Below are 57,671 nucleotides of genomic sequence, written 5' to 3'. Positions count from 1 at the left end.
GAGGCCGACGGATAATACCCATCCTTGGCCGTAACATCCAGATTTGGCACTTCTACATTCACCGTGATCTTGTGGAACTTGTCGCTCATCATGCCTGCGTGGCTGTAATAGCCCAGCGTGTAAGCCGCGCGTACCGATTCGGTGATCTTGGCAAAGCTGTTCTGAATGCCGTTCTCAGAGAATTGCGATTCCAGCGCGCCGCCAGTGGCAAGCGCATATTTCGGAAGAATGTTGTCGCGCATCGTGGGCAGCAGCGGAATATGCCACTTGTCGAGATAGCCGACACCCCACATCGCCGAATCACCCACCAAGGTGCCGTAAACCGAAATATTATTCGTCAGCAGGTAGCGAACCACTTCCTTATACGAAGCCTTGCTGCCCGACTCCTTGCCATCGCTGATGACATACAGCACACGGCGGCGGCCCTTCGGCTGCTGCGCCAGTTGCTTGGCTGCCGCCAGAATCGCATCGTTGAGCGGATGCACTTCCTTCGGGATCACGATAAATCCGGCATTGCCGCGCTGTGGCGCAAGGTTCGGGTCAACCTGCTTGTTATTGATGGTCATCCCGTTATCGAGCGGACCGCCGGGTGAAACCACGCCCATATCGCGGCCTGAAGATTTTGCCCTCTGGAAAGCGGCGGGAAGCCGTGCGCCCTGCGCGCCGGTAAAGTCAGTAATCATGCTCGTGCTGCTGTTATAAGCAAAAATCGCCACGGAATCAGCAGGGGTGAACGCGCCCGTTACCGCCGACATCGACTGGTTGACCTTGTTCATCACATCCGAGGGCAGGCTCTGATCGACAACAAAAGCCGTGGAAATAGGCAGCGGATCAACCGAGAAGAACGCGATTTTCTGCCGTTGGCCATCCTCATAAACCTTGAATTGCCGCCACGTCAGGCCAGCCACCAGCTGATGCTTTTTATCGCGAACTGTAGTCGGAACATCGATATATGTAATACCGGTGCGGATCAGGTAGGCACCCGTCTCACCGGGCTTGGGGACCTCAGGAGCTTCCTGCTGCGGCGTATTGTCCTGTTGCGGAGCCGATTGCGTATCCGAAGACGAAGTAGATTGCGATGGCGGAACGCCGCCTGGTGTTGGCGCACTCTGTACCGCGTCGCGGCCTGTGCTGCTGCCCGGCGTCACCTGGTCTTTCAGGTTCGAAAGGCCAGCCGGTCCGGCAGGCTGGGGCGCTGGCGCGTCCGGAATACTCTGCTGTTGCTGCTGGAACGCTCCCAGCATAAAAAAGGCCAGCACTGCTGCCAAGGCACCTTGCATCACGTAAAAACCCCCGCCCACTTCGTACATTCAACTGCCGTCTGGCGCGCGGCAGAAGATTTCATTGCTTTTAGATGCTCTCGACCCCTGTTTCGTTAGTCGCGCCAAAGCGGTCTGAGCTACTGTAAGATTACCAGACTGACGCGGCAGATCGTTTTGCGCGCACCAGCGGGAGGAATTGACCTTTATACCCAATTCCTCGTCCAATGATTAGCGAACAAGGTTTGTCATCCCGAGCGCAAGCGAAGGAATTGCTCGAAACATCGACCGCCAGAGCAACGCACCGGGGGGACCAGCCTGCAGAAAATGTATCGCGCATACTCGAAAACGACCATAAATATGCGATTCCGCAAAATCATTCCCGTCCTGCTTCTGCTCTCCAGCGCCGCGCTGACCGTCTTCGCGCAGGAAGCTCCATCGCCCGATGCCTCGCCCGAAAGCAATGCTCCGGACACGACGCAGGTGGAAGACCGGGCCACCACCACCCTCAAGGTCAACGTCAACCTCGTCAGCCTCTACTTCACCGTGCGCGACAAGCACAACGGCCTCATCCCGAACCTGACGAAGGACGACTGCAACATCATCGAAGACAAAACTCCGCAGAAGATCAAGAACTTCTCCGCCGAATCCGACCTGCCCCTGACTCTTGGCATCATGCTCGATACCAGCGGCAGCCAGCAGAACGTCCTGCCCATGGAGCAGCAGACCGGCAGCGCTTTCGTAAAGCGCATCCTGCGCTCGAAGGACGAGGCCTTCCTCGTCTCCTTCGATGTGCAGATAAGTCTGTTGCAGGATTTCACCAGCAGCCCGCGCCAGATCGAAAAAGCCATGGACGAAGCGCAGATTAATGTCGGCGGCGGCAGTGGTGGCGTCCCCGGAATCGGCCAGGGGCCTGTGCCCGTAAGCGGCACGCCCAAGGGTACTCTGCTCTACGACGCCGTCTACCAGGCCTCGAATGACAAGATGCGCTCCGAGACTGGCCGCAAGGCCCTCGTCCTGCTCACCGACGGCGAAGACCAGGGCAGCAGCTACAAGATTCAGGATGCCATCGAAGCCGCGCAGAAGGCCAATACCATCATTTATGTGCTGCTCATTGCCGATCGCGGCTTCTACAGCAGCAGATACGGCTATGGCATGAACATTGGCTACACCGGAGCCTCCGCCATGAAAAAAATGGCCGATGAAACCGGCGGCCGCATGATCGATGTCGGCAACAACGGCAAAAAGATGGAAGCCGCCTTCCAGCAGATCGAAGACGAGCTGCGCACCCAATACCTCGCCAGCTACACGCCGACCAATAACAAGCTTGACGGCAGCTACCGCAAGCTCGATATCTCCTGCAAAGGTGACGGCCTAAAGGTTCAGGCGCGTAAAGGCTACTACGCCATTCCCTCAACAGAATAGCTAGCTTGCCATCCATCTTCTGATTCAATTTCACCCGGCGAACGTGTAGCGTCACGGCGGAGATGAAAACGTCATTCTGTGAAGCAGTCTGCCGCCATCCCAGATTACGATCATTTCTCCAAAGGCGCGATACACCCGTTCCTATAAGGCGTGATATACCCGTTCTTCTCGTGATAAACCCCGTCATTCTGAGGAGCAAAGCGACGAAGAATCCCCAACCATCTTGGTTCCTGAATCCCATCATCACGGAATCCGATGAAAGCACGGAGCGGGTGCCCCAGTTCTCGATTTGAGACCGGGGCTTCTCAGACGTCACGCTTTTCAGGAAGAAGCACCGGGCTTTAGCCCGGTGAACCGGCCACGAAAAGAAAAGAGGCTTCAGCCCCGGGGCCTTTCCCGGACAGCCCAATCGCCACTCCTTGAATCAGACAAAGACAAGGAGCTCCCGATGGCACGTCCCACATGGTCAGGTCAGATTCAGATCTCACTCGTCTCCATCGCCGTCAAAATCTTCCCGGCAAGCAACTCCGCCCGCCAGGTCGAGTTCCACCAGATCGACCGCGAATCCGGCAAGCGCATTCACCACCAGAACGTTGCAGACGACGAGCCCGTGAATGCTGCCGATATCGTCAAAGGCTACGAATACAAAAAAGGGAAGTACATCCAGATCGAGCCCGACGAGCTCAAGAAGCTGCGCATCCCCACCGCGACCACCATGGAAATCGCGCAGTTCGCTAAAGCAGAAGAGCTGCCACCCGAGCTCTTCGATCGCCCTTACTTCGTAGCGCCCAAAGACGAAGCCCAGGCCAAGGCCATCGCCATCATGCGCAAAGCTCTCGAGCAGACTCAATCCATCGGCATCGGCAAAATTGCCTTCAGCGGCCGCGAACATCTGGTCGCCCTTGCCGCTCCCACCGATCCGAAACAAAAGGGCCTCATGCTCTACACACTTCGTTTTGAAAATGAATTGCGCAGCCCGAAAGACTACGTCTCCTCCATCAAAGACGTCGCAGTCGACGCGAAACAGCTCTCCCTCGCGCGCCAGCTCATCGCCAGCAATACCGAGAAATTCAAGCTCAGCGATTACAAGGACGAGTACGAAACCGCCGTGCGCACCCTCGTCAACGCCAAGCTGAAAAACAAGCCCCTGCCGCAGGAAGAGCCGAAGACTCCCAAAGGAAAGGTCATCGACCTGATGGATGCACTGCGCCAGAGCTTGAAAGAAAAAGGAAAGCCGGCGAAGAGCGCCAGGCGAACACCGCAACGCAGGAAGGCCGCATAATACAAGCAATGACGTTGAACATCACCAACAACACCCTGAAGCATCGTTTCGAAGTTGAAGTGGGATCGAAGACGGCCTTTCTCAACTACCTCATGCGCGACAAGACCATGACCCTGACCCACACCGAGGTGCCGTCTTCGCTCAGTGGTCGCGGCGTGGGCACGGCCCTCGCAAAGGCCGCACTCGACTACGCCGTCCAGCAGGGTCTTCGTGTTGTTCCGCAATGTTCCTTCGTGGCGGACTTCGTCAACACCCACTCGCAATACCAATCCGTGGTCGTGGCACCCAGGTAGCTGCGAAACGATTCAGCCGTACGCCGCACTATCGGTCATGAACCTGATGGCCGAAGAAACCGATACGCTGGTAACAGTACAGCTCCGTATTCAACGCACCACCGAGCCGGGTGTCATCATGGCGATCGCCTGGGAAGGCCGCTACCTCGGCCCAAAACAGAGCTGGGCTACGAAGTTTATTCCCTGGCTGGATCTTCGCGAGTATCTCGCGGAAATCATCAATATCCCGCATAAGATTCTGGATCAGGCAGAGAAGCATTTCACCACCGGCCAGATCTTCGATATGCCCATGACCGCGTTTGTCTATCAGCTCCACGATATGGGCTTTCAGCGCCAGACCATGTAACCGTAAACATTCCGGTCAGCAGTCGGTCTGTCGAAAAATCAAACCTTCAGAAGCTTTAGTGTCTGATGGTCCGGCTCACCGTGGAAGTATTTCTGCAACACTTCCTGGAATACCGGGTCTTCCGGAGCAGCCCTGGCAAACAAAGTCATGGAAGAGTGCAGTTTCAGGTCATCCGGATATCCGAAAATCTCATCGATCGAATGGCCTTCAATAGCGGCAACCAACCCGCTGCACTCCCTCAGCCGCGGCCCAAGTACCGGATGCTGCAAATATGCCTTCGCCTCATCGAGCGAGGAGATGGCGAAGCGAATCGCCATCGAACTTTGCCCTAAGCCCTGAATCTGCGGAAAAATGAACCACATCCAATGGCTCCGTTTCTGTCCCGCGCGTAACTCCGCGCACACCTGCTCATACACAGAGTCCTGAGCATCCACAAAGCGCTGCAAATTATAAGTGTCCTGCATCTTTCACCCCGTCATCTCTGTCTCAGAACATCTGAGCATCCCGCTTCCGCAAAGAAAACGATTATCGGAAGCGTATCCAGATCGCATTCACGGTGACCCCAAGCGCCCCTGCAGCAGCAATGCCGATAAGGCTGAACGTCAATTTCGAACGGTACGTTCCCGTCGAAGGTAATCGCCGCAGCAAAGGAATATTAACCAGCACGCTCGTCAAACTGGCGATCACCACACCATTGACTCCGGTAGCTGGCGGCAGCTCACCATGACGAATCAGTGTCGCAGCCGAAGCGATGGAAGACCCGCTCGAAAGCAGGCCGCCCGCCGCGCTCACGAAATAAAAACTTGCCGACCCGAAGTTTCTTTGCGCAAGAGCACCAATCACATTCAATGCAAGAAACACGAGGCCAAACTTCAGCGCAGCAGAGAAACTGAATGGCGAATCCAGTGTCAGCGGCTTGGGCGAAGTGTTATCCACCAGCACCGGATGGCTTCGCCAAAGCGCCACGCTCAACAGCAGCATAAGCCCCATCGGAGCAATCGATAACAGGATCGCCTCCTTTGAGTGAGAGAGCACGGCGATGATGATCGCATTCCGTATAGCCATCGCGCTGGTCGCAAGCATCACGCCGCGAAAGATGATTGGCAGCAGCATCTCGCTGTTGCTCTGAGCTCGCATAATGAATTCGACAATCACTTTGCGGCTGTTGATCAGGCCGCCAAAAAATGCAGTGAGCTCCATTCCTCGCGGCCCCAGCGAGCGCAGCAGAATGTAATTGATAAACGCGATGCCGGCAATGATGACGACGCTCGCCCAGTTCGATCGCGGATCGACCAGATGCCCCGGCCCCACCGGATGCGACGGAAGCACTGGCATCACGATGAAGGTGAGCGCCGCCAGCAGAATCGCCGAGCGCACCTCCTGTTGCGACAGTCCGGTGGTGAACGCATGGATCGGCCGCTTCCATGCCAGCAGCGAATTACAAAGAATCGCCGCCAGCACCGGCGTATAAAGGTGCCCCATGCCGCACAGCACTGCGCAGAAGGCAACAATGCTGAGGCTGAGAGTGGTTGTAGTCGCTAGATGATCGTGCGCGGAAAGCCGTCGCCAGTTAATCAGCCCTAGTACAAGCAGCAGAACCGCCGTTGCCATCCAGATAAACTGCGATCCGGCCAGACCAGCCACGCAGCCCAGAATGGCAACCAGCCCGAATGTCCTGGTGCCCATCTTTCCGCTAAATTCGCGCTCCACGCCGACAAACAGCCCAATCGACACGGCAACGGCGAACCTCTCGAGGACAGGCAGAAACGGCCAGTGCTCCGGCCATGCCAGACTCGGCACATCCATCAAAAGCAACACTTTTTAATAGATGCGATTCTCGGTATCAGCGCCAGGATGTCGAGGCCGGAGAGGCCACATCTTGAAGAACATGAAGGGGTAGAAAGAGCACGCTGGATATGTGTGCCCATGTTTTTGGAGACACGGAAGCATTTCATGCAGCGTAGCTTTCAAAGGGTAGAAGCATCGGGTTTTAGCCCGGTGAAATACAGGACAACACACTAAAGGGCTTTAGCCCTGGGACCATTCTCACTGGTCTATATGTAAATGGCCTCATTCCCACAACTTCCACAGCTGTCCACACCCTTTGCACCACTTCTGCGCCTTGTTCTGCGGTCACCCGAGGCATAGCTTCAATCAGTGAAGTCTTTTACGCAGCGCTCGTTTTCCCGTCCCGCAAGCGCTTCCGGAGTTCTCCACAGGCAAAGTCCCGAAATTGAACTAAAAGAGAGCCTATTTACATCTAAAATACTAGATGTTGTGGTTGGCGCTTGACACACACTATTAACAGAGCTACTTTCACACCTGCAGCTCTTATATTTACCGAGGTACTGGCAATGAACCCGAACAGGCATAAGCACCGACGCCGACGGGTCAGCCCGGTACCCGAATAGTCCCGGACAGATCTTTTCCAGATTTGCTTTAAGAAATTTTGTGGCGCGCTAAGCGCCCATTTCCGGCCCTTTTAGCTGCCGGAACGAGCAAGACCATCAAAATACGCAACCCCCGGAAGGAGTTCCTATGGCCGAGGCCACCAAGAAGATCAACAGCTCCCCAGCCTCCAACGCCGCGCCCGCGAAAGGTGCCGCCAGCCAAACCGCAGCCCTCAAATTCGAGCGATTTTTCTCGAAGCCTGGCATCTCGCCCTACGACGAAGTCCAGTGGGAGCGCCGGACGGCCTCCATTACGGATGCCAGCGGCAAGAGCATCTTCGAGCAGAAGGACGTCGAGACGCCCATCGACTGGTCCATGACCGCGACCAACATCGTCGCCAGCAAGTACCTGCACGGCCAGATGAACACTCCGGAGCGCGAAACCGGCGTCCGCCAGCTCATCGGCCGCGTCGCTGAGACCATCCGTGACTGGGGACTCGCCGGAGGCTATTTCTCGACGCCCGAAGACGCCGCCATCTTCCACGATGAGCTGGCGCACCTGCTCGTGACCCAGAAGGCTGCCTTCAACTCGCCCGTCTGGTTCAACGTGGGTTGCGACCGCCTCGAGCCCAACTCCGACGCGCAAAACTGGCACTGGAACCAGCACACCTGCGCCATTGAATTCTCCGTGACCGGCTACCGTAAGCCGCAATGCTCGGCCTGCTTCATCAATGCCGTCGACGACTCGCTCGACTCCATTCTCACCCTCGCCAAGACCGAAGGCATGCTCTTCAAGTGGGGATCGGGCACCGGCACCAATCTCTCCACCCTGCGCGGATCGATGGAACAATTGTCGGGCGGCGGCACCGCCTCCGGCCCACTCAGCTTCATGCGCGGCTTCGACGCCTTCGCGGGCGTCATCAAGTCCGGCGGCAAGACCCGCCGCGCCGCCAAGATGGTCATCCTCAACGTCGACCATCCGGACATCCTCGACTTCGTCGAATGCAAGATGAAGGAAGAAGCCAAGGCCTGGGCGCTCATGCGCGAGGGCTACGACGGTTCGTCCGGCCCCGACAGCGAAGCCTACAGCAGCATCTTCTTCCAGAACGCCAACAACTCCGTCCGTGTCACCGACGAGTTCATGCGCGCCTACGAGAAGGACGGCGAGTTCACCACCTACACGGTGAAAGACCACGCGTCCGTCGAGACCCGCAAGGCCCGCGACATCATGTACAAGATCGCCGAAGCTACCTGGCAGTGCGGCGACCCCGGCATGCAGTACGACACCACTATCAACAAGTGGCACACCTCGAAGAACACGGCCCGCATCAACGCCTCGAACCCGTGCTCCGAGTACATGTTCCTCGACAACTCGGCCTGCAACCTGTCGAGCTTCAATCTTCTGAAATTCGTAACCGCAGCAGGCACATTTGACATCGCCGCCTACCGCGCCGCCATCGACGTCATGATCACCGCCATGGAGATCCTCGTCGACAACTCCGGCTACCCGACCGAATCAATCGCGCGCAACTCGCACGACTACCGTCCGCTCGGCCTCGGCTACGCCAACCTCGGCGCGCTGCTCATGGCCTTCGGCCTGCCCTACGACTCCGATGCCGGCCGCGACTTCGCTGCCACCCTCACCGCCATCATGTGCGGCGAGGCCTATCTGCAGTCGTCGCGCATCGCAGAACGCTGCCCCGCGCTCGCCTCGGCCACGCCGCTCACCGCCTCTGCGAACCACGAAGGCGGAGCCTGCCCCGGCTACTACATCAACCGCGAGCCCTTCCTCGACGTCATCCGCATGCACCGCGCCGAAGTCAACAAGATCGGCAAATCAAAACATAATGTCATCCTGAGCGAAGCGACCGAAGGAAGCGCAGTCGAAGGACCCGCAGCGAAGCTGCGTCCCGGTTCGCGCGAAGCGCGCACCTCCGAACACTTCGTAGTGCCGCAACTGGACGCTCTGATAGAAGCCAGCAAAGACTGCTGGGACAAGGCGCTCACCCACGGCGAGAAGCACGGCTATCGCAACTCGCAGGTTACCGTCCTCGCGCCCACCGGCACCATCGGCTTCATGATGGACTGCGACACGACCGGCATCGAGCCCGACCTCGCCCTCGTCAAGTACAAGAAGCTCGTCGGCGGCGGCATGATCAAGATCGTCAACAACACCGTGCCCGCCGCACTCTTCAAGCTCGGCTACAACAATGCGCAGGTCGACGCCATCGTCAGCTACATTGACGCGACCGGCACCATCGAAGGCGCGCCCGGCATCAAGCCCGAGCACCTCGCTGTCTTCGACTGCTCCTTCAAGCCGGCCAAGGGCACGCGCTCCATCAACTACATGGGCCACGTCAAAATGATGGCCGCCGCGCAGCCCTTCCTCTCCGGAGCCATCTCGAAGACCGTCAACCTGCCACACGACTGCACCATCGAAGACGTTGCCGAAGCCTACGCCGAGTCCTGGCGTCAGGGCCTCAAGGCCGTCGCCATCTACCGCGACGGATCGAAGGGCGCGCAGCCCCTCAACGTCTCCGACGGCAAGGGAGCCAAGGCCATCAAGAGCGCCAAAGAGAATGCGGACGACGCCGTCACCGCAGCCGCCGATCGCGTCCTCGCCGCGCTGGCCAGCGGAAAGACCGCGCCCGAAGCCGACATCAAAACCCTCGAAGCCAAGCTCTCAGAAAAAATCGAGATCACGGCCAAGTCCGTCGTCGACGCCACCAGTGCCTTCACCGCCTCCATCGCCCGGGTGCCCCATTCTGAGCGTAGCGAAGGGTGGGATAAGCAGGACCTCAATGCGCCGCCAAGGGCCATCCGTCACCGCCTGCCCGAAGAGCGCGCTTCACTCACCCACAAATTCGGCATCGCCGGACACGAGGGCTACATCACCGTCGGCCTCTACCCCAACGGGCAGCCCGGCGAAATCTTCATCAAGATGGCCAAGGAAGGCTCGACCGTCTCCGGCCTCATGGACAGCTTCGCCACCGCAACGTCACTGGCCCTGCAACACGGAGTGCCGCTCAAAGTCCTGTGCGAAAAGTTCGCGCACTCGCGCTTCGAGCCCTCCGGCTGGACCGGCAACGAGCACATCGGCTACGCCAAGTCCATCATGGATTACATCTTCCGCTGGATCCAGCTGCGCTTCCTCTCCGGCCAGCAGCTCTCGCTCTTCGCCGGACTGGCCGCACCCGCCGCAGGTCCAGCCACCACTCCCAACTCCGCCGTCATTCCGAGCGAAGAGAGGAGTCCATACGAAGCATCGAGTGCCACAGGCGCAAGCAGCTTTCAGCCGCAACAACCAAAAGGCATGGGCTACACCTCCGCCCCGCAAGGCGGAATTCTCTCCAACCTCGCCGCCAGCACCGAAGAAGGACTGAAGATGGAAGACCGCGGCATCTACCACGCCGCCGATGCCATGAAGGACCTCTACGACATGGGCGATGCCCCCAGCTGCCACACCTGCGGAGCCATCATGGTCCGCAACGGAAGCTGCTACCGCTGCATGTCCTGCGGCAGCACCAGCGGCTGCAGCTAGAAACAAACCCAAGCCTCGGGCGGCGGACTAGCCGTGCGGGGCAAACGAAAACGCCCCAGTTTTTACTGGGGCGTTTTCATTTCTGCTCGAATGTCGGATCAGCTGAATAAGACCAAGAGCGTTGCAGGGCAACGCCCGGTAGAAGCACCGGCCTTTAGGCCGGTGAACATATATCCGTACATGAGAATCTTCCGGACCCGGGCTTCACAAAAAGTGTTCTAAAGATGCGCCGAATGTCCATCTTCGCCAACCAACATCACACCTGACCGACGCACCAGAAGCGTTGCGGCGCAACGCCAGGGTAGAAGCACCGGCCTTTAGGCCGGTGAATAAGCCGCAACACAAAAAGGGCCTTCAGGCCCGGGCCGTTCCCACACCGACGTAATCTTCCAACCATCCAGCACCAAACTAAACTCCCAACCAATGCCTCTCGCTCCGCAGGAACTAAAAACCTTCTTCATCACTGCCGTCACCGCAAACCGCCGCCGACTCTTCCAGATCGAATCAAACGCCGAACTTCTACTCAAGCTCTTCAACGAAGACCGCGCGAAAAACCGCTATCAAGTCCACGCCTTCGTCATCATGCCCGACCACATCCATCTGCTTATCACGCCAGCGCCGGACATCTCCATCGAAAAAGCCATGCAATTTATCAAGGGCGGATTCTCCTTCCGCCTCAAATCCAAACGCGACACATGGCAAAGTGGATTCACCAAGCGCCGCATCGAAGACGCGAAGGATTACGCGAACCACGTGAACTACATCCACGAAAATCCCGTCCGGGCCAAACTCTGCGCACGCCCGGAAGATTTCCGATACTCCTCAGCAAATATCTTCCCCATCGACCCTACGCCCGAACATCTGAAACCCCAGGGCTAAAGCCCTTCAGGGCACAGTCCAAATTCATCGGCCTAAAGGCCGATGCTTCTACCTTTTTTCCTAATTGTCATTTTTCGCTCCATACTGCAATTGAAGGGAGGCACTGGAAACCGTATCGAGTAGATCGGAGGATTCGCAACAGAGAGACGAACTATCTTAGGGTTGGCGAAGATGCGCAGAAACGACGTTTAGCCTCGAGTCAAATACACATTTCTGCAACGAAATACCACACCTGCTCGATATGACCAAAAGCGTTGCGGAGCAACGCCGGGTAGAAGCACCGGCCTTTAGGCCGGTGAATAGGCATCTCGCACCACGGGGCCTTCAGGCCCGGCTTTTCACGAAAAACAATTCTAAAGATGCGTTAAATGCATATTTTCGCAACGAACATCGCACCTGCTCGATGCAACCGGAGGCGTTGCGAGAGCGACGCCCGGTAGAAGCACCGGCCTTTAGGCCGGTGAATAAGCATCTCGCAACGAGTGGGCCTTCAAGCCCGGCTTCCTCTTCTGTCAAGCCCCCTGAGCCTCATTATTTCCTAACTCGCACATTCTAAAAGGTAAATATCGAGGACAATTTGGCAGTCTATTTCGCCCAAACTGCTAAAATAGAAATAGAGAGAAAACAAACGCCCGCTAGCGCGGGCGTTTTTCATTTCCAGGAGAAAACCGGGGGACCCTCCGTAAGTCATTGAAAACACTATAACCGACCTAACCCAAGCAGAATCAGCAGCATAGCGGGGGATCATCCCCCCGTAAACCGTTGAAAATAAACAAAACCAGCCCACCCACCCAGGGGGAGGGGGAGAATACCCATGCCTGCCAGACAGACCGTCAGTGACTACGAGTGCCAGCACGTTCGTCCCAGCGGAAGAAAATGCGAAGCCATCGCCATCCGCGGACACCGCTTCTGCTACTTTCACCTTCAGACTCGCCGCAGCCAATCCACCATCACGCCCGCCGAAGCCGTCGCCAACGGAGCCACCGCACCCGCTCCCGCCGCTACGACTCTCACCCTGCCCATGCTCGAAGACCGCAGCGCCATCCAGCTTGTGATTACCGACATTCTCCGCGCCCTCGCTGCTAACCAGATCGACACCAAGCGCGCCAGCCTGCTGCTCTACGGACTCCAGATCGCCTCCGCCAACTGCAGCAAATACGACGACATCGGCAATCTGCATCCCGTCCGCACCCTCGAACTCACCCCCGAAGGCGAAGAAGTCGGCCCCCTCGTTGAAGCCTGATAGCCGTCAAGCGCGCCTGCCCTAATAAGGCCGAAAAATAGCGCTCCATATGGCACGAAAATGGGCCGAAACTCCCCCGTTTCGGACAGTTAATTTCCCGAAAAGACAGTAAATTTTGGTCCTGGTGCCGTAAAAGCACATATTTTTGTGCAGTTTTTACTGGTGTTTGGGAACTTTGTTCTGGCAGAATTTCATCTCAACTCTTTTTAGAGGAGAGGTCTGTCTCTATGGCGTCGACGGTTTGGAAAGGCTATGTTTCCTTTGGTTTGATTTCAGTGCCCATTCGCCTCTTTGTGGCGGCTCGCGAGCAGCATGTGAGCTTCAACCAGATTCACAGGGAATGCGGAACCCGCGTGAAGCAGCAGCTCTTCTGCCCGCACTGCGAGCGCGTGGTCGAACGCAGTGAGATTGCCAAGGGCTATGCGGTGGACAAGGACACCTATGTCCAGGTGACCGAAGACGAGCTGAAGGGACTCGAGGCCGAATCGTCGGAGTCCATGGATATCCTGCAATTCGTAAAGCAGGACGATGTAGATCCGATCTACTACCAGACCTCTTACTTCACCGTCGCGGAAGATCCGGGCCGTCGCGCTTATTCGCTGATCCTGAAGGGCATGGAGAGCCTGAAGCTGGCCGCTATCGCCAAGCTGACGCTGCATCAGCGGGAACAGGTTGTGCTCATCCGTCCTTATGATAAGGGTCTGATTCTGCATACGTTGTACTATCCGGCAGAAGTACGCGAGATTGCCGAATACGGTCAGGGCGATGAGGATCTGAAGCTGCAGAAGGCCGAGATCGATCTGGCGGAGCAGTTCATGAAGCAGCTTACCGAGAAGTTCGATCCGGAACAGTACAAGGACGAATATCAGACGCGGGTCGAGGCGCTGATCGAGACGAAGGAAGCCGGACTTGCTCCGAAGTCCGACAAGCAGCCGAAGAGACGGCTGGCTCCGGTGATCAACCTGATGGACGCGCTCAAGAAGAGCATGGAAGAGCAGGAAGCCGCGGGCAAGAAGGCTCCCCAGCGGGAGACCGCTCCAGCAGCGGCAAAGTCTGTTTCGCGGAAGAAGAAGGTTGGGTAGGACGATTCTGCGCTCAGAATGACCGCATATTTACGCTGAATGAATAGGAGATGTGTACTCGCACATCTCCTATTTCGTTATGTTCTTTCCGAAATGGAAGACCGGGCCGATAGAGGCGCGGGTCGTCCAGCGGCCGTCCTTGAGCAGATCGTCGAAGAGATGATTGTGGACGAAATCGGCCTGCGCCCGCAGCCCAAAGTGCGGCGTAACATTCCAGTCAAACCCTCCGCCGAATCCATAGAACCCAGTCCAGTCGGTCTTTTTCCCGGATGGCGCGAGCTCCGCGACGATGGCGGTCGCGACCGGATCGGTCGGGCGCGGCGTGGCGGTTTCGTGGATGGCGCCGATCGAGGGCCGCACGAAGATGGTGACGGGAATGTAGTGGCGGATAACCAGCTGTGGCCCGGCGGCGTAGGTCTCTGTGGTGTTGTCGGTTGGAACCGCGAGCTGGTAGCTGGGTGGGATGACGCCTTCGGCCTTCAGCAGCGCCAGCAGGCCGTCGATCTGCGTCTGCAGCGGAGTGGTGAGGAGATTCGGGGTGAGGGAATTGTGCCCGGTGACGATGGAGTAGTCGAAGCCGATCCCCATCCAGCGCCTGGCGTTGTATCCGGCCTGGAGGTGATAGCCGCGCTCGGCAAGGTTGAAGGTCGGCGTTTCGAAATAGGTGAAGCCGGAATAGATTTCGTAGCGTTTGATGTCGGTCTGTTGGGCGTGAGCCGGAGTGAAGGCGGCGAAGAAGACGATCAGAAGAGTGGCACGGACGAGGATGGTCCTGAGCATGGGGGTGTCCTATGAAGGCCCAGAGGGCCTTTGCAAAACAGCAGAAAGATTAATAACGCCGAAGGAGAATTGGCAAGTGCTGCTGTTTACCTGGAGAGCAACCGCGCGAGATGGAAGTAGCGCAGCGCATAGGCGGCGTCGCGCAGGATCTGGGCTTTCAGGGTTTCGGGCGAAGGAAAGCGCTGCTCTGAGCGGAGGCGCTTGAGGAAGGTAAGTTCGAGCGGAGTTTCATCCGTGAGATCGATAGGTTGATAGTCGAAGAGATAGGACTCGACGGCGAAGGAATCCTCGCCGAAGGTAGGACGGTTGCCGGCGTTGGTGACGGCATTGAAGATGGGCGCGCCGGGGTGATCGCCGATCCGGATACGCGTGACATAGATGCCATTGGCGGGGAGCAGTTCGCTATAAGGCGCGAGGTTGATGGTGGGCACGGTGAGACGGGTGCCGATGCCGCGGCCTTTCGCCGGGGTGGAGAGGATGGAAAATGGGCGTCCGAGCAGAGCCCGGGCGGCGGTCATCTCTCCGCCGGCGATGCGCTGGCGTATCTGGCTGCTTGAGACTGGCATGCCGCGCACGGTGCGGGTGTGGTGGGCCGCCACGGTGAATCCGAGTTGTCTGCCCAGCTCTCCGAGTTCCTTAATTCCGGCCTGCGCCTGGTATCCGAAGCGGAAGGTATCGCCTTCGTGAACCTCTGCGGCATGCAGGCCGTCATGGAGCACCTCACGTGCAAACGTTTCGGCTGCCATGTGGGAAAACTCTTCGGTGAAAGGCAGAATGACCGTAGCGTCGAGGCCGGTTTCTGCGAGCAGGCGCAGGCGCTCAGGCATGGGGGTGATGAGCTTAGGCGCGACATCGGGGCGCAGGATGCGGACAGGATGCGGATCGAAGGTGACAGCGATGCACTTTGCGCCGAGGGCACTGGCGTGGTTGCGGGCGTGTTCGATGATCCAGCGGTGACCGCAATGGACTCCGTCAAAGTTGCCGATGGCGATGACGGTGGGGCCGTAGCTGGCGGGGACTTCATCGAGAGCACGGAAAACTTGCATGGTTATAGCTCGATCGGGATGCGCAGCCCATCGTAGGCGAGGCGGATAAGGGGCGGCAGCTCGCTTTCGGTGTCGGCGTGGTGGAGGTCGTGCGAGATGTGAGTGAACCAGGCGCGGCGCGGTTGCAGGCGTTCGATCCAATGAAGAGCCTGATCGACATTGGCGTGGCTGGGATGCGGCCTTTTGCGCAACGCGTCAATGATGAGGACGTCGAGGTTTTGCAGCAGAGGCAGGCTGGCGTCGGGAATGATGTTCATGTCGGTGAGATAGGCAGCGTTCCCGAAGCGGAAGCCTGCCACCTCTTGCTCGCCGTGGATGAGGGGCACGCGCTGGAAAGTGGCTCCGTGAATGGTGACGGACTCCTGGCCTTCGAGACGGTGCATGCGGACGCGGGCGCGAGTCGGGTATTTCGATTCGGTCGAGAAAGTATAGTCGAAGATTCTCTCGATGATAGTGGCGCTGGATTCGTCGGCATAAAGTGGCAAGTAGCCGTCGGGATGATGAAAAGTGAGGGGGCGCAAGTCGTCGAGGCCGAGGATGTGGTCAGCGTGGGAGTGGGTGTAGAGGACGGCGTCGATGTGGCGAATTTTTTCGCGCAGAACCTGTTCGCGGAAGTCAGGGCCGGTGTCGATGAGGACGCAATGGTCTTCCCATTGGATGGCGGCGGATGTACGCAGGCGGCGGTCGCGCGGATCAGGGGAGGTGCAGACGTGGCATTCGCATCCGAGCGTGGGGACGCCCATGGAGGTGCCACTGCCGAGGATAGTAAGAGTCGCCTGCATTTTGTTTTATTGAGTCATGATCCCGTTCTTTGCTTCGCAAAGGACGGGATACCCGCAGGTCGTTAGACGGTGCGATTCACGCTCCGCTCAGGATGACGAACTGTATCGCTGTTGCTAAACGGGATAGCGTTTCCTGTTATTTCTTTGGTGGTGGCTGCTGGGCTGATTTGGCGATGGCGTTGGTGATCTCGACGAACATCATACGGAGATCGAAGAGTGCGTTTTGCAATAGCCGCTGTTCCTTATCGGTCAGGTTGCCTTTAGTTTTCTCATACAGAATGGACAGCATCTCGATGCTCTGGCGCGCCCCGACGATATCAATGCGTGGCTGCTGTCCTTCCTCCGTGCCTGCACCCATGGCCATGACGGCGGAGAGATAAATGGACTGGACGAGGTGTTCGAAGGTGGTGTCTGGTGTTGCCTCAACGCCGGGATTGGCGTGGCGCAGCAGGTCGTCGATCTCGCGTGACGATTGCTGGTAGGCGGCATGTTGCTCGGCATGTTCTGCGGCTGACGGGCCGACAGGCAGTTCTTCAACCGGAGCCTGCTGCACTTTTTCTACCGGCTTCGCATCCTCCTGCTTCGGGGAAGGCATGGTGATGACGCGAGCGGAGGAGTCGGTTGCGCGTGCAGATTCTTCCTGCTTGGAGCTTGCAGCTTCTTCGCGGGGATCTCCCTCGATGGTGAACTTGCGGCGGTCGGTCACGGTAAATTCAGGTGGTTTTTCGTCCATAGTCTCTTCTCGTCAGGGCAATACGGGAGGTGCGTCGAGCGGAATCGCTTTGCCTCCCGGGTAAATCATGCTGGCTTTACGCTCCAGGGCTTCGACGCGCACCATTCCGAGGGCGAAGGTGCGGGTGAGACCGGGCAGCGCGTAGTGGGCGACACTAGTGATTTCGCCGATTGGTTTGTCGTCGCCTTCGGCGATCAATTCAGCGCCGGGAGCGGGTTTCGCGCCGATAAGTTCGAACCGGCGCAGGGTGCGGTGCACGGTGGCGCGCGAACGGATGCGCTCAACGATCTCCTGCCCGAGATAGCAACCCTTGTTGAAGTTCAAGGCGCGGTCCTGGCTCACCTCTTGGGGCAGGTAGCGGTCACTTATATCGACGCCATAACGAGGCGTGCCCTCGAGGATGCGAAGAGACTCAAGCGCCTGAAAGCCGACGGGTTTGGCTCCGGCTTCGGTGAGCATGCGCCAGGCTTCTGCGACGTGTTCGGCGGCAAGCCACAACTCGAAGCGCGGCACAAGAACGCCGTAGGCCCGAACGATGATCAGGGGAATTTCCTGTAAGGTGGCCTCTGCGAAGGCCAGCATTTCCAGAACAGGCAGCCCGAGTGAGCTAAGAGTTTCGGGTGCTTGCGGACCGGCCAAGCCAAGAATGGTGTGTTCTGCGTCTAATTCGTGTAGCTCCACGTCGTCCATGATGATGAAGTGGTCAAGGTGGCTGATAAGACGAGCGGCCTGGGAGCGGTCGGTTTCAAGGAGCAGATCATCAGAAGCGCGGAAGATGTAGCCATCCCCCTGAATACGGCCCTGCGCGTTCAGAATCAGGGTATAGTTGCCGTAACCCTGGGGAAGCGACTGCACTGTATTGGTGACCATGCCGTTCAGCCAGCGGACGCGGTCTTCTCCGGTAACGCGGATGCGGGTGAAATATCCGAGGTCATACACGGCAGAGGAATGGACGAGCGAGGCAAATTCGGATTCGATGCCGGCGAAGGCGCGAGGCGTAATCCGTCCGAGGTGCATCTGAAGGTCAGATGCGGGCGCCAGGGCAGCCAGCGGCGTGAGTCCGGACTCGGCAACTTGCGGCATTTCGCTCATAAGGAAATTATAGCTTTCCAGACGGAACTGGGCTGGAGATGAAAATGACGTTTGAGATGAAGAAGATAAAGCATTTAGCCCTGGTCCTGGTGGCGGTCGTAGGAGCAGGTGCCGCGCAAACGCCTGCCGACACCAACCTTCCGAAGACAACGCCACCGGCTACACGCATTACACCCGCCCAGGCGAAAGAGTTGTTTAACTCGGTTGGCGTGATTTTGAAATTTGCCTCTGACGACAGCAAACTGCCGATTAAGCGTGAAGTGAAACGCAAGCTGACGACCCGCGAGGCGGTGGAGAAATATCTTGTCGAGAAGATGAATGATGACAAGGACGCCAAGCGCATGGAGCGGTCGGAGATTGTGCTGAAGAAGTTTGGCTTGCTGGATCGGGATTTTCAGCTGCGACCTTTTTTGCTTCAACTCCTGAAGGAGCAGATTGAAGCCTATTACGACAGCAAGACGAAGACAGTGAACCTGTTGGACTGGGCTACTCCGGATACCCAAAAGCCGGTCCTGGCGCATGAATTGACACACGCTTTGCAGGACCAGCATGTGGACCTGGATAAGTGGGAAGACGGGACGAGCGAAGAACTGTCACACAATGTGAAGCAGGATAACGAGCATATCCAGACGGATGAGGTAGATACGGCGCGCGAGGCCGTGTTGGAAGGCCAGGCGATGGCCGTCTATCTTGATTATGCGCTGGCTCCATCCGGTAAGAGCCTGCTGACGGCACCGGATGTTGTGGATAATTTAGCGGATGCGGATGACACGTCGGATTCACCGGTATTGGCGCGGGCTCCGCTGGTGCTGAAGGAGTCGCTGCTGTTTCCCTACCAGGACGGGCTGAAGTTTGAGCAGACGGTATTGAAGGATCAGGGGCAGACGGGCGCTTTTGCCGGTGTGCTGGATCGGCCGCCGGCTTCGAGTTTCGAGATTATGAATCCGCGCGCGTACATGCGGAAGCACAAGGTGCCAGTGCTGCAGATGCCGGATGTGCATCCCCTGCTGGATGCGAATTATGAGCCTTACGACATCGGCGTGATGGGCGAGCTGGACGTGCGGATGCTGACGGAACTATTCGGAGGACAACAGGTATCGCAGGCGCTGACTCCGGCGTGGGACGGCGGAATCTATTATGCGGTGCAGCGCAAGCAGGCTAAGACGGAAGCCGAGAAGGATTCGACAGCTTCGGTGGGACTCTTTTACCTGTCGCAGTGGAAGTCGCCGGAGGCGGCCCAGGTATTTACGAAACTGTATGCCGATGAGCTGGGTAAAAAGTATTCCAACGTAACGCGCGACAACAATGACGAAGCGGACAGAACCGAGCAGATTTATAACACCAACGAAGGGCAGGTTGTGCTGACAACGAGCGGCCGGATGGTGTTTGTGAGTGAGAGTTTCGATCTGACGACGGCGCGCAAGCTGGCATTTCTTGTGATGGGCGCGCAGGGAAGTGACGACGACAGCCAGGCGGCGAAGCTGGCATGGCATGCACCAAAGGGAGAAACCCATGAGTTAAGCGCGAGCATGGTGCACTTCTTTTCCGGCTGCGGCCTGATGCGGGCTGCAGCGCCGCATTTATACTGAATTCTTCGCATTGTTTTTCATCCTAAGAATCTTCCGGGCGCGGAAGATGCGATGGAGTTTGGTTTGCAGCAAGCAGAGATTGGAATCATCGGGGGCAGTGGACTTTATGCCATGCCTGGGCTGACCAATACGCGTGAAGAGCGCATTGAGACGCCATTTGGCGAGCCCAGCGACGCCTTTGTGCTGGGCGATCTGGAAGGGCGGAAAGTGGTCTTTTTGGCGCGGCACGGGCGGGGACACAAGCTACTGCCGTCAGAGCTGAATTTTCGCGCAAATATCTACGCAATGAAGAAACTGGGCGTGGAGCGAATTCTGTCGGTGTCAGCAGTTGGATCGCTCAAGGAAGAGCATAAGCCGACGGATTTCGTCGTTCCCGATCAATTTATAGACCGCACTTTCCACCGTGCATCGACCTTCTTCGGCAATGGCATTGTTGGACATGTTGCTTTTGGCGATCCTGTATGTGCGACCGTGGCGAATGCAATCTTCGACAGCTGTTCTGCCTCAAAAGTTGTGGGCAAGGCTGGCGGGACGTATGTGTGCATGGAAGGGCCGCAGTTTTCGACGCGGGCTGAGTCGAACCTGTATCGCAGCTGGGGCGCGGACGTAATTGGCATGACCAATCTGCAGGAAGCGAAACTGGCTCGCGAGGCGGAGATTTGCTACGCGACAATGGCGATGGTGACAGATTACGACTGCTGGCACGAAGGCCATGACGATGTAACAGTGGAGCAGATTGTTGCCGTTCTGAACCAGAATGCGGCGAATGCAGCGAAGGTGGTGCGCGCTGCCGTGGCTGCGATGCCAAAGGAGCGCACTTGTGCCTGCGCATCGGCGCTACAGTATGCGATTCTCACGAATCCAGCTGCCATTCCGGCAGAAACAAAAGAAAAGCTCGATCTGCTGATCGGTAAATATCTCAATAAGTAGAGACAGGAAAAACATGGCGATTCTGGTGGTGGGAAGTGTTGCGTTCGACAGCATTGAGACGCCTTCGGGCAAGGCAGAGCGCTGCCTGGGCGGAGCGGCGACGTATTTCTCCCTGGCTGCGAGCTACTTTACCGATGTACGCGTGATCGCCGTGGTGGGCGAGGACTTCACCTCAGAAGAAGAGAATGTGTTGAAGCGGCGCGGAGTGGATACACGCGGCATCGAGCATCGCTCAGGTAAGAGCTTCTTCTGGCGCGGGTCATATTTGCAGAATCTGAACGAGGCGCAGACGCACGAGACACAGTTGAATGTATTTGAGACGTTTTCGCCGAAAATTCCTGCGGATTACGCCGATTCAGAGTTCCTTTTTCTGGCGAATATCGATCCTGTTCTGCAGGCGAATGTTCGCAGCCAGATGCCGCGTGTTCGGCTGGTGTGCGGCGACACGATGAATTACTGGATCAACGATCATCGGGAGAATCTGGAGAAGGTCCTGAAGGGGTTGGATGGTTTGCTGATCAATGACGGCGAAGCAAAGTTGCTGGCGAAGGACGCGAACCTGGTACGGGCTGCGGAGAAAATCTTGTCGTCGGGGCCGAAGAGCCTGGTGGTAAAGCATGGAGAGTATGGCGCGACGGCATTCTTCAGCGATCGGATGTTTCCGGGAGAGACGAAGAGTGTTTCGGTGCCGTTCCGCGCGCCTGCGCTGCCGCTGAGCGAGGTCGTAGATCCGACGGGTGCGGGCGATTCATTTGCCGGTGGCTTTTTTGGTTATCTTGCATCGCAGAAAGATGTCACACCGGCGGCGTTCAAGCGGGCAATGTTCTACGGCGGCGTGATGGGATCATTTGCAGTGGAGCGCTTTGGCACGGAACGTCTGCAGGCATTGACGCGCGAGGAGATCGATCAGCGATTTGGCCTCTTCCGCGAGTTATCGCACCTTGACTGAAACAGAAGATCATCGTCGGACTTCTCTGCCGCAGGAGACGAGGCTGGTTGCCTGCGTTGCGATGATACTGTCATTTATTGCGCTGGGGTATTGCTTTCCGCGCGGTATGGCACTCCTGTATGGCGACGCCGTGGCCCATCTGCATATCGCGCGGCGTATCTTTGATTCACTGAATCCGGGTTTCCGGCAACTTGGTTCGGTGTGGCTGCCGCTGCCGCATCTGCTTTTGCTGCCCTTTGTGCAGAAGATGTCCTGGTGGCAGACGGGGCTGGCTGGCGCATGGCCTTCGATGACCTGTTATGTGCTGGGCTGCGCGGGTATCTACAGAATGGCGCGGCTCTGGCTGCGCCCTGCTCCAGCTATTGTGGCGGCGGCGTTCTATGGGCTGAATCCGGGGCTGCTCTATATGCAGACCACGGCGATGACCGAGCCACTTTTTCTGGCAGAGATGATCTGGAGCGCGCTGCTGATCGCTGAGTGCTCGCGGGCAGTGAAAGGTGGCAGGCAGACACGTGCCTCACGCCTGCTGGTGATCGCCGGATTGGTGCTGGTAGCAGCAGTTTTCACGCGATATGACGGATGGATCTATGCGGCATGCGCGTGGCTGGTAGCGTTGTGGAGCGTACGGCGGCATTTGCGGGAGCCTGTGGGCGGCGCATTTGTTTTATTCACCGGCATGCTGATTGCGGCTCCGGCATTCTGGCTGGCGTATAACGCGAAGCAGTTTGGCGATCCGCTGGATTTCATGCGCGGCCCATATTCGGCAAAGGCGATTGATATACGCACGACGAAGCCGGGGTCGTCGCATTATCCGGGCTGGCACAGCATGCGCGTGGCTGCGCTGTATTTTTTGAAGGCTGCGGAGCTGGGTGCGGCGCCTCGGCACTTTGACAATGTGCTGCTCTGGCTTTCGATCGCCGGTACAGCCATCGCGGTGTGGCTGCATCGTCGCGGCGAAGACATTGTCGCGGCGCTGCTGCTGTGGATCCCGCTGCCGTTTTACGCATATTCCATTGCTTACGGATCGGTACCGATTTTTATTCCGCTGTGGTGGCCGCACTCCTTTTACAACACCCGGTATGGGATGGAGATGCTTCCAGTATTCGCGCTGTCGCTGGCGTTTCTGGTGGCATGGGGAAATGATTTTCTCGGCAGACGATGGCCGCGTTCGTCGGATTGGGCCGTGGGCGCTGCGCTGCTGCTGATTGTGATCGATGGCGTGGTTCTGGCACGGTCGCGTCCGTTAGTTCTGCAGGAGGCGGTGGCGAATGCGCATACACGTATCCCATTTGAGCGGGCATTGGCTCGACAGTTAGAAATCCTACCGGACCAGGGAATGATCCTGATGTACACCTCTGAGCATATTGGAGCGCTGCAGCAGGCTGGGATTCCGTTGAAGCGCACGATCAATGAAGGCGATTACTATCAATGGCCGGGAGCGCTGGAGCATCCGGCGAAGTCGGCGGCTATTGTAGTGACGACGGATGGCGATGCGATTGCGGCCGCAGTGGCGGCGCATCCAGAAGGGCTGGCGCTGGTTAACGTAATTTGTTCCACGGGCCAGCCGTGTGCGCGCATTTACCTTGCAAAGTGATAGCATCACGCTCAAACAGCGATGACAAATCTTCTTCTGATACTCGAAGAGCCAGGCCATATGTTGACCTTCGACGGTCTGCAGGAGGCGGTGCTGACGGGCGGTGCGGCTGGACGTTTGCTGCTGGCGGCATTGCTTGGCGGCATTATCGGCATCGATCGCGAGTATCACCATAAGCCTTCAGGTGTGCGGACGAATCTGCTTATCTGCTTTGGTGCGGCGCTGTTTACTTTTCTTTCTTCAGTCGTGGCCGGAGCAAGCAGCACGAATAAAGGGCAGATCGCTTCGAATATCGTGCAGGGTATTGGGTTTCTTGGAGCGGGTCTGATTATTCGCAACCGCGATCGCGTGAGCGGACTGACCAGCGCTGCTACGGTGTGGGCGGTAGCTTCTGTGGGAATGGCGTGTGGGGCAGGACTATATATTCCCGCGGTATTTTCCGCCACGCTTATATTGATAGCGCTCGAGGGCGTGGGATTGCTGGAACGTACGTCGAACCTGAAGATTTATTCTGTGCTTTACGAGGCACGCGGCAGCGATCCCGAAGAGATATCCATGTCGATTTTGAACGCTATGGACCACGGCAAACACCGGCTTGTTGAGTTGGAGCGAAATACGATTGGCGACTTGAACCGCTTGTCTTTTTCCGTTGCCGCATCACGAAGAGGCCATGAGCGGCTGCTTAAATTCCTTAATGCTGCGCCGGCTATTGATCAGATTTTGACGTTTGTCGACCCGGAGGACGATTGATTCGATTTGTAAAGGCTCATGCGTGCGGCAACGATTTTCTGGTCGTAGAGCAGACACAGTTAAGTGTGGAGCGGCAGCGGGAGATCGCGGTGAAACTGTGTGCGCGGAATACAGGCGTCGGCGCGGACGGAGTGGAGTATCTGGAATGGACTGGCGAACGGTCGGGAAAAATTCGACTGTTTAATGCGGATGGTTCGGTGGCTGAAATCTCCGGCAACGGGACGCGCTGCGTGGCAGCGTGGATGGCGCATGAGAAGAAGTTCGGTCATGGGGAGGCCGTTCTGTTTGAGACTGACGCCGGCCCGCGCGAGTGCCGTATTGTGGATGCCGAAGGCGAGCGCTACCAGATTGCTTCGCGCATGGGTGTGCCGAAGATTGCTTCGCACGGCGTAAGGCTTGGGAATGAAGTCGTGGATGGCGTTGTAGTTTCAACCGGCAATCCTCATTTTGTTGTATTTGTGAGTGATCCGGCGTTTGGAGTGCGAGGCCGAAGCTGGCAGGAGATTGGACGCGAGATTTGCTTTCATCCGGATTTTCCTGAGCAGACGAATGTGGAATTTGTGCGCGTGATAGATACGAATGAGATCGAGATTCGTATCTTCGAGCGTGGAGTGGGGCCAACGACTTCTTCGGGGACTGGAACTTGCGCGACGGCGGTAGCTACGATTTCGCAGAAGGGCGGCTCTGCCCATCTGTTGGTGCGAGCGCCGGGCGGCGAACAGCGTGTGGAATGGACGGGCGGAGAAAATGAAATTCTGCTGACGGGTCCAGCAGAATTGATTGCGAAGGGCGAGGCATTTGGATGCTGAAGCCTCCTGCAGTTGCGCCAGATGCGCGCATTGCGGTGATCGCTCCGGCAAGTTCGTCGAAACCGGAACGGCTGGCGCGCGGCATGGAGGCGCTGCGTGCGCGAGGATACGATGCCGAGTTCGGCAGATATGCGCAGGGGCGACTGGCGCCGTATTTTTCCGGCACAGCAGAAGAGCGACTGGCTGATCTGCATGCGGCTTTCGCCGATTCGGAGGTACACGCTATATTTTGTACCCGTGGCGGTTACGGATCGAATTATCTGATGGAAGATATCGATCTTGATCTGATACGCGACAATCCCAAGCCGTTTTTCGGATACAGCGATCTAACGGCGGTACAGACATGGTTGCTGGATGAGCTGGGATTGATTTCCTTTCATGGGCCGATGGTGGCGGCAGATTTTGCGGTTGACGATGGCGTGCATGATGCGAGCCTGGATGCGGCGCTCGATGGCGATGCTGTGACTGCGGGAGCGGCTGAAGGCTTACGAATTCTCAAGCCCGGACGTGCGAAGGGTACTGTATACGGCGGATGCCTGAGCATTCTGACGTCGTCGCTGGGAACGCGATTCGCTCCGCAGACGGAAGGTAAGCTGCTTTTCCTGGAAGATGTAGGAACGAAGCCGTATCAGGTGGATCGCATGCTGCGGCAGATGGTGCTGGCGGGCAAGTTCGATGGCGTGACTGGATTTGTCTTTGGCGAGATGTTGGAGTGCGCGTCGTCGGGAGCGAGTCCGGATCTGCTTGAGCAGGTGATTCTGCGCGTGCTGGATTGGTTTGATGGACCGATTGCGATAGGGTTGCGGTCTGGACATGTCTCGCGCGGAAACGTGACGCTGCCGTTTGGGATCGATGCGGAATTGAATTTAGAAGAGGAGCCGGTGCTCAGTTATCTGGAGCCGGCCGTGCAGGCTGAATAAGGAATGCAGACGAAACACATTCACTTGATTGGGATTTGCGGGACGGCGATGGCTTCGCTCGCCGGGTTGTTGCAATTGAAAGGGCATCAGGTGACCGGCTCGGACCAGGCGGCGTATCCACCGATGTCTGATTTGCTGCGCAGTTTGAATATTGCGATTGCTGAGCCGTTCTCGCCGGAAAACCTGAAGCCGCATCCTGATCTTGTGATTATTGGCAATGCGATATCGCGCGGCAATGTCGAGCTGGAGTATGTGCTCGATCAGCGGATTCCGTTCACATCGCTGGCGGCGGTGATTCACTCCGAGTTTTTGGCAAAGCGTGAATCGCTCGTGGTTGCGGGAACGCATGGGAAGACGACGACAACAAGCATGCTGGCGTGGATTTACGAAGTGGCGTCGCAGACGCGGCCAGAGCTTGCTCCCTCCTTTCTGGTTGGCGGAGTCGCGGAGAATTTCAAGACGAGCTTTCAGCTGCGGGAAAGCAGACCATTCATTCTGGAAGGGGATGAGTACGATACGGCCTTCTTCGATAAAGGACCGAAATTCATGCATTACTTTCCAGATGCACTCATCCTGACTCACGTTGAGTTCGATCACGCGGATATTTATCGCGATCTCGACCAGGTAAAGACAGCGTTCAAGCGACTGGTGAACCTGGTGCCACAGCGCGGGTGCGTGGTTGCGTTCGATGCGGCGGCGAATGTTTCTGAATGCGTGAGCAAAGCATTTTGCCAAGTGGAGCGTTACGGGTTTCTAGCCGAATCTGACTGGCGGGTTGCTGATTTGCAATTCCACAGTGGACGCTCACAATGGAAAGTGTTTCGCAATGGTGTGTTGTGGGCAGAGCTGACGATGCCGATGGCGGGTGAGCACAATGCGCTGAATGCCACGGCGGCAGCAGCGCTGGCGGCGGGACAAGGTGTCGAGGTTTCGGCGATTCAGCAAGCTCTGGCGACGTTCGAGAGCGTGAAGCGCAGACTGGAGGTGCGTGCTGTCGTCGATGGCGTAACGATTATTGATGATTTTGCACATCATCCTACCGCAATTCGTGAGACGCTGCGGGCACTTCGCGGGGCGTATCCGGATGCGCGCCTGTGGGCAGTTCTGGAGCCGAGATCGAATACGCTGCGGCGCAATATTTTTGAACGCGAACTGATTGAGAGCCTTTCGCTGGCTGACCGTGTTGTGCTGGCAGGTGTCTTCAAACAGGAGAGCATTGCAGAGAGTGAGAGGCTGCATCCTGAGACGGTGGTATCTGGACTGAAAGCATCTGGCAAAGATGCAGCCCTTTATACAGATGCGAATGCGATTGTGAACGCAATTGTGGCGGAGTTGTGCGCTGGCGATGTGGTTGCGATTCTTTCTAATGGCGGCTTTGACGGGATATATGAGAAGCTGCCGAAACGCCTGGAAGAGCGCGTGCTGGTGCGTTCGTAGTCATGTTTTCTTCGATTGCGATTCTTGCTTCTTACCTTGTCCTTGGATTTCCTGCAGCGTTGATTGGGCTGCCCTGGACGCTGCTGACCGGCGACATCTCATTTCTTTACCGCTGGGCTATGTGGATCGCCAATACCGGCCTGAAGATTGGCGGCATCCGAATTGATGTGAAGGGGCGCGAGCGGCTTGATCCGAAGCAGCGCTATATCTTCATGTCGAACCACATTTCGAATCTCGATCCGCCGCTGCTGCTGCCGCTGCTGCCGGGCCGCACATCGGTTTTCCTGAAGCGCTCGCTGATGAAGATTCCGTTACTGGGATACGCGATGCGGCTGGGAAATTTTATTCCTGTCGATCGAGATGGCCGCGTCGAAAGCGCGATAGAAAGTGTCGCGACAGCGCGGAAGGTGATCGACTCCGGCCTGCATGTTACGACCTTTGTGGAAGGGACGCGCTCGCGCGACGGGCGACTGCTTCCATTCAAGAAGGGGCCGTTTTATCTGGCGATGGAGACGGGCACGCCGATTGTGCCGATTTCTATCTGGGGGACCGAAAGCATGATGAAAAAGGGCAGCATGCAGATTACCCCGGGCACGGCACATGTTGAGTTTCATCCACCGCTTTGGCCGCGTGAATACGGAACGCGCGAGCAGCTACTGGCAGCGGTGCGGCAGTCGATTGCTTCAAGCCTGCCGGAGTGGATGCGGAGCTAAAGCTAGCTCCGCTGAATAGGCTTAGGACGGAGCATCCGCGCCGGGCGCAAAACAAATCTTTGCGCTTCGCTCAGAATTATGATTTCAGGATGGGTGCTACTGCTTCAGGATGGCATTGTAGCCATCGGCCTGGAGGCGAGAGCGCATAGCTTTAGCCGCGTCACGCGATGCGAATGGTCCTATCTGTATGTGCAGCAGTTTGTCCTGCGGTTCATTACGAACGGAAACACTGTAACCACGCTGACGCAGCGCTGAGATGAGAACGTTCGCGTCTTCCTGATGTGTAACCGCGGCAATCTGCACCATGATGGAGGCGCTCCCCGCTGCCGGCATAGATTCGTTTGCGGCGGTGGTTATAGGCAGGGAAGCAGGTTTGGCTTCCGCCGGAGTTGCTGATACAGGCGAAGGCTTGGGGGCGGAGGATGGTGTGAGCAAGGCCGGTCTTACCTGCGGCGCCGAGGCCTTATTGGATGTGGATTCTGCGTTAACGGACTGAGTGACGGTATTTGCATCCTGCTGATCGCTTTCGGCTGCCTGCAGACTTTCCATCGCCGATGGTTTTGTCGCGTTCGCCTCGGAAGGCGTGGGAGTATCTTCGGTCGCGGATGATGCCGCGGGAGCGGACGCGCTCGGCGTATCTGTGCCGCGGCGACCAATCGAGTAGCCGAAGCCAAAGAAGACGCCGCAGACAAGCACCAGTCCGAAGAAGATGCCGAGCAGTGTGGTGGCATTCAGCGTGATTTCGGAATCTGTTTTTTCTTCCTCGTCGTCAATCACACTTCTCATGGACGTTCCTCAGGGTTGGCGGGCGCCGCAGGCGCAGCTGGCACGCCGGTGAATTTCTGAATAAGCGACAGGAATTCCATCGGCAGCGGAAAGATGACGGTCGTATTCTTTTCCGTACCAATATCGGTAAGAGTCTGCAGATACTTTAACTGCAGCGTGATGGGTTGCTGCGCCAGCAGATTGGCGGCTTCAACCAGACGCTGTGCCGCTCCGAACTCGCCTTCGGCGTTGATGATCTTCGACCGCTTTTCACGTTCGGCTTCGGCCTGCTTTGCCATGGCGCGTAGCATTTGTTCAGGAAGATCCACTTGTTTTACTTCCACGCTCACGACTTTTACGCCCCACGGTTCTGTGCGCTGGTCGATGATGGCCTGGATGCGCTGGTTGAGCGCATCGCGATGCGAGAGCAGGCCGTCGAGCTCGACTTCACCTAGAACCGAGCGCAGTGTGGTCTGTGCGAACTGCGAGGTCTGGTAGACGTAATTGGCGACTTCGATCACCGCTTTTGCAGGATCGAGCACGCGCAAGGTGATGACGGCATTTACCTTGATGGTGACGTTGTCGCGCGTAATTACATCCTGCGGTGGGACTTCGAGAACTTCCTGCCGAAGGGATACGCGCACAATCTGATCAAATGGGCGAAAGACGAGGATGATTCCTGGTCCTTTAGGCTGAGGCAGGGCGCGCCCGAGGCGAAAAATGACGCCGCGTTCGTATTCGCGCAGGATTTTGATGGAGTTGAGCAGATAGAGAACCAATACGGCAATAACGATCAGGCTTGGAATGCCCATATATACGCCTCACTGAGGTGCGATTGTACCGCACGGAAGTTGTGATTTGACGTTCAAATCGCTTTGGGCTGGCCGTCGGGAATCCGCTCTACCAACAGCGTAAGATTGCGAACGGCGCGCACGCGGACGCGCTCTCCAGGGGCGATAGGTGAGGGTGATTCGGCAAACCACAGTTCCCCATGCACCATGACCTGTCCGCGTGGTTCGAGCGGCTGCTGGGCTATGGCGATCGATCCAATAAGAGCGTCGGCTCCTGTGACGACCTTGTTTCGCCGCGCGCGAATGGCGATGCGGACGAGGAATGTAGTGATCGCACCGAAGGCAATGCCGGTACCGATGGCGGTGGCCATGCTGACGCGCAACTCAGGAATAGGACCAGCAACGAGCGTGAGCGTTCCAAAGACGAGGCAAATGATGCCCGCGGTAGTAAGCACGCCATGGCTGGCGAATTTGGCTTCAAGGAGCAATAGCGCAAAGGCCGCAATCAGCAACATAAGCGAGGTATAGCGGACCGGCAACAGGTTCAAAGCGAAGAGCGCCAGGACGACCAACAGAGTGCCCAGCGCGCCGGGGATGATGGTGCCGGGCGTATTGAATTCGAGATAGACGAGCAGGCCGCCTACGACAAGGATCAGTACGGCGAGGTTCGGATCCATCAGGCGATCGAGGATATCTTCGCGCAGAGTGGTGTCGACGGGAACGATGTGCGCGCCGCGTGTGTGCAGCGTCGAGGTGGAACCGTCGAAACGGGTGACGGTCCGGCCGTCGACGGCATCGAGCAGTGCTGTGTTGCTGGGTGCTATGAGGTCGATAAGCTTGAGCTGCTCGGCTTCGTGCTCGGTATAGGATTTCGAGTTGAGCACGGCATCCTGGGCCGCGTCTGTGTTTCTGTTGCGACGTGAAACATAAGAGCGCAGGAATGCGGTCGTATCATTCTCGAGCTTCTGCTTCATGATGGGATCGAGGGTTCCACCTTCAATGACAGGGTGGGCCGCGCCTGCATTGGTTCCGAGAGCCATGGCGGCGATGTCAGCTGCCTCCAGGATAAAGAAGCCAGCGGAGCCGGCGCGGCTGCCCGACGGTGCAACGTAAACGATTACCGGCACGGGCGAGGTGAGAATGTCGCCGACCATGGTCCGTGTGGAATCGAGCAGGCCGCCGGGCGTGTCGAGCTCGATGAGTACGGCATCGGCGTGGCTATCGGCAGCGCGAGCGATCCCCCGGCTGATGTACTGTTCGCTTACTGGCTGAATGGTGTCATGCAAACGGAGCAGGACAACTTGCGGGGATTGCGATTGGGCGGCCAGCGGGCGAGATGAAAGCAAAACCGCGGCGCATGCGAGAAAGAGGATCGTGCTGCGCCACCATGTGCTCATGGGACTTGCTGGCCTTTCTGTTCGAGCGCCTGCTTCATGCCGCGGGCATTTGCGTTAGTTGGTTCGATTCGGAGAGCCTGGCTTACTTCGCCGGCGGCTGAGCTTAATTGGTTCGCCTGCAGGTCCATGCGCGCGAGCACGAGATGAGCCGGAACATTGGGTTGCAGTTGCAGAGATTTTAGGGCTTCCTGCCGGGCGGCTTCGAGATCGCCACTACGTTCGCGAACCTCAGCGAGGCCTCCGTGCGCGGCGGAGGAGGATGAATCTGCGGCTAAAGCCGCCTGGAATTGGCGCTCGGCTTCGAGGATAAGGCCACGATTGAAGAATTGTGTGCCCTCTTTCGTGAGCGCGGCGGCGCGCTCGGCCGGGGGCAGTGCACTGAGGCGCAGAGTTTGAACCTGCTCCATTTCAAAAGCTGCCTGGCGGAAGCTGGCTTCGTTGTAAGTGCGCTTGACCCGTTCGAGAGGGCCATTATTTTGCGAGCCGTTTTGGGGAGTGGTCAGCGAGGCATTTACTTTTGTGGCCGCAGTCGGGTTCTGCTGCTCATTATGCAGCGTGACAGCGAAGGTCGCGGCTTCGGTGTCCTGCGAACGCAGCTTTGTTGCCTGGTCGATTTCGCGGATAGCTCCCGCGAGATCGCCGCGGCGACGCATGGCGACGGCTAAGTTGAAGTGATAGTCGACATCTTTGGGATCGGCGGTAATCGCTTGCTGGAAAAGCGGAGCTCCATCTTTGCCGCGCCTTGCTGCGGCTACGCCCTGGTTATTGACGACTTCGGGCAGCGGCAAGCGGGTGGAGTCGAAGGCGAAGGCGTCTTCGGCCTCCATGTATTTTCCGGTGTAAAAGAAGGCCAATCCGCGATAGAAGTCGGCTTCAAGTGCGTTGGGATCGTCTTTCTGCAGGTGCCCCAGCGTGGAGGCGGCCTGCTCATAATTCTGGCTCGCAAAATAGACTTTGCCCAGCGCCAGCCATGCCGGATCAAAATGGGGGCTGAGGCGAATGGCTTCGCGCAGATGACGAATGCGTTCGTTCGCGGAATCTTCGGTGAGGCCGCGAACATAATTTTCAAAAGCGTCGAGGCGCAATTCGGAATCGGCAGTGGTAAAAGTCTGCTCAGCCACTGCATAGGCAGGATCGAGCTGCCGCGTTACTTTCCAGGCGATGTTGTTCAGCGTTTCAAGCAGGTGCGTCAGATCGGCCTGTTCATTGAGCGGCGCACCGATCTTCAGATCGGTCACATCCAGAACTTCGGCAGTCGTATTCAGAGTGGCTCCGGTCGTGGTGTAAGAGCCGAAGACGATATAGTCGGCGTCGAGCGTTTGCGCGAGACGGATAGCGCTGGCACGCGATGGCTGGAAGTTCAGCGGTAATCCGAGGTGATCGAGCGCGTAGAGGCGGTCGGAGCGGCTGATGGGCAGAAATCCGGCAGAACCCATACGACGGTTCAGTATCTCGGGAAATGCCTGGCCGATCCAGTCGAGATTGGGCTGTCCTGTGTGATTCTCGAAAGGCAGTACAAGCAGGAGGCGTCCATGGGCGATGGTCTGCGTCGATGCCGAGGCCGGAGTTTCGGGCTGCGGGCGTGACGCAGTGGTGGCTGGGGCTGGGGGCGCCTGCTGAGCCGTTATAACCTGCGCGCCTGCAAGAAGCAGGACGCAAAAGCTGGAGCGAAATGAAATATGAGGCCGCACTTCAAGGCTGATTATAGTGAAGCGCGGGCGTATCGCGCTCTGTATTCATCGCCACCTGCGGGCGGTCAAAGTGCAATACGGCGGCCCATTGACCTTGCCGTTCGACTCGCCAGACGACTTTTCCTGCCAGCAGGCGGGCGATCATCTCCGGCGGGAGATCGTGGTGGAAATCAAAAAAACGTGTATCGAGGTCTTCATTGCGGCGACCGAGGCTGAAGGAAAAGCGAGGCGGGTCATATTTCGTGGAAAAGATAAGACCAACCGTATAGGGCTGAAGTATCTGTGCTGCGTTTTCGATTTGCGGCATCGAGAAGTTGTCGATGGCTGCTACCTGCATCGGTGTGGCGACATATCCCAGCTCCGGTTTGCTTAGTTCGTCCGTCGCGGGCCACGCCGTTAGTACGGTGGCGTCAGGATAGTTTGCCTCGATCTGGCGGATGGCAGCCTGATGCAGGCGGATCACATTGCTGTAGGCGAGATTATCTTCAGGCGCGAACCGATAAGGTGGGTTGATAAATAGGCCGGCTATAAACGCGATGGCGCTCAGTGCGATGAGAGCCGGCCACTGTGGGAGCCTGCGATAGAAGGTGCTGACGCATAGAAGCAGTACCAGCGGATAAAGCGGTAAAAGATACCGTGTCAATAAGGCGCCGCCAAGCACGGAAAAGAACAACAGGTTGGCTAGGATGACGACGGCAAACTGCAACTGTATATCGATAGGAACGCGCTGCCTGTCTTTGATCGGCGGAAGCATCATGCAGGCCAATGTCAGCAGGACTGGCACGAAGAGATTCATATGTGCAGTGATGTGCAGGATGCGATGGCCGAAGGCGAGCAGCACCCGCAGCGGACTGAGTGTTGCCGTGGCATTGTAACGCAGATATTCCGGATTGCCGAAAACAAACCCGGTGCGATGCCAGTGATAAATGTACCAGCAGGCCAGCGGTACGACGGGAAGCATCAGGGCGCCCATTTTTTTGATGTTGGATCGCGTCGAAGTCCTTTTAGTAGGTGCAAAGCACAGCCAGAACTGCCACGCTGCTAATGCCAGCGGCGTAACGATTGCAGTTTCTTTCGAGAGCGCGGCGAGTGAGAAGCAGACGACCCAGCCTCCCATGCGATTCTTGAAAAAGAAGACCAGCGCCCATAATGTCGCCGCAGCGGCGAATATATCTGCGTGTGCTAACGAGCTTTGCGCGAACCACACGGGATAGAGGGCGGTAAGGATCACGGCGGCGAAAGCAATCCTGCGCTTTTCCGTGACGACAACTGCAAGATGATAGACGGCAAGCAGCGCGAGCGAAGATACCGCACACATGGCAAGACGCGTTACCAGAGGACTAAATATAAAGGCCTTCCACCACAAGGCGAGATAGATGGAAGGCAGCGGCGGATGTGCATTGGACAGAGTAGAGAAGGGAATCAGCGAGCCGGTGCAAAAAAAATCATAGGCCGCCGGAATGTAATAACCAGCTTCATCCCAGTAATACGGCAAATGAAGCAACGAAAGATGTGTGAGGACGACCGCAGTAAAGATCGCGGGGAAGACAAGCCAGTATGAAAGACGAGATGCGGACACGACCGGCTCTAGTGAACTGGTCCCTGCGGCATGGGTAGAGGATGCTGTGGTTCCAGGGCAATGGCTCCAAACGCCTGCTCATATTGCGCGATGTTCTGGCTGAGGATATTCCAGAGCGCCTTTGCCTGCTGCGGGCTAAGGTAAATGCCCTGTGAGTTCTGGATATTGACGGTCTCGGGCGAGTCCTGGTGCACGATTCCGAAGGCAAGGAAAAAATCCCAAACGCTTACGCGTACCTGTACGCTGTTGGAATAATTCTCACGGTAATCGGGGGCCTGGGTGAGATTGATTTTCGGTTGAGTCTGCTGCGTCGAATTCATGGTGCTTTCAGGGTATCGCGTTTGGAAGGATGGTGCGAAAGGGGGGACTTGAACCCCCACGAGTTTCCCCGCCAGATCCTAAGTCTGGTGCGTCTGCCAATTCCGCCACTTTCGCATTCAGGACCAATGACTTACAGCGGTAAGTTTAGCTCTAAGCACCAGTGTCAGTTCTGGCGTCAGTTGTCTTCCGCTTACCGAACGCTACAAGACCCTCCACTGCCGATTGATTATGGGCCAGACTGAGGTGGGCATAACGTATCGTCATTCCGATTGTACGATGTTCCATCAGCGTGGGGATAGTGGCTAATTTTCTCCTGTCATCGCCCGTTAACGCAATTCAGGAATATTGTCATCTATCCAAAAAAGATTCACTCTTGGGGCTGTGGTTCACCTTGGTCGAGCGCAAAAGGCACACCAACCGGGAACAGTGATGCTGGCAATGGAGCACGGATTCAAGCCGAGGAGTCACTGACCGGCGGCGGCCATCGAGAGAACGCCCGGCAGGCGTACCTTTGGCCGCAGAATTGTTACGACAGCGCAGCCTGCATCGTCGATGACGGTCGTATGTTTGAATGGTCACCGGTTGAGAGTCGATTGTGGAGGCACCGGTTCTCCTAATAGTTTTACCGGGAGCGGTACCGATCTCCTCGTCACCGGGAGCGGACAGATTCGAAGGAGCCTCCTGCATACTATTCGCCCTTTGCCGCGCTTGCTTCTCTTAGCGCAGCAAGCGTGGAATCTGGTTGAGCGACAAGATGGTTGCGATGGTCCGCAAGGTAGCGGTGAACATCGGAGATGACCACTGAACCTTCTCCCACCGCTGAAGCAACACGCTTGACTGAGTTGGCCCGTACATCGCCCACCGCATACATGCCAGGGACGCTGGTTGCGTACGGCGTGCTCTCGAAGCCATCGGGGCCTCCAGTGAGAACAAACCCCGTCTTATCCAGCTTCACTGTGCCGTAGAGCCAGCCGGAATTCGGCTCCGCACCAATCATGACGAAGACCCTGCTGATTGGCTTCGTGGTCGTCTCGCCAGTTTTGCGGTTTGTCCAAGTAACCAGCTCAAGGGCTGACTCGCCCTCAAGTTTCTTAATCTCGGTATCTGTATAGAGCGTTATGTGCGGAGATCTCTCAATACGTGAGATCAGATACTCTGACATGGTGCTCTTGAGCGATGGGCCGCGGACAATGTGGTGCACGTGTTTCGCCACTCCGGACAGGAATACGGCCGCTTGACCGGCTGAGTTTCCTCCTCCGACAACTATGACCTCTCGCAGGCGACAAAGCAGAGACTCCATAGCCGTCGCCGCATAGTAAATTCCTCGATTTTCGAACTCGCTGTGGTTCTCGACGGCCAGTCGCCGGTATTGCGCGCCAGTCGCTATGACAACGGCGCGCGAACATACGGTCATTCCCCCGGCCAGCGTGAGCTTGTGAATTCCATCGATTTGCTGGGCCGTAATTATCTCTCGAGAGATGGCAAAATGTACCCCAAATTTTAGTGCCTGCAAGTGGGCGCGGCTGGCGAGTTGCTGGCCGGAGACCCCAGTCGGAAAGCCGAGGTAATTTTCAATCTTTGAACTTGTGCCTGCTTGTCCACCGGGAGCCGTTCCCTCGATCACTATGGTCGATAGTCCTTCCGACGCCCCGTATACGGCGGCTGCCAGGCCGGCTGGACCTGCACCCACTACAGTTACGTCGTAGATTGTCTGCGAATCTGGAAGTTCCGTGATCCCCAACTCATCTGCCAGAGCCGTAATGGTCGGACGCACGAGGACACGCCCATCCGGCAGTGCTACGGCTGGCAGGTCCGAGTCATGAGGGCTTTTTCCAAGAGTGTTGTCTCGGGAAATTTCTTCAATTCTGTGCGGATAATAGTTGCGCACGAAGAAGCGCTGCAGGGTCGTCAGATCCGCGTCCCCTGGAAAGCCGCGCAGAACAATGCCACTAGATGATTCAGCATTGATACCGATGCGCCGCCAAATCGTCGCTTGCACGATGAGATTGGCAATATCTCCTTCGGCACGCATCAGCAGCCTAAGCTCTTTACGCGATATTCGCAGCAGACGACTCTCCATCGCAGTCCGCACCTCTGCAACAGCACTTTGAGAATTCAAAAGACTGAACTCTCCACTGAAAGCAAACCTGCGATGACGCGCGAAGATTTTGAGACCTCCATCCGCGGAGGGCAACAAGACATCGATTCCTCCATCCAATATGACAAACATGTCGGTCTCACGGTCGCCGAGGGTATAGAGGGTCACATTCGCCGCAACCGCCTCTTCCCGGCCATATTCCTCCAATCGCCCAACCATTTCTTCTGTGAGCGTTGGGAAAGCGAGGTCGCGACGATAGGCAGCGGTAATCTCCTGAACGGCCGTTGGCTCGTTTGACTGTGCGTCCTGATTTGAGGCGAGTTGATCGTCCGGAATCGTCATGCGTCAGATCTCCGCAGGTGCCTCCTCTAGCTTACTTACCCATTAGTATTCGACGAGGCTCCCTATGGCTGCTCGAACCGCTGAGACAGCGCCATTTATGAACATGGGAATTAAGCCGCGGAGTAGCAACATGCTGCAAGACTCTATCTTACTTGGACATTATTCGGGAGCGAACAGCGGGGTGGCGAGCATCTCATCACGGAGCCGCGCGAGAATGGACGCGAGCTCATTGGCCATGGAGAGACTGCTGTTTCTGACTGCAGTGTCATGCCCGGAAATGGGAGTGGGGCGCTCAATTTCCAAATGGGGGCGAATTTCCTGGCTATTCTGCATGTCGAGATAGTCAGCCATCTGGACCAACGCGCGTGCAGTGGACTGATCGAAATCCTCGAGCCACGCCACCGTTTCCTCAGAGGGCTTCTCGGCGGTTGCGAAAGCGCGGTATTGCAACAGGGCCAGCTCGAGCATGTAGAAAGTTCTGAGCATGGCCTGCCAGCGGCGAATACGGTCGCGCGCAGCCATGTGCTGGCTGCGTAAGGCTCCCAATTCAAAAGGAACGCCATCCGCCTGCGCGTTCACCGTGGCAAAGTTGGTGGCGATTCGATCGCGAAGGCCACGGATAGTGATAATGCTTGCTGCGCTGTGCTCGCGCGCGTTGAGCAATGTCAACGCGGCGAGCAGGCGGAGGTTTTTAGAAAATGTTCCTACCATTTCGCCAGTCGCGCTCGTGGGCTGCAGGCGATCGAAGACGAGCCACATCATCGCGATACCCAGCAGGACACCAAGTGCGCGGTCACGCGCAATCGAGAGCGAGAGCTGGATGGTGAAGTCATTTACATGAATCAGATAGAAAGCCAATGCGATCTGCAGTCCGCAATAGGAGAGGCGGGCGCTTGCAGTGCCGATCCAGGCTGCGACGATGGAAACGCCTGCAAAGAGAAGCGTAAATCCGGTGATGGAGTCAATGTAGGGAAGGATGAAGATTTGAGCGCCAAGCCCGAAAATAAATCCGCCGATAACCGCTCCAGCAATGCGCAGAATCTGCTTTTGACGGGAAGCTCCGACAGTGGAGAGAGCCGTCAACACGCATGTGGTGACCGAAGTGGAGAGCCCCGGCCATGCCAGCGAAACGTAAAGAATGTAACACAGCATTCCGGCAACGCATCCGCTTAGTGCAAAGCGCAAGTGCTCAGGATTCGTAAATGCATCTCGAACGAGAACGGGAGTTTCGCTGACCGGCTCGTGGGCGAGAATACGGAACGATTCGATGGATGCGGTGCCTTCGATGACGCGAGGAATGAGGGCAACCATCTGTTCCATCTCTCGCAAAAGAGAGGTGGCGCCGGAAGGTGTTGTGACCTCGGTGAGGGATGGACTGCAATGTGTAAACAGGCACTTCTGAATTTCCGCCAATTGTTGTACCAGGGACGAGGCGAGCTGGCTGTCGGCTGCAGAGATCTGCGGGTGTGCATGAATGAGTGCGGCGGCGAAATCGATTGAGCGACCAACAAGAGAAACAACGGCCTGCATCTGAGCACGATAGAGCGGCTGATAATTCGATCGCGTGAGTTGTCTGCGCAATCCTCCCACGCCGACCATGGCGTATTGCGTCAGCTCGCGTTCTACTTCGCTCGATACTGAAACGCGAGCGGAGTAGCAGATTAACAGTTGCTGCATCGCATCGAGCCTCACCCTCAGGCCTGTGATCAATTCGTCTTCCCTGTGAAAGGCATGAAACACCGCTTCGACGACGATGGTAACGGCCGCGCCGACAGCAGGAGACAATATCTGCCACAGCGTTCTCTCAACGTTGAGCTCTGCTGGTCCGGTGAGATACCACGTCGCGATGGCGCTCGTGCCAATCAGGCCGATGGCGCTGGCGATGGTGTAATTGGTCAGCGTGCGAATGAGAAAGAATATGAGGAAGAGGCTGGCTGCTTCCCAGAAAAAGTGAGTCTCCGGAGTAGATGCGAACATTCTCGCGCCGATGGGAACGAAGACGGTGGTGAGTGCCAGTGCGATGAGGAGGTAGAAGCTGGATTTCGCGGTCGAGCCAAGGTTTTCGCGCGAGATGAGGAATGCATAGAGTGGCCCAGTCGCTCCGCCCGGGATGCGAAAGGTCATGATAAGAATCATGGTGATGGTTGCGGCAATCACCATCCGTCCTACCATAATGGTCCGCCCGGGATAGGGCGCGAGCTCGCTTTTGAGGAAGTCGGCAAACCATGCGGTAAAGGTGCGAGTGTCCGTGCGCGAAACGGTGGCTGTGGCCATACTAATTCCGTGTGGCAGGCGCTTCGGATCCGCGAATGATCACGACAGCTGATTCGCTGAGGCGGAAGATATCGTTCGGACCAGCTTCAATCCGGACGCGCACGGGGAAGCGTGAAGCGAGGTGCACCCAGTTGAGCGTGCGTTGTACATCGGGCAACCCCTGCGAAAGGCGGCCAACGATGTCCGCGTCGGGTGTCACGCCAAAGCCGATGCTGTCTACCACGCCGGAAAAACGGATGTTCGGGCGGGACAGGACATAGACATCGGCCTTCATCCCAGGACGGATGCGATGAAGTTGGGTTTCGCGGAAATTAGCGACGACCCACCATGTGCGTGTGTCAATCAGCGTAAAGACCTGTTGGCCTGTGTGAGCGTATGCACCCTCTGAGATGGTGAGATTCGTCACGCGGCCATCAAAAGGCGCGATGTAGCGGCAGTTTTCGAAATTGTATTGTGCCAAGTCGATGGCAGAACTCCTGCCGGGGCGCTGCGCTGTCAGAGGTTCGAGTGTCGTAACGGCGTGCGCAGCCTGCTGTACCTGCTGGTGGCTCTGCTCGAGCATTGCCTGAGCCTGTAGATATTGGGCATTTGCGGATTCGAGCCGGGCCTGGGATAACGCAAGCTGTGAGCGGGCCTGATGCGATGCCTGCTGTCGCGTGGTCTGCAAAGTGCGGGCCTGATCGATCTGGTCTACGGTGACGAACTGCTTGGCCAGCAACGGCTCAATGCGGTGCAGATTGTTGGTGGCATAGGCCAGCTCAGCATCGGCACGATCGACCGCCGCTTTTGCGTTGGCGACATCAGCCTTCGCCTCATCGACGGCGGCTGCCGCGCGGGCAACGTTTGCTTCCGCGCTGCGGGCGCTCGCCCTGGCTACATCTACAGCACTGCCTTGTGACGCAATGGTGCGACTTTCGTCGACGATGCGGCCTTCGAGCGAAGAGCGATCGGATCTGGCTTGTGCTAACGCGTATGCATAAGGCCGCTCATCGATATCGAAGAGCAAATCGCCCTGTTTGACCAGCTGATTGTCAGTGACATTCAGCTTCATGATCGGACCGCTTACGACCGGCGCCACACCGATGAAATTGGCAAAGACCTCAGCGTCGTCAGTCCGTGGATTATTGTTGGTTGCATGTATGACCAGGAGGCCGGTAATCAGTGCGCATAGGACAGACGCGAGGCTGATAAAGCGTCCGGCGCTGCGGCGTTGTTCTTCGGTTTCGATGAGCGCCATAGATTCCTCAGTTCAGCTGAAGAAAATCAGCCAGAGAGTAAAAGCAAAGAAAGCAGCGATGCAGGGATAGACAAGAATAGTAGGCTTAATCTGCTTATCGAGTTGCAGACGTACAAAAAACCAGTACGCCACCGCCGCAAGCAGCATTCCTGCGGCGATACAAAAGAGCCATGCAGGGAAAAAGGATCCGAGTATATCGAATGACGGCGCGCGTCCGCATCCGCAAAGGAGGGCAAATAGGGCTGAAATTGCAATGGCCGCGCTTCGCTTACGCAATGCGATCACGAATGTCTTCCTCTCTTCTCCATCACGGTCCAGTTTTCGCCGGTTGTACGGCAAGCAGATCGCCAGTGCGAAATGCCAGGTTGGCTACCTGCAACAATAATTGAGTGCGTGCAGTCACATCTTCTGCGCTGGCTTGGGCCAGAGTCTTTTGCGCCGCTACGACGTCGAGAAGATTGCGAACACCGTAACCGTAGGACTCCCGTGCCGCCGAATACGATTGATCGGCTGAAGCCACCAGGGCCGCCGCCGCCTGTTGCTGGCGGAACGCGGTTCTCACGTTGGAGTATGCCGCCCATACCTGATCGGCAATTTCGTCGCGAAGTGAATCGATTTCCGCCTGTGTCGCAGCCCTCTCAGCTTTGGCCTGAGCGATTTCGTGCTCGCGGCGTGTTCCGTCAAACAGAGTCCACTTCAGGCCAAGACTTACATCCCAAATTTCTCCAGTGGCGTAAGCCGGCGGCAGGATCGAGTCCTGATCCTGTTGCCCATATTGATGGCTAAGACCGCCGTTTCCGTTAAAGCTCAACGACGGAAAATATGTTGAGCGCGCCTGCTTGATAGTTGCGTCGGCTGCCCGCAGTCGAGCGACCTGTTGCTTTAAGTCGGGACGCTGCTGGAAAGCACGGTCGATGGCCGCATCGAGAGACTCAGCAAGTTCGCCGGGCATCTTCAGATCGTCGACATTTTGCACGCGCAGGATGGTGTCGGGTCGCAAGCCTAAGACAGTCGCCAGTGTTCCGCTGGCGATTTCTTCTGAGCCGATGGCAGATTGCAGATCGTACTGTGCCTGCGCGGTTGAAGCCGTGGCCTCGAGCAAGTCCGGTTTTGTGGCCAGGCCATGATCGAGCCTGGCCTGCGCATCTTCTTCTACGGCCTGCGCATTTTTCAAGCTGATTTCTGCTGCTGTGCGCAAGCCGATTGCGTTTAACAGGCGGTAGTAAGCGGATGTGACCTGGAAGATGATCTTCAGGTGGGTGTCGTTGAAAGCAAGATCGGCCGCCAGCAGATTTGCTTTCGCGGTATCAATGGCGCCACTTCGTCCACCGAAATCGAAGATCAGGTATTCGAGATGAATCTCGGGAGAGAACGAGCCGTAGGTCTGCCGATAAAATGCGGAATTCAAGAGTACACGCACGCGTGTCGTGTTGGCTACAGCGAGCGCGGCAATCGTTGGATAGAGGGCGCTCCGCGCTATACCCAGAGCGGCTGCACGTGTCTTCGCCTGCTGCCAGGCGAACCGCGTTTCGGGATTATGCTGTTCTGCGAGATCGACCAGTTCGGCTAAGGTATAGGTTTTTTCCGGATCGAAGTCGTATTTCGCTTCAGGAAGAGAAGACAGCTGCTTTGTCAGACCGTCTTCGGCAGGGTCATGCCAGGACTTGTTTGGAGACGGGGGAGCGCTTTGTCCGTGGAAGGGCAGTGTGCTGGAACAGAGGATGAAAATCGCTGCGATCTTCCGGAAACGATGAGCCATTCGGATCGAAAAAAGGACGTCTTCATTTTGCGGCAATTGAGGGCGGGGAACAATGAATAACTCGGCGGATCTCAGGAAAGAGGGAACAAAAAACGCAACATAGGAGCGACCCGCTCGGCCCAGGCTGCTTCGTCGTGTGTGCCACCAGCAACACGTTCATAGTGCAGGTCGATTTCCGGCCGCCATCCGTTTGCTTTCAGGCGCCGTTCGAGAAGATCTGCGTCAGCGAGCGTGCGATGCCCTTCCATGTCGCCGACATCGAGCCAGATTCGCGGCCGATGTTCAAGCCGGGTCTCGTTTACGTAGCCGAGGATGCTCTTGTGATTCCACCAGACCGATGGCGAGAATATGCCGAGCCTGCCGAAGGTATCCGGATAGCGAAGACCCAGGTAGAGCGTCACGAGGCCGCCAAGAGACGATCCGGCCATTCCAGTATTTTCACTGCCCGAAAGCGTGCGGTAGCGACTATGGATGAAAGGCATCAGCTCTTCGGTGATAAGTCTGCCGTATTTATCGGCCTGGCCGCCATTCTTTTTCAGATCAGGAGTGTGCGTATATTCTCCCAATCGGTGCTCGCCTGTATTGGCGATACCAACCACGATGAGGGGCGTCGACTGTCCGATGCTTATGAGGTTGTCAGCTGTCTCCGCGACGCGCCATGTGCGTCCGGGAACGAAGGAGGTAGAAGGATCGAAGAGGTTCTGCCCGTCGTGCATATAAAGGACGGGGAAATGCCTATCCGGCTGCTCTTCGTATTGCCGAGGGACATACACGGTGATATCGCGGTCGCTGGGCAGGAAGCGACTGTGAAACCGTGGGTGCAGAGTCACGCGTGCGGGCTGCGTTGCCGTCGCAATGATCGGACCGATTGTTGAGATATCTGGAATTTCTGTTGCCAACTTGTCGCTGGTTCCTCTACGTTTCTTCATCGAGCGCCGCTTGACCTCGCCTTGAGATGCGCGCTTCCCGTATTGTTACAGTATCAGGACGTGAGTAGACGATGAATCGCGAATACCATAAATGGTGGTCCTGGCGGCTTGGCCGTGACATGGAATTGCTGGTCTTCGGCCATTCTGGCGTACCCGCGATCGTTTTTCCTACATCGCAGGGCCGTTTTTACGAGTTTGAAGATCGCGGTCTGGTCGGCGCCATCGCGCATAAAGTCGAGAGTGGCGAACTGCAGCTTTATTGCCTGGACAGTGTGGATGGCGAGAGCTGGTACAACCGGAATGTGCCTCCGCGCTGGCGTATTGCCCGGCACGTGCAGTATGAGAGCTATGTGATGGAGGAGGTGCTTCCGCTGGTGCGCCTCAAGAATCGCGATCCGCATCTCATCAGCCTCGGTTGCAGCTTCGGCGGCTTTCATGCTGTGGATATCGCGTTGCGGCACCCTGACCAGTTCACCGGATTTCTATCAATGAGCGGCGCTTTTGACCAGACGGGTTTTTTGCATGGCTATTATGACAACGACGTGTACTTCCATACCCCCACGCATTACGTGCCCAATTTGTCGGATTCATGGTATCTCGATCGCTATCGGCGGAATACCTATGCTCTAGCTACCGGATGGGACGATCATTGTCTGGGTCAAAACCAGTATCTGTCACGGCTGCTCGGGGAAAAGAGGATTTCGCACAATCTCTACATCTGGGATACGTGGAATAGCCATGATTGGCCGACATGGGCGCATATGATGAATACCTACCTTTAAGAGCTGCCCCTATTCGTATCCGTAATAGTTACATTCAAAAATTATTTGCATTTCCACTTGAAATCTCCCTGCGCCTGTGGCACTGTATCTCAAGCAGAGGAAGCCAATGAATACCATCTTCCAATTCGGTTACCAGATGCAGCCAGCGATTGATCGCGTCGGCTCGTCCTGGCCTCTGCTCGCAACCGCTGTCTAAGCGCAGCGCGTTGTTCCTCTGCCGAGTCCGGATAACCGATCTCAATAAATAATCACCTGCAATCGCGAGTGGTGTAGCACGCGGATACTTCGTCTTGACACACCTACTCCGCAAATAGCGACCGTTCCCTCGCATTGCAGTCATGCGCCAGTGGTGTAGTGTGCGGATACTTCTTGTCTGGAAACCCGCAAGGGTGCGGTTCGACTCCGCATAGCCCGCATACGATTTTCCCTGGCGCGAACCACATCTCCAGTGGAGATGCAATAACTAACAGCGTTTTTGGTCCTGCTTTCGACCTTAAACCCCGAACCGTGTGAAGGAGACACGCCATGAGCATCAGCCTTACTGTGCGCAATGGCACAGCTGTCGGTCAGGAGTCGCTCTGCCGCACCTGCCGCCACGCGCACGTTCAGCTGGGCTACTCCGAGAGCGAAGAGGAAATTCGTTGCGGCTTTCACTACGAGGCTCCGCGTCTGGTGCCGTTTGCAGTAAGAGATTGCAGCGATTACCTCTGCAAGCTCACTCCGACGCTCTACGAGATGGAAAAGATAGCCTTCGTCATCGACGTGAAGAAGAGCAATCCACGCGCAGGCTTTGGCGACGCGACTGTCATCGTCAGCAAGATCGAGGAAGACAGTGAGTAGCCATATCGTTTGACTCTGTTCCGGCCTTTTATAAGATGCCGGACTGCGAACAGGGCAGCAATCAGCGGGCATCTTGAAAGGGAGGCGCACCATGCGCCTGAATATTTTAAAACTTAGTCATCTCGGGTTCAGCGGAACGTCCCTGCGTACGCATGAGGGCGCGCCCGCTGTCGTGATCAGCGCAGAAGCGCAGTTGCGCCGCTCCGTCTTGGCTTGTATGTTGTGGGAGGACCAGTTTTACGAAGATGGTAAAACCATCGCCGAGCGGATCGCTGCGCTTGTTCCTCAGGTGGAAGCGGTGACGGTTGCGGCGTTGGCCATCGAAGCGCGCGAGAGGATGAAGTTGCGCCATGCTCCCCTGTTGCTGGTCCGTGAGATGGCCCGCCATGCGACGCATCGCGGACTGGTAGCCGAAACGCTGGCTCGCGTCATTCAGCGTGCCGATGAGCTATCGGAGTTCCTTGCCATTTACTGGAAGGATGGCCGCCAGCCTTTGTCGGCGCAGGTGAAGAAGGGGATGGCCGCAGCCTTTACACGCTTCGATGCGTATGCTCTGGCGAAGTATGACCGGGCAGGTGCAGTGAAGCTGCGCGACGTGCTCTTTCTCACACACGCCAAGCCGCTCACGGCGGAACAGGCGTTTATATGGCGTCAGCTTGTCGAGGGCACGCTGCCTTCTCCTGAGACGTGGGAGGTGCGCCTCTCGCGCGGCGAACACAAGCGTGAAGTATGGGAGTCGATGCTGATGGAGAATCGCCTCGGTGCACTCGCGCTGCTTCGCAACCTGCGTAATATGCAGGTTGCGGGCGTTGAGCCGGAGCTGGTGCGTTATGCACTCGAGGTGGTTCGTGTCGAGCGCGTGCTGCCGTTCCGCTTCATCGCTGCAGCGCGGCATGCTCCGCAGTGGGAGTCGTGGATCGAGCAGGCGATGTTCGCAAGCCTTAGTGGGCAGAAGCGTCTCACAGGCAGGACGATTTTGCTTGTCGATGTTTCCGGCAGCATGGATGCGAAGCTTTCTGGTCGCTCCGAAATGCTGCGTATGGATGCTGCCGCTGGGCTTGCCGTGTTGCTGCGCGAGACTGCCGAAGATGTGAGTATTTACACCTTTTCGGATGCTCTTCGCGCAGTGCCGGCGCGCCGTGGCTTCGCCTTACGCGATGCTATTGCGCACAGCCAGCCGCACGGGAGCACGCAACTAGGCCGCGCGCTGAACGAAATGCGCGACCGCGGCGACCGCATCATCGTGATCACAGATGAGCAGTCTTACGACCGCGTGCCTGCGTCGAAGTATGGACGCGGTTACGTAGTCAACGTAGCCAGCCACCGCAATGGAGTGGGCTATGGCGCGTGGACGCACATCGATGGCTGGAGTGAGGCCGTCATTGAATACATCCGTTCTGTCGAGGCGGATGCTTAGGCAGGGAAACGGGCGAAAAACGCTCGTTTCCCGTCTTTTCTAATCTTTTCTTTGCATGCAGCCTTTCTCTCAGCTAAGGTGACGATGAGAGTCGCTCCAGCGAGGCTGCAGATATGAAAAAGATCGGCGTTCTCTTCGGAATGGAAAACACCTTTCCGGGTGCTCTGGTGGAAAGAATCAACTCAATGAATCTGGAGGGCATTTCTGCGGAATTCGTGGAATTGGGCGGAGTGCGGCTTGATAAGCCTCCGGATTATTCTGTAATCGTGGATCGCATCTCCCACGATATTCCGTTCTATCGCGCTTATCTCAAGCATGCGGTCCTGAATGGAACTGCAGTCATTAACAATCCATTCTGGTGGTCAGCGGATGACAAGTTTTTCAACTATTCGCTGGCGGCAAAGCTTGGCGTCGCAGTGCCCCCAACAGTCGTTCTGCCACATAAACACTACCCGCCGGGGACGACCGAGCGCTCGATGCGGAATCTGGAATACCCGCTGAACTGGGACGCGATCTTCGACTATGTAGGCTTCCCCTCTTTCCTGAAGCCTGTGGATGGAGGCGGCTGGCGTGACGTGCATCATGTTCACAACCGCGAAGAATTCTTCCGCGCTTACGATCAGAGCCGTGACCTCTGCATGACCCTGCAGGGAGCCGTGAAATTTAACGAATACTTCCGCTGCTATGTCGTTGGTCAGGAAAAGGTCCACGTCATGCCTTATGATCCACGGCGTCCGCACCATGAGCGGTATTTGCTTGATCCGCCGGACTATGACAAGAAATTACTAAAACGGGTTGAGAAAGATTCGCTAACGTTGTGCAGGGCGCTGGGCTATGACTTGAATACGGTTGAATTTGCGGTGGAAGACGGTATTCCGTATGCGATCGATTTCATGAATCCAGCGCCGGATGCCGACCTGCACTCGGTTGGTCAGGAAAATTTTGAGTGGATTGTACAAACTGTAGCCGATTTGGCGGTGAAGAAGGCCCAGGGATCGCCCAAGGCGTCTGAATTCCATTGGGGAGCATTTCTCAGTGCTGCGGCGAAAGATTTAGATAAGAAGAAATCCAAAAAGAAGGCCACGGCGAAAAAGAAGGCATTGAAAGACGCGAAATCTTCCTAGTAGATCGCCGGTGCATCTTTCCGCGAAAAGCGTCTACACTTCCACCAGCATTGGAGTGTGCAGGGAGTCGAAATGGATAAGAGCGATGCGTAGCCTATGAAGCCCTCATTCACAATCGGTATCGAAGAGGAATATCAGACCGTCGATCCAGTAACGCGCGACTTGCGCTCGCACATAGCGACAGAGATGCTGGCGAAGGGCAAGCGCAGGCTCGCCGAACGCGTCAAAGCGGAGATGCACCAGTCTGTCGTTGAAGTCGGCACGATGATTTGCAAAACGGTCAAGGAAGCGCGCGAGGATCTTTTCGATCTGCGGCGCCAGATGATCGGACTTGCGCGAGAGCACAACCTGCTGCTGGTGGCAGGCGCGACCCATCCGTTTGCCGATTGGCGCGCACAGGAAATTTATCCGGACGCCCGCTACATGCGTGTCGTGGAAGACCTGCAGTACGTGGCGCGTGCCAACCTCATTTTCGGGCTTCACGTACATGTCGGCATAGAAGACCGCGAAGCGGCGATCCGCTTGATGAATTCAATGCGCTATTTCCTGCCGCACATTCTCGCGCTTTCAACAAACTCGCCCTTTTGGCGCGGGATGAAAACGGGCCTGAAGAGCTATCGCGCGAAGGTCTTCGATAAATTTCCGCGTACCAATATTCCGGATACCTTTTCGAGCTATGCGGAATTCGAAGGCTTTGTCAATTTGCTCATCAAAACAAACTGCCTAGATAACGCAAAAAAAATCTGGTGGGACGTTCGGCCTCATCCCTTTTTCAATACGATTGAAGTTCGTATCTGCGATCTGCCCATGCGGGCAGAAGAAACGCTGGCCATCGCTGCGCTGATACAGGCTACAGCGGCTAAGCTGCATCAACTGCATTCGCATAATCAGGATTACCGGCAGTATTCTCGCGCCCTGGTCATGGAGAATAAATGGCGCGCCGTTCGCTACGGACTCGATGGTAAGCTGATTGATTTCGGCAAGGAGATGGAGGTCGATGAACGCGCTTTGATTCTCGAATACCTCGACTTCATCGCCGATGTCGTCGACGAACTGGACAGTCATCAGGATATTGCTTATATCCGCAAAATTCTTGAGATGGGCACAGGAGCTGATCGCCAGCTGCGCAAATTCGAAGAGACTAACGATCTGAAAGCAGTTGTTGATTACATGGCAGAAGAGACGCAGGTAGGACTTTTCTAAAAATAAAGATTGGGAGGTCCGCCGGCTGTCGCGATTCTCCTACGCCGGCGACAAGCGGAGGAAATCGCGAAACCCGCGCCCCTGCCAGCCCGATGAAAACCGAGCAAAAGAGATTCGATCTGCGCCTCACTAAAGATAAAGATGCAGCAAGACCGGTTCCGGGATGACTGCAAGAGCGGAGTAACGAGAGCGGAATTTTACTTGCCACGCCACTGATATTCTGCGACGCTAGCGGCCATGCGTTTTCGCTCATTCCTTGTGATCCTGCCTGCAGTTTTCTTGTTCGCCACCAGCGCTTTTGCCGCTGATACAGTTGGGCCCGGACGAAGCTGTTCGAGTCTAAAAAATGTCACGCTTTCCGATGGGAAAATCGCCGCTACAGAGTCTGTGGCCGCTGGCACCTTTATTCCGCCCAATCTCAAGCCTGGGGAAAAAGTACCTGCGCTTTATAAGAACGTGCCGGTGTTCTGCCGGGTACGCGCGACGTTGACCCCGACGGCAGACTCGGAAATCAAGGTTGAGGTTTGGCTGCCGGCCAAGGGATGGAATGGTCGATTTCGCGGCTTGGGTAACGGGGGATTTGCCGGATACATTGCTTATTCGGGTTTGGCTGCCGCTGTCACTCAGGGCTATGCCGCGGCGAGCACCGATACGGGACATTCGACGGAGGGCGCGCAGTGGGCGCTAGGCCATCCTGAAAAAGTGATTGACTACGGCTATCGCGCCGTTCATCTGATGACCGAAGATTCAAAAACAATTACAAAGGCGTTTTATGGCGATGCCCCTAAACGCTCGTATTTCGCCAGCTGCTCCAACGGCGGGAGGCAGGCGCTGATGGAAGCTCAGCGCTTTCCTGCCGATTACGACGGTATTATTGCCGGAGCACCTGCAAATGCGTGGGCACCCATGCTGACCAGCGGGCTTAAGCTGCTGCAAGTCCTCGATGGACCGGGTTACATTCCCCCTGCAAAAATTCCGGCAATCAGTAAAGCGGTTCTGACAAAGTGTGACGCCCTGGACGGTGTTGCCGACGGCGTTTTGAACGATCCGCGTGAGTGTCACTTCGATCCTTCTGTATTTCTCTGTAAAGACAAGGAATCGGATGCCTGTTTGACGGCGCCGCAAGTCGTCTCGCTGAAGGCGATTTATGCCGGTACGCATGACGATACGGGAAAACTGATCTTTCCTGGGGCTTTGCCCGGTGCCGAGGAAGGACGCGGAGGCTGGGCCACGTGGATCACGGGATCGGAGGAGGGAAAGAGCTCAGGCACGTTTTTTGTCACCGGGTATTTCGCCAACATGGTGTACGACGATGCAAATTGGAGCTCCAAGAATGTCAATATCAATGACGCACTCAAGCTGGCCTATGAGAAGACCGGAGACCTACTCGATGCAATGAATCCAGACCTGAAACCATTTCTCTCGCATGGGAAGTTGATTTTTTACCACGGTTGGAACGATCCTGGTATATCGCCACTCAATACCGTCAATTACTACAACAGCGTGGTTGAGTCCGTTGGAAATCAAACAGCTGATGCATCGCTGCGCCTTTACATGGTTCCAGGAATGCAACATTGCGGAGGTGGCCCCGGAGCTACGGTATTTGGGCAGGACGAAGCTGCGCCCAGAAATGACCCGCAGCACGATATATTCGCTGCATTGGTTCATTGGACAGAAGACAGCAGCGCGCCAGCCAACATTATCGCGACGAAATATCTGGAAAGTGAAACAGGCACAGCGAAGCCGAAAATAGAGATGACACGTCCACTTTGTCCGTATCCACAGTCAGCAAGCTACGCTGGAAGCGGGAACAAGAAACTTGCTGGATCATTTACATGTAAATAAAGCAGTACTTGTTGAGTAGGTAAGGATGATTTATGAGCGCGGTATTTAGGGACGCCGCGCTCGCAATAGATCAAATACTCAGAAGGCGACTGAAGAAAGAACGATATTGCTGCAAAGCGAGTCGCAACTCCTCGGTGGATACGTCCGCACCTTCGGACCACTGCTTTTCCAATCCTGAGCGTACACCTGCAAAGCTCGCGATGAGCTGTTCGACCACTGTTTCCACCAGTTGATCTGCTTCCTGCACAGCGCGGCGCGGTTCATCTACAAAGCCAGCTTGTACCCCGCCCCATCTTCCACGTAGATCCTCAACTTCAGAAGATGAGAATAGCGGAGTAGAGAAGTCAGTAGATGAAACATTTTGTCCGGGAAACGGAATGGGCGCGCGATCTATGGGAGCACCGCTTACCGGCGCATTCACATTGAGGGTTGCCTGGCCGTCCGCATAGATTCGTTGCTGATTATTCTCAGATGTCTCGACGGGATCATCCATAAAGAAGTCTTCTTCCTGTCGTTTCAGCTCTGCCATTATGCCACCTCTCGTTTTACGGGTACTGTGTTGGTTTCCAACAACTCGTCAAAGAGCGAACGGTAATAAATCATCGAGTTGCGCAAATCTTCCGTTGTCGCCTCGCCGCGCTGATGCCGCAAAGCCACTTCGCGAGCCGCTCGATAGTTATCCACAACGCGTGGATAGTGAACCGAAATGTCCTCTGCGCGCTGATCAAAGTCGCTCATGGGATAGCCACGCAGTTGCATTAATTGAGTCACCAGCAAATCAGCCTCGCCAACTGCGCCTGCAGGATCATCTACGAAACGTGATTGCACAGAACGCCAAGAACTGATGAAGCGCTCGCGTTCATCCACGGTAAGACTACGAAGATGGAATTTCTCCACCCGCTTCTGTCTTGCTTCTAGGATTATCTCCGCACGGCCGGGGCCCTGCTCCTTCACCACGCGGTCATATTCAGGACCGAAGCTTTGCTGCAAGACCACCGTGCGGTGCCGCCTGTTCCGCATCACCGCCCAGATCCCGACGAGCAGAGCCACGATCACCACGGCGATTACGATAATGAGTTTGGGATCCATGCTCTCTCCTGATATTAAAAGTGATGCCGCCATATCGCGCGGTGTTGCACCCGTCTGACGGTCTGAAGGCGAACGCGTACTTCTGCGTTTCCGAAACCAGATCAGAGAAAGATGCGCAAGAGTACTGTTTTCAGCACGGCAGCTGCCGGGCTTGACGAGAGTTCACGCGCTGATCCGGGAAATATTTTTATCTATCAGATTTCTGATGGCGCCACTTCGGCAGTTTTCCGATAGGCTGGTTGGAAGCTCAGACAAGGCGGGATGCTTCAGAAATGACGGACTCATTGCCACCGCAATCCCAGGCTCTCCTTCGCACGTCGTACCCAGCTGAATTTGTGCCCGGTGCTCACGCTGCTGTCTCCGCTTGCCTTCGTATTCAGCCTCAGGAAAAAGTCACGCTCATCACCGATCGCGAGACAGTGCCCATCGCAGCGGCTATCGCGGAAGAGCTTGAGAAAAATGGCTGTCGCTGGAATGTATTTGTTCTTGAAGAACTAGCGCCACGACCCCTGAAAGGCATGCCGAGTGCAGTGCTCGAAGATATGGAGAGCTCGGATGTCAGCATCTTTGCGGTACAGGTACAGTCGAATGAATTGCGCTCTCGCATGCAGATGACCGAGATAGTAAATCGCCGGCACATGCGCCATGCGCACATGGTAAATATCACACCGCAAATCATGTGCGAGGGTATGCGCGCTGATTTCCAGCTTGTTGACCGACTTAGCCAAAAGATCATCGAAAAGGTGCGAAGCGCCAGCTATATTCGCGCAACGACAGCAGCCGGAACAGATATCCGCGCTGAAATGAATCCAGAGTACAAATGGCTCAAAACTTCGGGCATCATCTCGCGCGAAAAGTGGGGCAATCTTCCTGGCGGAGAAATTTTCACAACACCCGGCGAAGTGAATGGAAGCTTCGTCGTGGATGGAGTCGTGGGTGATTATCTCTGTTTCCGTTACGGACTACTCGAGGCTACGCCGTTGACTATTGAGATCAAGGGCAATCGCATCGTCGACTGTCATTCCGCAAATCAACAATTGCGGGACGATTTCTGGGCCTATACGCATACGGACGAAAACTCCGACCGGGTGGGCGAGTTTGCGATCGGTACAAATATCGGTGTCAAACAAATGATCGGCAACATTTTGCAGGACGAGAAATTTCCGGGGATACACATTGCATTCGGCAATCCCTACGGTGAACACACCGGCGCCCAGTGGACCTCGACTACGCATATTGACGTCGTCGGTCTCCGCTTCAATATCTGGGTGGAAGAGGAGCAGATTATGCGGGACGGCCAATTCCTCATCGAAGCTTAACAGTGATTGTGGAGCGATTTATCCTGTCGTGGCATCCTAAGTCTTATGGCTACACAGAATTCTTCCCCGGCAAAGTTTGAAATCCGTCAACTCGGCAACTCCGACCTTCATCTCACCCCAATCGGCTATGGAGCGTGGGCTATCGGTGGTGGCAACTGGGAGTTCGCCTGGGGTGCGCAGGACGATGACGAATCGGTTAAGACTATCGAGCGAGCGCTGGACAGCGGCATCAACTGGATCGATACGGCGGCCATCTATGGGCTCGGCCACTCGGAAGAAGTAGTGGCAAAGGCGCTCAAAAACTCATCGCATAAGCCATATGTGTTTACCAAGTCTTCTATGCGCTGGTTCCCCGACCGCCGGATCTACCGCAGCCTGAAGGCAGGTTCGCTCCAGGAGGAGATTGAGGAATCGCTGCGCCGCTTACGCGTCGATACGATCGATCTTTATCAGATTCACTGGCCGAATCCGGAAGATGAGATCGAAGAAGGATGGGAGACCCTGGCGCGCTTTCAGGAAGAAGGGAAGGTGCGCTATATCGGAGTATCCAACTTCAATGTGGCACAGATGAAACGCATTCAGAAGATTGCGCCGATTACTTCTTTGCAGCCGCCGTATTCGCTGTTGCGCCGAGATATCGAGACGGAGATTCTGCCATTCTGTGAACAGAACAATATCGGCGTCATCAACTACTCGCCGATGGTCTCCGGCTTGCTCACCGGCAAGATGACGGCAGAGCGCATCCACAATTTGCCCGAGGACGACTGGCGCAAACGCAGTCCGAATTTCAACGAGCCGAAGCTTTCGAAAAATCTCAAGCTGGTGGAACTGCTGCGCGAAATCGGCGATGAGCATAACGTTGAGCCGGGCGTCGTCGCCATCGCCTGGACGCTGCGGCATCCTGCGATTACTGCCGCGATCGTGGGCGCACGTCGTCCCGACCAGATCGACGGCGTGCTACCCGCGGCTACGTTCCGGCTGAATGACAAAGAGGCTGCCAGACTCGAAACATTTCTCAAGAGCTGAGCTTTATTTTTTTGACATACTGTGGATGAGAATGATGAGGTTCCAGATGTCGTCCGGCTTGGCACGGCCTTCTTCGCCCGGCATCTGACCCTTTCCGTTTTTAATTATGTCGAAGATCTGGCCGTCAGTCATGTCCTTGAGGCTGTCAGGCTTGGTGTAATCGCGCATAGTTAGTTTCATCTGGTCAGCGACATCGCCTTTGCCATCGCCCTTTTCTCCGTGGCACATGGAGCAGTCATAGTTCCATATTTTCTTGGCATGCGCCTGCGATTCAGGAGTAGGTTTCACTGGGTTGGCCTGCGTGGTGGCTGGGGCAGCCGGAGCTGTGGGTGCTTGTGTTTGCGCGGGTTGAAGAAGAGCAGCCGCTAGAAAGGGCGCAGAAAGAAGAACAAGTAGGGACATGATGAGCCTCCAGGCAGAGAACAGTTCAGCCTTGCATGAGAATGCGCAAGGATGCTACTCCGCAAGCGAAGGAAAAGAAAAGAAGTATTTCGGGTGCTCCCTTGACATAAAAAGTTCGCGCACAGTCTACTGGTTTCCAGCGTTAAAGCCACACAAGTTCAATGATGAAAACTGTTTTCCTTGCAGCTATGCTTGCAGCGTCCGTTTTGTCTGCCAAAGGCCAGGTCAGCTCCACTCAACCTGAAATGAAACAATGGCCTGTTTATGGCGGACAGCCTGCACAAGACCACTACTCGCCCCTGGCGCAAATCAACCGGACAAACGTGCAACACCTACAGGTCGCCTGGACCTTTGACACTGGCGAGAAGGGTGGCATGCAATCGAGCCCTATCATCGTAGGTGGAGTTCTTTACACTTACACACCCTCGCAGAAAGTAATTGCGCTCGATGCAGGTACCGGCAAGCTGCTATGGAAGTTCGACAGCGGTGTTGTCGGAACGCAGCCTGCACGAGGACTGGCTTTCTGGACCGATGGGCAAAGCGGTCGCATCCTCGCCGGTGTCATGAACTTTCTTTACGCACTGGATGCGAAAACAGGGCAGCCGATTTCGTCATTTGGAACAAATGGTCGGATTGATCTTCGGGAAGATCTGGGGCGCGATCCATCCTCCGTTTCGATTTCGCTGACTAGTCCTGGCATTATCTACAAAGACCTGATCATCGTGGGCGGTCGTGAGCCGGAGACGCTACCGGCGCCACCGGGAGACATCCGCGCCTACGATGTCCGCAGCGGTAAGCTGCGCTGGTCCTTCCATACCATTCCACATCCCGGAGAATATGGCACAGAAACCTGGCCAAAAGATGCGTGGCAGCATAGCGGTGCTGCGAATAACTGGGCGGGCATGGCGATCGATGCGAAGCGCGGTATCGTTTACGTGCCTACGGGTTCTGCGGCCTTCGACTTTTACGGTGGCGACCGGATCGGCGACGATCTTTTTGCAAACTCCTTGCTCGCGCTCGACGCTGAAACCGGCAAGAGGCTCTGGCATTTTCAGGCAGTGCACCATGATCTATGGGACCGTGACTTTCCCTCGCCGCCCGCGCTTGTCACTGTCAGTCGCAATGGCAAGAAGATAGATGCCGTCGCACAAACCAGCAAGCAGGGATGGGTTTATCTCTTCAATCGCATCAATGGGGAGCCGCTCTTTCCCATCGAATCCCGAAAATACCCAGCGAGCACAATCCCGGGCGAGACAGCAGCCGAAATGCAGTCGCTGCCCACGCTTCCTGCTCCTTATGCTCGGCAGCAACTCACCGAAGATATGCTTACCACGCGCACGCCGGAAGCGCACGCCTGGGCTCTGCGTGAATTCCGCACCTATCGCAGCGAAGGTCAGTTCGTACCGTCCAGTCTTGATCGTCAGACCGTTGTCTTCCCCGGTTACGATGGCGGCGCTGAATGGGGAGGCCCCGCGGTCGATCCTGAGACTGGCATTCTTTATGTGAATGCGAACGAGATGGCGTGGACTGGCGGCCTGATCGAGAACAAGCCAGCACAGCAGGGCGGACAGGCAATCTATCAGCAGCAATGCAGTATTTGCCACGGTGACAATCGTGCTGGCTCGCCACCTGCTTATCCTTCTCTTATCGATATTGGAAATCGATTCACCCAGGAGAAAATGCGCAACACCATTGAACACGGACAGGGAAGGATGCCGGGCTTTCCACAATTTTCCGATAAGCAGCTCGATGCCCTCATGGGTTATCTGCTTCACGGAGGTACTAGCGATCGAAGAGAAATGGAGAGTGCCAGCGCGCCGGAGGAGAAATACCGCTTCACTGGCTACCGTAAATTTGTCGATCCCGATGGATACCCTGCTATCGCGCCGCCATGGGGTACGCTTAACGCAATCGATCTGAATACCGGCAAATATGTCTGGAAGATTCCGCTGGGCGAATATCCGGAGCTTGCAGCCAAAGGTATGGCGAACACCGGTTCGGAAAATTACGGCGGTCCTGTAATCACCGCAGGTGGGTTGGTATTTATCGCAGCTACAAGCTACGACAAACAGATTCGCGCCTTCGACAAGACCACTGGAAAACTGCTTTGGCAGGCGGCGTTGCCGTTTGCCGGGAATGCCACTCCCGCGACTTACGAGATGAATGGCAGGCAGTATGTAGTCATCGCGGCCGGAGGTGGTAAAGATCTGAAATCGCCATCCGGCGGTATGTATGTTGCCTTCGCCCTGCCAAAATGAGAGTGGTCAGTGGCTTAGTCTCGGCGTCTAACCAATTTCGCTAGAGTCTTTGCTACGTTTGCCAGGTCGGCAACAAAAAGTGCTCGCTCCCGGTCTCTATCTTCATCGGTTCGTGCGCGGAGAATCGACGACGGATGTACAGTTGCCACAATCGGAGGATATCCGGCAACCTCCATCGCTTCTCCACGGTGCAGTGTCACGCGAAAGCTTGATCCCAACAGCGACTGAGCCGCGGTTGCTCCCAGGCACACAATCATCTTAGGTCGTACTGCCTTGATTTCCGCATCCAGCCAGGGACGACAGGCCGTTACCTCCCGGACGCTCGGTTTTTTGTGGATACGCCGCTTACCCCGCGGTTCCCACTTGAAGTGCTTAACGACGTTGGTAACATAAGCCGCATTTCGGTCAATGCCGGCTTCTTCCATGCAGGCGTCGAGCAATCGGCCGGCAGGCCCGACGAAGGGTTTTCCGGCCAGATCTTCCTGGTCGCCCGGCTGCTCACCGACAAACAGGATCGCCGAAGATTTGCGGCCTTCGCCGAAAACAGTCTGCGTACCTCTGAGATAAAGATCGCAGCCCTTGCAGTGCTGGGACGCGATTTTTAAGGATTCGAGATCCCGTTGCTCTGGCAGAAAATTCCGCGCTGATGACCCCGGCGTCTTTGTCGGCATGATAATTTCACTGACTCTAAAATTGCGTTGCTCTTTCGAGAGCAGATTCGAGTGCTGCCCCGATGTCCTAGCGTTTCGGATGCGGAATAGTGATTAAAAGAAAGCCTAGGTAGTGGGGGATCATACGCTACGAATGACTGATGTATCGCTATGCGGCTCTACTGGTGCAGATGAATCCATCAACGCATCATGAGATCTGCTGTTAGAAAGTCGCTCGGCGGACTATCGAAAAGTCAGATAGCGGAAATTCAAATGATCTGAGGATGGTAAGGATGGTCAGAAGGTGAGTTGCAAAAAAGAATGGTCGGGGAGAGAGGATTCGAACCTACCGAAAGCAGCTTTATCGTGGCGTATGCCGTTGTAAATAGCTGAATAATCACGCATGTCATTTCCCATGCATGGCTCGGTTCCGCTTCTGAAGGGCTGGGAGGTGACATCGAGGTGACATTTGGGGGATGGTTTTTCATGGGGCTGTTAGGTGCGTAGACGTGAGTTTGCCTGCCAGACAGCCCCTCGACTTGTTGTAGGCCAATTCTGAGCGATTGCCGGGTATTGTGGAGCAAAGGAAACCGGAGCTGGTCGGCTCCGGTTCGGTGGTGGGCTGATGATGTCGAAGGTCAGCTGATCGTGACGGTCCCGGTCTGCCGG

At 56.4% G+C, this 57,671-nt stretch carries 50 protein-coding genes and 1 tRNA gene (1 of these 51 running past the window's edge); 26 read left to right on the top strand and 25 right to left on the bottom strand.

Features of this window, described 5'->3' with window-relative positions; translation table 11 throughout:
* On the bottom strand, positions 1-1,280 hold the 5' portion of the coding sequence (locus GSQ86_RS00360) for a VWA domain-containing protein (protein ID WP_254062042.1). It extends 13 nt beyond the left edge of the window; only the first 1,280 of its 1,293 coding nucleotides appear in the window; the start codon lies at positions 1,278-1,280; the stop codon falls past the left edge of the window.
* Positions 1,281-1,619: 339 nt separating this feature from the next.
* Here GSQ86_RS00360 and GSQ86_RS00355 point away from each other — a divergent pair, with 339 nt between their 5' ends.
* The 4 genes from GSQ86_RS00355 (at position 1,620) to GSQ86_RS00340 (ending at position 4,605) form a co-directional block, all read left to right on the top strand.
* A complete protein-coding gene (locus tag GSQ86_RS00355) occupies positions 1,620-2,684 on the top strand; it encodes a VWA domain-containing protein (protein WP_158747973.1) in 1,065 nt (354 codons plus the stop codon).
* Between the two features lie 448 nt (positions 2,685-3,132).
* Complete coding sequence (locus tag GSQ86_RS00350; RefSeq protein WP_158747972.1) at positions 3,133-3,966, top strand: Ku protein; 834 nt, start codon at positions 3,133-3,135, stop codon at positions 3,964-3,966.
* Positions 3,967-3,974: 8 nt separating this feature from the next.
* A complete protein-coding gene (locus tag GSQ86_RS00345; RefSeq protein ID WP_158747971.1) occupies positions 3,975-4,259 on the top strand; it encodes a GNAT family N-acetyltransferase in 285 nt (94 codons plus the stop codon).
* A gap of 46 nt (positions 4,260-4,305) precedes the next feature.
* Positions 4,306-4,605, top strand: coding sequence for a hypothetical protein (locus GSQ86_RS00340; RefSeq protein ID WP_158747970.1), 300 nt, complete (start codon positions 4,306-4,308; stop codon positions 4,603-4,605).
* Positions 4,606-4,643: 38 nt separating this feature from the next.
* On the opposite strand, the gene GSQ86_RS00335 is transcribed toward GSQ86_RS00340, so the two are convergent.
* The gene (locus tag GSQ86_RS00335) at positions 4,644-5,069 is read right to left on the bottom strand and encodes a DUF1810 domain-containing protein (protein WP_158747969.1); all 426 of its coding nucleotides are present in this window, start codon (positions 5,067-5,069) and stop codon (positions 4,644-4,646) included.
* A 61-nt stretch (positions 5,070-5,130) separates the two neighbouring features.
* Positions 5,131-6,423, bottom strand: coding sequence for an MgtC/SapB family protein (locus GSQ86_RS00330; RefSeq protein ID WP_216840957.1), 1,293 nt, complete (start codon positions 6,421-6,423; stop codon positions 5,131-5,133).
* A 720-nt stretch (positions 6,424-7,143) separates the two neighbouring features.
* Between GSQ86_RS00330 and GSQ86_RS00325 the strand changes: the two genes are divergently transcribed.
* The 4 genes from GSQ86_RS00325 (at position 7,144) to GSQ86_RS00310 (ending at position 13,740) form a co-directional block, all read left to right on the top strand.
* Positions 7,144-10,536: a vitamin B12-dependent ribonucleotide reductase gene (locus tag GSQ86_RS00325; protein ID WP_158747967.1), complete on the top strand. Its 3,393-nt coding sequence runs from the start codon at positions 7,144-7,146 to the stop codon at positions 10,534-10,536.
* Between the two features lie 423 nt (positions 10,537-10,959).
* The gene (locus tag GSQ86_RS00320; protein WP_158747966.1) at positions 10,960-11,415 is read left to right on the top strand and encodes a transposase; all 456 of its coding nucleotides are present in this window, start codon (positions 10,960-10,962) and stop codon (positions 11,413-11,415) included.
* An 814-nt stretch (positions 11,416-12,229) separates the two neighbouring features.
* Positions 12,230-12,658, top strand: coding sequence for a hypothetical protein (locus GSQ86_RS00315; RefSeq protein WP_158747965.1), 429 nt, complete (start codon positions 12,230-12,232; stop codon positions 12,656-12,658).
* Positions 12,659-12,885: 227 nt separating this feature from the next.
* Positions 12,886-13,740: a Ku protein gene (locus tag GSQ86_RS00310; protein ID WP_158747964.1), complete on the top strand. Its 855-nt coding sequence runs from the start codon at positions 12,886-12,888 to the stop codon at positions 13,738-13,740.
* A gap of 69 nt (positions 13,741-13,809) precedes the next feature.
* Here GSQ86_RS00310 and GSQ86_RS00305 read toward each other — a convergent pair whose 3' ends face one another.
* The 5 genes from GSQ86_RS00305 to GSQ86_RS00285 form a co-directional block, all read right to left on the bottom strand.
* Positions 13,810-14,520 (bottom strand): hypothetical protein, encoded by a 711-nt coding sequence (locus GSQ86_RS00305; protein WP_158747963.1) that lies wholly within the window; start codon positions 14,518-14,520, stop codon positions 13,810-13,812.
* Positions 14,521-14,606: 86 nt separating this feature from the next.
* Complete coding sequence (gene ribF, locus GSQ86_RS00300; protein WP_158747962.1) at positions 14,607-15,566, bottom strand: riboflavin biosynthesis protein RibF; 960 nt, start codon at positions 15,564-15,566, stop codon at positions 14,607-14,609.
* 2 nt (positions 15,567-15,568) lie between these two features.
* Complete coding sequence (locus tag GSQ86_RS00295; RefSeq protein WP_158747961.1) at positions 15,569-16,348, bottom strand: MBL fold metallo-hydrolase; 780 nt, start codon at positions 16,346-16,348, stop codon at positions 15,569-15,571.
* Between the two features lie 136 nt (positions 16,349-16,484).
* Positions 16,485-17,081, bottom strand: a complete 597-nt coding sequence (locus GSQ86_RS00290; protein ID WP_158747960.1) for a DUF1844 domain-containing protein — start codon at positions 17,079-17,081, stop codon at positions 16,485-16,487.
* 12 nt (positions 17,082-17,093) lie between these two features.
* The gene (locus GSQ86_RS00285; protein WP_216840956.1) at positions 17,094-18,173 is read right to left on the bottom strand and encodes a folate-binding protein YgfZ; all 1,080 of its coding nucleotides are present in this window, start codon (positions 18,171-18,173) and stop codon (positions 17,094-17,096) included.
* Positions 18,174-18,217: 44 nt separating this feature from the next.
* Here GSQ86_RS00285 and GSQ86_RS00280 point away from each other — a divergent pair, with 44 nt between their 5' ends.
* From GSQ86_RS00280 to GSQ86_RS00240, 9 genes are all read left to right on the top strand, one after another.
* The gene (locus GSQ86_RS00280) at positions 18,218-19,762 is read left to right on the top strand and encodes a hypothetical protein (RefSeq protein ID WP_158747958.1); all 1,545 of its coding nucleotides are present in this window, start codon (positions 18,218-18,220) and stop codon (positions 19,760-19,762) included.
* Between the two features lie 63 nt (positions 19,763-19,825).
* A complete protein-coding gene (locus GSQ86_RS00275) occupies positions 19,826-20,692 on the top strand; it encodes an S-methyl-5'-thioadenosine phosphorylase (RefSeq protein ID WP_158748035.1) in 867 nt (288 codons plus the stop codon).
* A gap of 13 nt (positions 20,693-20,705) precedes the next feature.
* Positions 20,706-21,641, top strand: coding sequence for a PfkB family carbohydrate kinase (locus tag GSQ86_RS00270; protein WP_158747957.1), 936 nt, complete (start codon positions 20,706-20,708; stop codon positions 21,639-21,641).
* Complete coding sequence (locus tag GSQ86_RS00265) at positions 21,634-23,235, top strand: glycosyltransferase family 39 protein (protein WP_254062035.1); 1,602 nt, start codon at positions 21,634-21,636, stop codon at positions 23,233-23,235. The genes GSQ86_RS00270 and GSQ86_RS00265 overlap by 8 nt, the downstream gene beginning before the upstream one ends.
* A 21-nt stretch (positions 23,236-23,256) precedes the next feature.
* Positions 23,257-23,985: an MgtC/SapB family protein gene (locus tag GSQ86_RS00260; RefSeq protein ID WP_158747956.1), complete on the top strand. Its 729-nt coding sequence runs from the start codon at positions 23,257-23,259 to the stop codon at positions 23,983-23,985.
* A complete protein-coding gene (dapF, locus tag GSQ86_RS00255) occupies positions 23,982-24,794 on the top strand; it encodes a diaminopimelate epimerase (protein WP_158747955.1) in 813 nt (270 codons plus the stop codon). Before GSQ86_RS00260 ends, dapF begins: the two co-directional genes overlap by 4 nt.
* Entirely contained in the window at positions 24,788-25,714 is a 927-nt protein-coding gene (locus GSQ86_RS00250) for an LD-carboxypeptidase (protein WP_158747954.1), read from the top strand. Before dapF ends, GSQ86_RS00250 begins: the two co-directional genes overlap by 7 nt.
* A 3-nt stretch (positions 25,715-25,717) precedes the next feature.
* Positions 25,718-27,151 carry a UDP-N-acetylmuramate:L-alanyl-gamma-D-glutamyl-meso-diaminopimelate ligase gene (gene mpl / locus GSQ86_RS00245; RefSeq protein WP_158747953.1) on the top strand — a complete coding sequence of 478 codons (1,434 nt, stop codon included), beginning with the start codon at positions 25,718-25,720 and terminating at the stop codon, positions 27,149-27,151.
* Positions 27,152-27,153: 2 nt separating this feature from the next.
* Positions 27,154-27,864: a 1-acyl-sn-glycerol-3-phosphate acyltransferase gene (locus GSQ86_RS00240; protein ID WP_158747952.1), complete on the top strand. Its 711-nt coding sequence runs from the start codon at positions 27,154-27,156 to the stop codon at positions 27,862-27,864.
* Positions 27,865-27,960: 96 nt separating this feature from the next.
* On the opposite strand, the gene GSQ86_RS00235 is transcribed toward GSQ86_RS00240, so the two are convergent.
* From GSQ86_RS00235 to GSQ86_RS00175, 13 genes are all read right to left on the bottom strand, one after another.
* On the bottom strand, positions 27,961-28,650 hold the full coding sequence (locus GSQ86_RS00235) for an SPOR domain-containing protein (protein WP_158747951.1): 690 nt from the start codon (positions 28,648-28,650) through the stop codon (positions 27,961-27,963).
* The gene (locus GSQ86_RS00230; RefSeq protein ID WP_158747950.1) at positions 28,647-29,441 is read right to left on the bottom strand and encodes a slipin family protein; all 795 of its coding nucleotides are present in this window, start codon (positions 29,439-29,441) and stop codon (positions 28,647-28,649) included. The genes GSQ86_RS00235 and GSQ86_RS00230 overlap by 4 nt, the downstream gene beginning before the upstream one ends.
* 53 nt (positions 29,442-29,494) lie before the next feature.
* Complete coding sequence (locus tag GSQ86_RS00225) at positions 29,495-30,817, bottom strand: nodulation protein NfeD (protein ID WP_158747949.1); 1,323 nt, start codon at positions 30,815-30,817, stop codon at positions 29,495-29,497.
* Entirely contained in the window at positions 30,814-32,508 is a 1,695-nt protein-coding gene (locus GSQ86_RS00220; protein ID WP_158747948.1) for a tetratricopeptide repeat protein, read from the bottom strand. Before GSQ86_RS00220 ends, GSQ86_RS00225 begins: the two co-directional genes overlap by 4 nt.
* Before the next feature lies 1 nt (position 32,509).
* Entirely contained in the window at positions 32,510-34,087 is a 1,578-nt protein-coding gene (locus GSQ86_RS00215) for a glycosyltransferase family 39 protein (RefSeq protein ID WP_158747947.1), read from the bottom strand.
* Positions 34,088-34,095: 8 nt separating this feature from the next.
* Positions 34,096-34,407, bottom strand: coding sequence for a DUF3467 domain-containing protein (locus GSQ86_RS00210; protein WP_158747946.1), 312 nt, complete (start codon positions 34,405-34,407; stop codon positions 34,096-34,098).
* A 30-nt stretch (positions 34,408-34,437) separates the two neighbouring features.
* Positions 34,438-34,522 (bottom strand) — tRNA-Leu (locus GSQ86_RS00205).
* A 574-nt stretch (positions 34,523-35,096) separates the two neighbouring features.
* Entirely contained in the window at positions 35,097-36,848 is a 1,752-nt protein-coding gene (locus tag GSQ86_RS00200; protein WP_158747945.1) for a cyclic nucleotide-binding domain-containing thioredoxin-disulfide reductase, read from the bottom strand.
* A 159-nt stretch (positions 36,849-37,007) separates the two neighbouring features.
* Entirely contained in the window at positions 37,008-39,122 is a 2,115-nt protein-coding gene (locus GSQ86_RS00195) for an FUSC family protein (RefSeq protein WP_158747944.1), read from the bottom strand.
* A 1-nt stretch (position 39,123) separates the two neighbouring features.
* Positions 39,124-40,359, bottom strand: coding sequence for an efflux RND transporter periplasmic adaptor subunit (locus GSQ86_RS00190; protein ID WP_158747943.1), 1,236 nt, complete (start codon positions 40,357-40,359; stop codon positions 39,124-39,126).
* A 12-nt stretch (positions 40,360-40,371) separates the two neighbouring features.
* The gene (locus GSQ86_RS00185; RefSeq protein ID WP_254062034.1) at positions 40,372-40,644 is read right to left on the bottom strand and encodes a YtcA family lipoprotein; all 273 of its coding nucleotides are present in this window, start codon (positions 40,642-40,644) and stop codon (positions 40,372-40,374) included.
* A 22-nt stretch (positions 40,645-40,666) separates the two neighbouring features.
* Positions 40,667-42,118 carry a TolC family protein gene (locus tag GSQ86_RS00180; protein ID WP_158747942.1) on the bottom strand — a complete coding sequence of 484 codons (1,452 nt, stop codon included), beginning with the start codon at positions 42,116-42,118 and terminating at the stop codon, positions 40,667-40,669.
* Between the two features lie 71 nt (positions 42,119-42,189).
* The gene (locus tag GSQ86_RS00175) at positions 42,190-43,047 is read right to left on the bottom strand and encodes an alpha/beta hydrolase (protein WP_158747941.1); all 858 of its coding nucleotides are present in this window, start codon (positions 43,045-43,047) and stop codon (positions 42,190-42,192) included.
* A 71-nt stretch (positions 43,048-43,118) separates the two neighbouring features.
* Between GSQ86_RS00175 and GSQ86_RS00170 the strand changes: the two genes are divergently transcribed.
* The 6 genes from GSQ86_RS00170 (at position 43,119) to GSQ86_RS00145 (ending at position 50,258) form a co-directional block, all read left to right on the top strand.
* Positions 43,119-43,829, top strand: coding sequence for an esterase family protein (locus GSQ86_RS00170; RefSeq protein ID WP_158747940.1), 711 nt, complete (start codon positions 43,119-43,121; stop codon positions 43,827-43,829).
* 525 nt (positions 43,830-44,354) lie between these two features.
* A complete protein-coding gene (locus GSQ86_RS00165) occupies positions 44,355-44,669 on the top strand; it encodes a hypothetical protein (RefSeq protein ID WP_158747939.1) in 315 nt (104 codons plus the stop codon).
* Positions 44,670-44,760: 91 nt separating this feature from the next.
* Entirely contained in the window at positions 44,761-46,086 is a 1,326-nt protein-coding gene (locus tag GSQ86_RS00160) for a TROVE domain-containing protein (RefSeq protein WP_158747938.1), read from the top strand.
* A gap of 113 nt (positions 46,087-46,199) precedes the next feature.
* Positions 46,200-47,210 carry a RimK family alpha-L-glutamate ligase gene (locus GSQ86_RS00155; RefSeq protein WP_158747937.1) on the top strand — a complete coding sequence of 337 codons (1,011 nt, stop codon included), beginning with the start codon at positions 46,200-46,202 and terminating at the stop codon, positions 47,208-47,210.
* A 96-nt stretch (positions 47,211-47,306) separates the two neighbouring features.
* Positions 47,307-48,413 carry a carboxylate-amine ligase gene (locus tag GSQ86_RS00150; RefSeq protein ID WP_158747936.1) on the top strand — a complete coding sequence of 369 codons (1,107 nt, stop codon included), beginning with the start codon at positions 47,307-47,309 and terminating at the stop codon, positions 48,411-48,413.
* Positions 48,414-48,650: 237 nt separating this feature from the next.
* On the top strand, positions 48,651-50,258 hold the full coding sequence (locus GSQ86_RS00145; protein ID WP_158747935.1) for a tannase/feruloyl esterase family alpha/beta hydrolase: 1,608 nt from the start codon (positions 48,651-48,653) through the stop codon (positions 50,256-50,258).
* A gap of 70 nt (positions 50,259-50,328) precedes the next feature.
* On the opposite strand, the gene GSQ86_RS00140 is transcribed toward GSQ86_RS00145, so the two are convergent.
* Together GSQ86_RS00140 and GSQ86_RS00135 are read right to left on the bottom strand one after the other, a co-directional pair.
* Complete coding sequence (locus GSQ86_RS00140; protein ID WP_158747934.1) at positions 50,329-50,787, bottom strand: hypothetical protein; 459 nt, start codon at positions 50,785-50,787, stop codon at positions 50,329-50,331.
* The gene (locus GSQ86_RS00135) at positions 50,787-51,347 is read right to left on the bottom strand and encodes a hypothetical protein (RefSeq protein ID WP_158747933.1); all 561 of its coding nucleotides are present in this window, start codon (positions 51,345-51,347) and stop codon (positions 50,787-50,789) included. Before GSQ86_RS00135 ends, GSQ86_RS00140 begins: the two co-directional genes overlap by 1 nt.
* Before the next feature lie 272 nt (positions 51,348-51,619).
* Between GSQ86_RS00135 and GSQ86_RS00130 the strand changes: the two genes are divergently transcribed.
* Both GSQ86_RS00130 and GSQ86_RS00125 read left to right on the top strand, forming a co-directional pair.
* Positions 51,620-52,666: an aminopeptidase gene (locus GSQ86_RS00130; protein WP_158747932.1), complete on the top strand. Its 1,047-nt coding sequence runs from the start codon at positions 51,620-51,622 to the stop codon at positions 52,664-52,666.
* Between the two features lie 45 nt (positions 52,667-52,711).
* Positions 52,712-53,692 carry an aldo/keto reductase gene (locus GSQ86_RS00125; protein ID WP_158747931.1) on the top strand — a complete coding sequence of 327 codons (981 nt, stop codon included), beginning with the start codon at positions 52,712-52,714 and terminating at the stop codon, positions 53,690-53,692.
* Positions 53,693-53,695: 3 nt separating this feature from the next.
* Here GSQ86_RS00125 and GSQ86_RS00120 read toward each other — a convergent pair whose 3' ends face one another.
* Positions 53,696-54,094, bottom strand: a complete 399-nt coding sequence (locus GSQ86_RS00120) for a cytochrome c (protein ID WP_158747930.1) — start codon at positions 54,092-54,094, stop codon at positions 53,696-53,698.
* 161 nt (positions 54,095-54,255) lie between these two features.
* On the opposite strand from GSQ86_RS00120, the gene GSQ86_RS00115 reads away from it, so the two are divergent.
* Entirely contained in the window at positions 54,256-56,352 is a 2,097-nt protein-coding gene (locus GSQ86_RS00115; RefSeq protein WP_216840955.1) for a PQQ-binding-like beta-propeller repeat protein, read from the top strand.
* 14 nt (positions 56,353-56,366) lie between these two features.
* Here the strand turns inward: GSQ86_RS00115 and GSQ86_RS00110 are convergent, their stop codons facing one another.
* The gene (locus tag GSQ86_RS00110) at positions 56,367-57,023 is read right to left on the bottom strand and encodes a UdgX family uracil-DNA binding protein (RefSeq protein ID WP_158747929.1); all 657 of its coding nucleotides are present in this window, start codon (positions 57,021-57,023) and stop codon (positions 56,367-56,369) included.
* Positions 57,024-57,671: the final 648 nt, after the last annotated feature.

It is taken from the genome of Acidobacterium sp. S8 (assembly GCF_009765985.1).
GTDB lineage: Bacteria > Acidobacteriota > Terriglobia > Terriglobales > Acidobacteriaceae > Alloacidobacterium.
This window is presented reverse-complemented; position numbering and strand designations above follow the sequence as displayed.

Coding starts and splice junctions, on each gene's coding strand:
- GSQ86_RS00240 (WP_158747952.1), top strand. CDS start 27,154: ATGTTTTCTTCGATTGCGATTCTTGCTTCTTACCTTGTCCTTGGATTT.
- GSQ86_RS00150 (WP_158747936.1), top strand. CDS start 47,307: ATGAAGCCCTCATTCACAATCGGTATCGAAGAGGAATATCAGACCGTC.
- GSQ86_RS00230 (WP_158747950.1), bottom strand. CDS start 29,441: ATGGGCATTCCAAGCCTGATCGTTATTGCCGTATTGGTTCTCTATCTG.
- GSQ86_RS00120 (WP_158747930.1), bottom strand. CDS start 54,094: ATGTCCCTACTTGTTCTTCTTTCTGCGCCCTTTCTAGCGGCTGCTCTT.
- GSQ86_RS00235 (WP_158747951.1), bottom strand. CDS start 28,650: ATGAGAAGTGTGATTGACGACGAGGAAGAAAAAACAGATTCCGAAATC.
- GSQ86_RS00180 (WP_158747942.1), bottom strand. CDS start 42,118: ATGGCTCATCGTTTCCGGAAGATCGCAGCGATTTTCATCCTCTGTTCC.
- GSQ86_RS00260 (WP_158747956.1), top strand. CDS start 23,257: ATGACAAATCTTCTTCTGATACTCGAAGAGCCAGGCCATATGTTGACC.
- GSQ86_RS00315 (WP_158747965.1), top strand. CDS start 12,230: ATGCCTGCCAGACAGACCGTCAGTGACTACGAGTGCCAGCACGTTCGT.
- GSQ86_RS00310 (WP_158747964.1), top strand. CDS start 12,886: ATGGCGTCGACGGTTTGGAAAGGCTATGTTTCCTTTGGTTTGATTTCA.
- GSQ86_RS00325 (WP_158747967.1), top strand. CDS start 7,144: ATGGCCGAGGCCACCAAGAAGATCAACAGCTCCCCAGCCTCCAACGCC.
- GSQ86_RS00145 (WP_158747935.1), top strand. CDS start 48,651: ATGCGTTTTCGCTCATTCCTTGTGATCCTGCCTGCAGTTTTCTTGTTC.
- mpl (WP_158747953.1), top strand. CDS start 25,718: ATGCAGACGAAACACATTCACTTGATTGGGATTTGCGGGACGGCGATG.
- GSQ86_RS00305 (WP_158747963.1), bottom strand. CDS start 14,520: ATGCTCAGGACCATCCTCGTCCGTGCCACTCTTCTGATCGTCTTCTTC.
- GSQ86_RS00270 (WP_158747957.1), top strand. CDS start 20,706: ATGGCGATTCTGGTGGTGGGAAGTGTTGCGTTCGACAGCATTGAGACG.
- GSQ86_RS00140 (WP_158747934.1), bottom strand. CDS start 50,787: ATGGCAGAGCTGAAACGACAGGAAGAAGACTTCTTTATGGATGATCCC.
- GSQ86_RS00320 (WP_158747966.1), top strand. CDS start 10,960: ATGCCTCTCGCTCCGCAGGAACTAAAAACCTTCTTCATCACTGCCGTC.
- GSQ86_RS00210 (WP_158747946.1), bottom strand. CDS start 34,407: ATGAATTCGACGCAGCAGACTCAACCGAAAATCAATCTCACCCAGGCC.
- GSQ86_RS00280 (WP_158747958.1), top strand. CDS start 18,218: ATGACGTTTGAGATGAAGAAGATAAAGCATTTAGCCCTGGTCCTGGTG.
- GSQ86_RS00290 (WP_158747960.1), bottom strand. CDS start 17,081: ATGGACGAAAAACCACCTGAATTTACCGTGACCGACCGCCGCAAGTTC.
- GSQ86_RS00355 (WP_158747973.1), top strand. CDS start 1,620: ATGCGATTCCGCAAAATCATTCCCGTCCTGCTTCTGCTCTCCAGCGCC.
- GSQ86_RS00200 (WP_158747945.1), bottom strand. CDS start 36,848: ATGACGATTCCGGACGATCAACTCGCCTCAAATCAGGACGCACAGTCA.
- GSQ86_RS00225 (WP_158747949.1), bottom strand. CDS start 30,817: ATGAGCACATGGTGGCGCAGCACGATCCTCTTTCTCGCATGCGCCGCG.
- GSQ86_RS00190 (WP_158747943.1), bottom strand. CDS start 40,359: ATGGCGCTCATCGAAACCGAAGAACAACGCCGCAGCGCCGGACGCTTT.
- GSQ86_RS00165 (WP_158747939.1), top strand. CDS start 44,355: ATGAGCATCAGCCTTACTGTGCGCAATGGCACAGCTGTCGGTCAGGAG.
- GSQ86_RS00195 (WP_158747944.1), bottom strand. CDS start 39,122: ATGGCCACAGCCACCGTTTCGCGCACGGACACTCGCACCTTTACCGCA.
- GSQ86_RS00170 (WP_158747940.1), top strand. CDS start 43,119: ATGAATCGCGAATACCATAAATGGTGGTCCTGGCGGCTTGGCCGTGAC.
- GSQ86_RS00155 (WP_158747937.1), top strand. CDS start 46,200: ATGAAAAAGATCGGCGTTCTCTTCGGAATGGAAAACACCTTTCCGGGT.
- GSQ86_RS00250 (WP_158747954.1), top strand. CDS start 24,788: ATGCTGAAGCCTCCTGCAGTTGCGCCAGATGCGCGCATTGCGGTGATC.
- GSQ86_RS00160 (WP_158747938.1), top strand. CDS start 44,761: ATGCGCCTGAATATTTTAAAACTTAGTCATCTCGGGTTCAGCGGAACG.
- GSQ86_RS00295 (WP_158747961.1), bottom strand. CDS start 16,348: ATGCAGGCGACTCTTACTATCCTCGGCAGTGGCACCTCCATGGGCGTC.
- ribF (WP_158747962.1), bottom strand. CDS start 15,566: ATGCAAGTTTTCCGTGCTCTCGATGAAGTCCCCGCCAGCTACGGCCCC.
- GSQ86_RS00135 (WP_158747933.1), bottom strand. CDS start 51,347: ATGGATCCCAAACTCATTATCGTAATCGCCGTGGTGATCGTGGCTCTG.
- GSQ86_RS00125 (WP_158747931.1), top strand. CDS start 52,712: ATGGCTACACAGAATTCTTCCCCGGCAAAGTTTGAAATCCGTCAACTC.
- GSQ86_RS00335 (WP_158747969.1), bottom strand. CDS start 5,069: ATGCAGGACACTTATAATTTGCAGCGCTTTGTGGATGCTCAGGACTCT.
- GSQ86_RS00340 (WP_158747970.1), top strand. CDS start 4,306: ATGGCCGAAGAAACCGATACGCTGGTAACAGTACAGCTCCGTATTCAA.
- GSQ86_RS00130 (WP_158747932.1), top strand. CDS start 51,620: ATGACGGACTCATTGCCACCGCAATCCCAGGCTCTCCTTCGCACGTCG.
- GSQ86_RS00115 (WP_216840955.1), top strand. CDS start 54,256: ATGATGAAAACTGTTTTCCTTGCAGCTATGCTTGCAGCGTCCGTTTTG.
- GSQ86_RS00285 (WP_216840956.1), bottom strand. CDS start 18,173: ATGAGCGAAATGCCGCAAGTTGCCGAGTCCGGACTCACGCCGCTGGCT.
- GSQ86_RS00345 (WP_158747971.1), top strand. CDS start 3,975: ATGACGTTGAACATCACCAACAACACCCTGAAGCATCGTTTCGAAGTT.
- GSQ86_RS00350 (WP_158747972.1), top strand. CDS start 3,133: ATGGCACGTCCCACATGGTCAGGTCAGATTCAGATCTCACTCGTCTCC.
- GSQ86_RS00110 (WP_158747929.1), bottom strand. CDS start 57,023: ATGCCGACAAAGACGCCGGGGTCATCAGCGCGGAATTTTCTGCCAGAG.
- GSQ86_RS00175 (WP_158747941.1), bottom strand. CDS start 43,047: ATGAAGAAACGTAGAGGAACCAGCGACAAGTTGGCAACAGAAATTCCA.